Raw genomic sequence first — 56,127 nt, forward strand, 5'->3', positions numbered from 1 at the left:
ACAGGCCGACGTGGCTGCGGTAGGGCACGCGCACGTAGCGTGTCAGCCGGACCACGGAGGGCACTGGGAGATCGTGGCGGGCGCTGTGGAGCATGCCGTCGCCGTCGGCGACGCACACCGCCTTGGCGGACAGGACAAGGATCGCGGCTCTTCGCACTGACACGACACACAGCGGCTCGTAAGTGGCATTGAGAACTAATGCTCCCGAGCCCACTGAGGGTCGTATGTCAGGCATCGCGCTCACCTCTCCAGGTCGTGCAGACCAGCTCCTGTCAAGCCCAGCCCGCCGCGGGCCGTCGGTGACCGCGGCCGCCGCCGGCAGATCACCGGCGTCCGTGCGCCAATAGTCCCTTACAGGTACGGCAATTGCACGTACTATTCGGGGCCCACCTCGTGAAGCTTAGGTATCCCGTGGCAAGATGACCGGTTTATCCGGTGAGAAGTGCCGCAGCCCGCCTGCCCCCGCCGTGCCTTCGCGCCGCCGGTGCGGTACTAAGGCAGGCGTGATTGCCGCTCTACTCGCCGCGCCCGTGGACCCCACGCCCTCCCCGACGATCGGGGTGGACTGCCGCGAGGATGCCATCTGCAAGCAGATGTACCAGTGGACCGGCAACGCGTGGCTTTCCGAGAGCAGCTTCTGGATCATCGTGAAGCCGCTGCGCATCATCCTGATCCTGCTCATCGCCATGCTGATCCGGTGGGTCGTCCACCGCATGATCAAGCGGCTGGTCCGCACGTCGGCGCACACCTCGGTGCCGACCATCCTGCGGCCGCTGCGCGAGCGGATCCCGAGCGCGCCCGCCACCGACCCCGCCGCGGTCGTGCCGGAGCGGCGCCGGCAGCGGGCCGAGGCGATCGGTTCGGTGCTGCGCAACACCGTGACCGCGGTGGTCTTCGCGATCGCCGTGCTGCTGGTCCTCTCCGAGCTCAACTTCAACCTGGCGCCGCTCATCGCCAGCGCGGGCATCGCCGGTGTCGCGCTCGGCTTCGGCGCGCAGTCGCTCGTCAAGGACATCCTCTCGGGCATCTTCATGCTGCTCGAAGACCAGTACGGCGTCGGCGACACCGTCGACCTGGGCGAGGCGACCGGCGTCGTGGAGGCGGTGGGGCTGCGCATCACCACCGTGCGGGACGCGCGGGGCGTGCTCTGGTACATCCGCAATGGCGAGATCATCCGGGTCGGCAACAAGAGCCAGGGCTGGGCGATGGTCATCGTGGACATGCCGATCGGCTTCGCGGGGGTCGAGGAGGCCACCTCGGTCATGCGGGCCGCGGCCGCCGAGGTCGCCGAGGACCCCGACCTGGCGGGCCACTTCGTCGAGCCGCCGGACGTGCTGGGCGTCGAGCAGATCACTGTGGACGGCGCGGTGATCCGCACGGTCGCGAAGACCACCGCGGACGGGCAGTTCGACGTCGGGCGCGAGCTGCGCCGCCGGCTGACCGAGGCGCTGGACGCCGCCGGCATCACCGCGCGGATCGCCGCCACCCGCATGTACCCGCGTCCCGCCGCCCCGACCGGCGAGGGCGAAACCCGGGGCGGGGCCACGTAGGACCCCAACCACGCGGCACGGATGAGGGAACCGTCGTACGCGGGTCGCGCTCCAGGTGGACAGTCGGGTATCGTCCGTTCGTTCAGTCGTCAAGGCGACGGACCATCCGTTCGCCCTAGCGAGTTGTCAGACGATCGGGCAGAATTCGTGAATAGCTCCATGGCGGAGCGTTACGACGATCTCGCCTTTCCGTCTAGATAGCGTTCCGCGCGGCGACGTCACCACAAGTGACAGCCAGATGGGACGATGGAGGCTCCCCGGTGTCCGACGAGGCACACGCCGCCGCCGAACGGCAGGCCACCTTCCGCGAGGTGTTCAGCCAGTCCGAGTATCGAGCGGTCTACCTCGCGAGCGCGCTGTCCTGGTTCGGTGACTACATCTCCAAGGCAGCGGTCACGGTGCTGGTCTACGACCAGACGCAATCCGTGGCGATGTCGGCCGCCGCGTTCGCGATCAGCTACCTGCCCTGGCTGCTCGGCGGCCCGGTCCTGGCCACCATCGCGGAGCGCTCGCCGTACCGCGCGGTGATGGTCAGCGCCGACCTGTTCCGCATGGTGCTGGTCGCGCTGCTCGCGCTCATCGAGATGCCGGCGCCCCTGCTCCTCGTCGTGATCTTCCTCTGCACGCTGGCCAACCCGCCGTCCCAGGCCGCCCGCTCGGCGCTGCTCCCGCTGATCCTGGCCGGTGACCGGCTGGTCGTGGGCCTCTCGGTCAACCTCACCACCGGCCAGGCCGCCCAGGTCGCCGGCTATCTGACGGGCGCCGCCATCGCGGCGGTCAACCCGCGGCTGGCGCTCGCGATCGACGCCGGCACCTACGCCATTTCCGCGGTGCTGATCCGCCTCGGCGTGCGCGCGCGACCGCCGGCCATGACCGCGGCACACCGCAGCCACCTGCTGCGGGAGACCGCCGACGGCTTCCGCATCGTCTTCGGCACGCCGGTGCTGCGCTCGATCGCCGTGCTCGTATTCGCCGCCATGCTCTTCGCGATCGTGCCCGAGGGCCTGGCCGCCGCCTGGGCCGCCACGCTCGGCGACAGCGAGGCGCAACGCGGCTTCTCCCAGGGCGTGATCATGGCCGCCAGCCCGACCGGCTTCATCATCGGCGGCCTGGTGACCGCTCGGCTGCTCCGGCCCGACGTCCGGCGCGCGCTGATCCGCCCGTTCGCCGTGATCGCGCCGCTCTCGCTCGTGCCCGCGCTATTCAGCCCTTCGGCCATGGGCATCGCGGTGATGGCCGCGATCTGCGGCTTCGCGGTCGCCGGCATGATGCCCGCGGCCAACGGCCTGTTCGTCCAGGCGCTGCCGCACGGGTTTCGGGCCCGGGCGTTCGGCGTGATGCAGAGCGGCACCCAGATCATGCAGGGCGCGGCTGTGCTGGCCACCGGCGTGCTCGCCGAGCACAATCCGATCCCTCGCGTGGTCGGGCTCTGGAGCCTGGCCGGTGTGGTGCTCATCCTGCTCGCCTCGACCCAGTGGCCGAGCGCCGACCGGTTCAACGCCACGGCGGTCGCCGCCGCCCGCACCCAGCCGGGTGCCACGCCGCCGCCGGCGCCCCTCGACCAGCCGGCCCGGCGAAACGGCGCGCACCAGGGTGACGCACGTGACGTCGTCGAGCAGGTAAGGCTCCCTGGCAAGATAGAGCGGTGAACTTCTTCGACACGGTCGGCGGCGAGCCGACCTTCCGCAAGCTGGTCGACGAGTTCTACGCGGGGGTGACCACCGATCCACTGCTCCGCCCGCTGTACCCGGAGGAAGACCTCGGCCCGGCCGCGGAGCGGCTGACGCTCTTCCTGATGCAGTACTGGGGCGGCCCCAACACGTACTCGGCGGAGCGCGGGCACCCCCGGCTGCGGATGCGGCACGCGCCCTTCCGGGTCGGCCCGGCCGAGCGAGACGCCTGGCTGCACCACATGCGCCGGGCCGTGGACAGCCTCGACCTCCCGGCCGACCAGCACGCGACGCTCTGGGATTACCTGGAGCGGGCCGCGTACTTCATGGTCAACACCATGGACGAAGGGCCGGGCCCGGCCGGTCCGACAAATGGGTTGAAGACCGCATAACAGCTCACGGCGCTCGATCGTTGGGCAGATCATGCGCCGCCGTCTCTTCGCCGTCGCCGCCGTAGCCGCCGCTACCGTGGCCGGGGTCGTGCCCGCCGTCGCGCAGGTCGCCCAGCCGGCCGTGGTCTCCGCCGACCCGGTCGACTGGACACCGCATGTGCTCGACGGCACCGTGCACGCGATCGTCCAGGTGGGCGACACGGTCGTGGTCGGCGGCACATTCTCGGCCGTGGCCAGCGACGACGGCTTCCAGTACCAGCGGGACTACCTCCTCGCGTTCGGCGCGACGGACGGCGTGGTGCGCCGCTTCGCGCCCCGGCTCGACGGCCCGGTGTACGCGCTGGCGGCCGGCCCCGACGGCACCGTCTACGCCGGCGGCGCCTTCCGCACCGTGAACGGCGTCGCGCAGCGCGGCATGACCCGCCTGTCGCTGGCCAGCGGCGCCCGGGTGGCCGGCTTCACCGCCGACGTCAACTGGGGCGACGTGCGGGCGCTTGCCGCGTCCGGCCGGTGGCTCTACGCCGGCGGCACGTTCTCGTCGGTCAACCGGGTGCCCCGCGCCGGCCTCGCCCGCCTCGACGCGGGCTCGGGCGCGGTCGACGCCGGCTTCGACGCCGGGCTCACCGCCGCCACGGCGGAACGGCGGGTACGCGTCGAGGACTTCGCCCTCGCGCCCGGCGGGCGCCGGCTGGTCATCGCCGGCGCGTTCGCCCGAGCCGCCGGCCAGGACCGGGTCCAGCTCGCGCTCCTCGACGTCGCCGGCCCGCGCGCGGTCGCGGCCAACTGGTACACCGACGCGTTCCGCGACACCTGCGACGCCGCGTACGACACCTACCTGCGCGGCGTCGACTTCGCCCCCGACGGCTCCTACTTCGTCGTGGTGACCACCGGCAACGCCAGCGGCCCGACCCGGCTGTGCGACACGGCCGCACGCTTCAACGTGGCGGGGCTGGGCCGGCACAACCCGGCGTGGATCAACCACACCGGCGGCAACACACTGCTGTCGGTGGCGGTGACCGGCAGCGCGGTCTACGTCGGCGGGCACCAGCAGTGGCTCGACAACCCGCAGGGCAACAAGACCGCCGGTCCGGGCGCGGTCTCACGCCCGGGGATCGGCGCGATCGACCCGCGAACCGGCAAGGCCCTCCCCTGGAACCCCACCCGCAGCCGCGGCGTGGGCGTCCGCGCCTTCCTGGCCACGGCGAACGGCCTCTGGGTCGGCTCCGACACCGACCGCCTCGGCAACGAATACCACGGCCGGATCGGCATGTTCCCGCTCTGACCCCGAAACCACGATCAAAAGACAGAGATTTGAGCTACCGCGACGTCCGCCGTGGTCCAGACCGCTGCTCCCGCGGCCTCACCCGTCCGCTGTTGGGGAAGCACAGCAAAGGGCTGCGCGCACACCCACCGCCAGCCGGGGTTCGCGAGGCCGGGCGCGGCCGTCCGCGCTGTGCGGGCTCCGACACCGCGTCTGCTCTTGCGATCTTGCTAGAGGAGGGCGCCCTCGTCGTGGAGCCAGTCGACGAACGATGTGGCCACGGCCGCGCCGCAGTCGAGCAGCTCGACCACCAGCGCGTCGTGCGCGCCGGCGCTCAGCGGCACCTGGAGCTCGGCGTAGATGGGCAGCTGGCCGCGCTCGGTGGGGTCGCCGACGTAGGCCTTGCAGAAGCGGCGCGTATGGTTCCACTCGTTGACCACGCGGTAGGCCCGGTCGGCCCAGTCGGGCGGCACTGTCGAGTGTGGACGAGCGCGCATCACGAGGATCTCGTCGTCGGGGCCCTCCAGCGTGAAGAGCACCGCGTGGCGCTCCCACATGGCGAGCAGGCTGCCATCGCCATCGGCGAGGTAGCGCACGTCGAGCAGGTCGAGAGCCTCGCCGATGCGGCGCAGCGTGACGGGCGCGACCTTCACCGGCATCTCATCGTCCATACTGGACAGATCAGACGGCACCGCCACGTGGCCGGCCTCGCGCTGGGCCGGGACGCCGACACGCACCTTGCCGGACAGGGTCGTGCGTTTGCCGGCGGGCCGCGGCCCGGGACTCTGCCGTGGGACACTCGCGGGGCTCGCCGGGCTCGGCGCCTCGGGCTCCTCCCCGGTGGCCTCCTGGGTCACGCCTGGCCTCTCCAGCCTTCCGCCACCGGTGTGACCGGGGCGCCATTGCCACCACGGCATCGCTCGTGCACCTCACTCCCCAGCGGATCCAGCCGCCTACGTTGCGTTGGACCCGACGCACGACGGTACCCGGACAGCCGGCTTCAGGCACCCCCCCAACGACCCCACCAAGCCAGAAAGATGATGCGGCATCAGCCGTTCGTATGAGCTGCGGCTGGTCGTACCGCGAATTGACTCACGGGAAGTAGCCAGGCCACACCGTATGGTGCCGCCAAGCCAACCCACCGGCCGGTAGCTTGTACGCGCACTTCGCCCATCTGTACGGGGTCGACTTCACCAGCAGCCGGGGCCGAACGGCCGAGAAACCCCATCCTTACGACGGCCTGGATCAGCCTTTGCGGCACCTCGACCCGGGACTCCCCGTCGGTGACCAGGATGGCCACATGATCGAGCAGCGCGTCGCGCAGTGCCCGCTGCCCCACGGCGCGTCCGCCGACCCCCTCGGCGCTGGCCGTGCGCAGCGTCCCGGCGGCCGCGGCGGCGATGCGGTAGACCTCGGCGGCCGGCACGGTCTCGACCGCCCGCGCGCCGGACGGCGGCAGCGGCCACCGCCACTGCTGGTCGCGCCGCGCCGGGAGCGTCTCGCCGCCCCGGCCCAGCTCGGCGAGCAGGTCGGCCGCGGACACCGTGGCGTCATCCGGCCCGGCGCCCGCGACCGTGCGGGTGACGAGCACCGACCAGGGCAGCCTCGCCCAGAGCGCGACGTGGTCGCCGCCGCTCTTCAGCCGCACGACCGCGCCCGGGTCGAGGCGGGTCAGCCGGGCGAGGAAGGGCCCCGCGTCCTGTGCGCCGAGCTTCATCGATATCCGCTCAGGAAGGCCCGCTCGGCCTCCGTGAGCCGGCGGGGGCGCTGCTCGCTCAGGTCGTACGGCGCGCAGACGGAGCGGGCGCGGCTGGCCAGGGCCTCACCGTCGAAGAGCTCGTACGCCACCGTGAACCGGGCCGCCCGGATCTCCTCGATCCACGTCTCGATGCGCACCGCGTCGCCGTAGTCGACCGGCCGCAGGTAGTCGACCTCGTGGCGGACGATGATCACGCCCTCTTCGAGCGAGGTCAGGCCGGCCTCCCGGGCGCCGATGAACATCATCGCCACCCGGGCCTCCTCGTACAGGGTGAGGAAACGCGCGTTGTTCACGTGCCCGTACACGTCCATGTCGGACCATCGCACGGGGCAGTGGTAGACGAACCGATCAGTCACGTGTGAGCTTGCGGTAGGTCACCCGGTGCGGCCGCGCCGCCTCGGCGCCCAGCCGGTCGATCTTGTTCTTCTCGTAGGCCTCGAAGTTGCCCTCGAACCAGAACCACTTCGAGGGGTCCTCCTCGTCGCCCTCCCAGGCCAGGATGTGCGTGGCCACCCGGTCGAGGAACATCCGGTCGTGGGAGATGACCACGGCGCAGCCGGGAAACTCCAGCAGCGCGTTTTCCAGGCTGGAGAGCGTCTCGACGTCGAGGTCGTTGGTCGGCTCGTCGAGCAGGATCACGTTGCCGCCGATCTTCAGCGTCATCGCGAGGTTGAGCCTGTTGCGCTCGCCGCCGGACAGCACCTTGGTCGGCTTCTGCTGGTCGGGCCCCTTGAAGCCGAACGCCGCCACGTACGCCCGGGACGGCATCTCGACCTTGCCCACCATCAGGTGGTCGAGGCCGTCGGAAACCAGCTCCCACACCGTCTTGTCGCCGTCGAGGCTTTCCCTGTTTTGGTCGACGTAGGACAGCTTTACCGTCTCGCCGACCTTCACCGAGCCCTTGTCCGGCTGCTCCATCCCGACGATCGTCTTGAAGAGCGTGGTCTTGCCGACGCCGTTCGGGCCGATGATGCCGACGATGCCGTTGCGCGGCAGGGAGAAGGAAAGGTCGTCGATCAGCACCCGGTCGCCGAAGCCCTTGACCAGACCCTGCACCTCGATCACGGTGTTGCCCAGGCGCGGGCCCGGCGGGATCTGGATCTCCTCGAAGTCGAGCTTGCGGGTCTTCTCCGCCTCGTTGGCCATCTCGTCGTAGCGCTCGAGACGCGCCCGCGACTTGGTCTGGCGGGCCTTGGCGTTGGAGCGGACCCACTCCAGCTCCTCGGAGAGCCGCTTCTTGAGCTTGGCGTCCTTGCGGCCCTCGACCGCGAGCCGGGCGGCCTTCTTCTCCAGGTAGGTGGAGTAGTTGCCCTCGTACCCGATCGCGCGGCCGCGGTCGAGCTCCAGGATCCAGCCGGCGACGTTGTCCAGGAAGTACCGGTCGTGGGTGATCGCCAGGACGGTGCCCGCGTACTTGGCCAGGTGCTGCTCCAGCCACTGCACGCTCTCCGCGTCGAGGTGGTTGGTGGGCTCGTCGAGCAGCAGCAGGTCGGGCGCCTCGAGCAGCAGCTTGCACAGCGCCACACGACGGCGCTCACCACCGGAAAGCTGGGTGACGTCGGCCTCCGGCGGCGGGCAGCGGAGGGCGTCCATCGCCAGCTCCAGCTTGGAGTCGACATCCCACGCGTCGGCGTGGTCGAGCTCCTCCTGGAGCCGCCCCATCTCCTCCATCAGCTCGTCGGAGTAGTCGGTGGCCATCTGCTCGGCGATCTTGTTGAACCGCTCCAGCTTCGCCTTCGTCTCCGCGACCGCCTCCTCGATGTTGCCGAGGACGGTCTTCGCGTCGTTGAGCGGCGGCTCCTGGGCGAGCAGGCCAACGGTGTAGCCGGGCATCAGCCGCGCCTCGCCATTGCTGGGCCGGTCGAGCCCCGCCATTATCTTGAGCAGGCTCGACTTGCCGGCCCCGTTGGGACCGACGACACCGATCTTGGCACCGGGCAGGAAGCTCAGCGTCACGTTGTCGAGCACGACCTTGTCGCCGTGCGCCTTGCGCGCCTTTTCCAGGACGTAGATGAACTGGGCCACGGTGCGGCCTACCTCCAATGGATCATGCATTCTGCTCGGGCGAACGCCACCGTCAATCCTGACAGGTGCGTAAGGCGTCTGACGCATCGGCCCGACCCAGGAGCAACCTACGAGCGTGGATCCGTATTCCGATCAGCCCTGGCCGAGGACAAACGATCAGTGCCGGCCGAGGACGAACGATCAGCGCTGGCCGAGGATGAAGCCGACACTCGCCCCGATCACGGCGAGCAGGACGGCGGTGACGATCAGCTGGATCGGCGCACTCGGAGGCCAACGCACCCGGCCAGCCTCTCATGTTGCCGCTCCCGCGACGCGGAGGGGAAATACCAGGCAAGTAGTCTCTGCTGAGGACCCGTCGACACCGGAGGTGTACGGAGCGTGACGGTTCGTAGTTCGTTCGTCGTTGTCGCCAACCGCCTGCCCGTCGATGAGGTGACCACGGCGGAGGGGCGCAGCTGGCGGCGCAGCCCTGGTGGCCTGGTCACCGCGCTGCACCCGGTGCTCGCCCAGCACAAGGGCACATGGGTGGGCTGGGCCGGCGGCGTCGGCACTGCCCCGGAGCCGTTCGACCTGGAGGGCATCCGGCTGCACCCCGTGTCGCTGAGCGCCGAGGAGCTGGAGCGCTACTACGAGGGCCAGTCCAACGCGACCATCTGGCCGCTCTACCACGACGCCGTGGAGACGCCGGTCTACAAGCGGCGCTGGCGCGAGGCCTACCGGGTGGTCAACGCCCGCTTCGCCGAGGCGGCCGCGGAGGTGGCGGCCGAGGGCGCGACGGTCTGGGTGCAGGATTACCAGCTCCAGCTCGTGCCGGCCATGCTCCGCGAGCTCCGCCCCGACCTGCGGATCGGGTTCTTCCTGCACATCCCCTTCCCGCCGATCGAGCTCTTCATGCAGATGCCGCTGCGCGCCGAGGTGCTGCGCGGCCTGCTCGGCGCCGACCTGGTCGGGTTCCAGCAGCGGCTGGCCGCGCAAAACTTCGTCCGGCTGGCGCGCCACCTGCTCGGCCTCCGCTACGAGGGGCAGACCATCGAGGTCGACGGGCGGCGGGTCAAGGCCGGCGCGTTCCCGATCTCGATCGACGTGGCCGAGATGGAGCGGATGGCGGCCGACCCGTCCGTGCAGGCCCGCGCCAAGCAGATCCGGGCCGAGCTGGGCGACCCCAAGACGGTCGTGCTGGGCGTCGACCGGCTCGACTACACCAAGGGCATCGAGCGGCGGCTGAAGGCGTTTCGCGAGCTCCTCGCCGACGGCCGGCTGAACGTGCCCGACGCGGTCATGGTGCAGGTCGCCACGCCGAGCCGCGAGCGGGTGGAGCACTACCAGACGCTCCGGGTGAAGGTCGAACGCGAGGTGGGGCGGATCAACGGCGAGTTCGGCCGGGTGGGCGTGCCGGCGGTGCACTATCTGCACCAGTCGTACAGCCGGAGTGAGCTGGCCGCCCTCTACTGCGCCGCCGACGTGATGATGGTCACCCCGCTGCGCGACGGCATGAACCTTGTCGCCAAGGAGTACGTCGCCTCCCGCGCCGATACGGGTGGTGCGCTCGTGCTCAGTGAGTTCGCCGGTGCGGCCACCGAGCTGCGGCAGGCCTTTCTGTGCAACCCGCACGACCCCGAGGGGGTCAAAGACGCGCTTTTGCGGGCCGTACACGTGGATGGGGTCGAGGCCCGGCGGCGGATGCGGGTGATGCAGCGACACCTGCGCACGCATGACGTTGGGCACTGGGCCCGCTCGTTCCTCAACGAGTTGGGAGTCCCAGAGGCAGCATAGGAGTCATGGTCCTCGACCTTGACCAACGCACCGTCGGCGAGATCGACCCGGAGCTGCGCGCCGCCGTCGGCCGCATCGCGCGGGTGCCCAACCTGCTGATCGCCTGCGACTACGACGGCACGCTCGCGCCCATCGTGCTCGATCCGACGCGAGCGGTGCCGCTGCCCGAGTCCGTGGCGGCCGTGCGTGCGCTGGCCGCGCTCCCGCAGACCACGGTCGCCGTGGTGTCCGGCCGCGCCTTGCGTGACCTGGCCGCGCTCTCCCGCCTGCCCTCCGAAGTACACCTGGTGGGCAGCCACGGTTCCGAGTTCGACATCGGGTTCGTCGAGCGCCTGGCGCCCGAGCTGGTCGAGGTCCGCACGCGACTCCAGACCGCGGTCCGCCAGATCACCCAAAACCAGTCAGGGGTACGCCTCGAGGCGAAACCCGCGAGCGTGGCCGTGCACGTGCGGGCGGCCGATCCGGAGGTGGCCGCCCAGGTCCTCGACGCGCTCCGCGCGGGTCCCGCCACCTGGCCGGAGGTGACCGTCACCGACGGCAAGCAGGTGATGGAGCTCTCCGTCCTCCCCACCAACAAGGGCGCCGCCATCGACCAGCTGCGCACCCAGATGTCGGCGAGCGCGGCGCTGGTGATCGGCGACAGCGTGACCGACGAGCGGGCGTTCGAGCGGCTGCACGGGCCCGACGTGGGCATCAAGATCGGGCCGGGCGAGACGCGGGCCGCGTACCGCGTGGCCGAGCCGATCGAGGCCGCGCGCGTGCTCGGGCTCCTGCTCCAGATCCGCCGCACCTGGCTCTTCGGCGAGCGGGCCGTGCCGATCGAGCGCCACTCCATGCTCGCCAACGGCCGCACCGTCGCCCTCCTCACGCCCGCCGCCAAGCTCACCTGGCTGTGCCACCCCCGGGCCGACTCCGCCGCGCTCTTCGCCGACCTGCTCGGCGGACCGGCCGCCGGGCACTTCACCGTGGCGCCCGAGCGGGGCGGCATGCCGCTCGGCCAGCGCTACAGGTCGGGCACGATGACCGTGGAGACCCGCTGGTCCGGGCTCACCGTCACCGACTGGCTGGCCGCACCCAGCGACGGCGGCGAGTCCACGCTCGTGCGGGTGCTCCAGGGCCACGGGAGTGCCCGGCTGGAGTTCGCGCCGCGGCCGGAGTTCGGGCAGGTCGGGGTGCGGCTCCAGCACCTCGGCGACGGGCTGCTCGTGCTTGGCTCCAACGAACCCGTCGCGCTCTACTCCCCCGACGTCGAGTGGGACGTGACCACCGACGGCGGCTACGACACCGCGCGGGCGGTGGTCGACCTGACCGCGGCGGGCGGGCAGGCGACGCTCGAACTGCGGTTCGGGTCGCACAGCCTGGACCACCACGGCGTACCCCTGCCCGACCGTCAGGCGGCGGCGGAGCGGCCGTGGCGGGACTGGGCGGCCGCGCTGCGCCTGCCGGGCGTGGCCCGCGACCTGGTGCTGCGGTCGGCGCTCACGCTGCGCGGCATGTGCAACGACGCGACCGGCGGCATCCTCGCGGCGGCGACCACTTCGCTGCCGGAGGAGGTCGGCGGCGTACGCAACTGGGACTACCGCTACTGCTGGCTGCGCGACGCCGCGATGACCGCGCGCGCGCTCGTCGACCTCGGCTCGCTGGCGGAGGCCGAACGTTTCCTGCGCTGGGTGGACGGGTGTGTGGAGCGCACCGGCGGCCACCCCGAGCGGCTACACCCGCTGTACACCGTGGAGGGGTACGAGCTGGGCGCCGAGGCGGTCATCGACACCCTGCCCGGCTGGGCCGGCTCCCGCCCGGTACGCGTCGGCAACCTCGCCAACCACCAGCTCCAGCTCGACGTCTTCGGCCCGGTGGTCGACCTGATCGCGGCGGTGGCCGACACCCGCGGCTCGGTACGCGCCGAGGAGTGGCGCGTCATCGAGGCGATGGTGCAGGCAGTCGAGCGGCGCTGGCACGAGCCCGACCACGGCCTGTGGGAGGCACGGCTGCCGCCCCGGCACCACGTGTACTCGAAGGTCATGTGCTGGCTGACCGTCGACCGCGCGCTGCGCGTGCTGCGCCACCACGGCGGCGGTGAACGGCCGGAGTGGGTGGAGCTGCGCGACCGGATCGGCCACAACGTGCTGGAGTACGGCTGGCACGACGGCGCCGGGGCGTACACGGTGGCCTACGGCGACGAGGAGATGGACGCCTCCAGCCTCTGGATCGGCCTGTCGGGCCTACTGCCCGACGACGACCCGCGCTTCCTCGCCACGGTGCTCAAGGTCGAGGCGGACCTCCGCAGCGGCCCGGTCGTCTACCGCTACCGCTGGGACGACGGCCTGCCCGGCCGCGAGGGCGGCTTCCACGTCTGCACCGCCTGGCTGATCGAGGCCTACCTGCGCACCGGCCGCCGCGGCGACGCCGAGGAGCTCTTCGCGCAGATGCTCGACACGGCGGGCCCGACCGGCCTGCTGCCCGAGGAGTACGACCCGATCGCCGAGCGCGGCCTAGGCAACCATCCACAGGCCTACAGCCACCTCGGCCTGATCCGCTGCGCCCTGCTCCTGGACCGCTCGTAACGCGAGGCGCTGTCAGCCGAGGCCGGATCGGGCGATGACGTTGGTGATGCTGATGCGAACCGCGGTGAAGCCGCCCCGCACGAACTGTTCAGCGAGGTCCGCCGCGGGGGCCGAGGGGTAGTAGCGGTCGGCGATGCCCACGGCGATGTCTTTGATCTGGTCCGGCTCGGCGGAGGTGCGCGCGTGTCCTTCCAAGGTCACGAAGCCGTAGGGTTGCCGCTCGTCGCTGACGCAGACCGCGACGCGCTGGTCACGGGCCAGGCTCTTGCTCTTGACGCTCCCGGGCGACAGGACGAAGGCGAGCTCGTCGCCATCGAGGACGAAGCAGATCGGCGTGACGTGGGGCCGCCCGTCGGCGCGGGCGAGGGCTATGTGGGCAAGCCGCGTGCCCTCGGTAACGAAGGATCGCCATTCGTCGTCGGTCATCGTCGCCATTGGCGTGTGTCCCTTCCGATCGCGCCGGGCCAGCCGCCACGACAGCATGACGTGCCACGCCCCGGAAGCGCCACCCGGAGCGGGCGGCGCCGACCGCGGTGCGGAAATCAGCGCAAGATGGAAGACGGTGGTGGGGTGAAGTTGCGCTTGGGTTTGCCCTTCAGACCGTCGCGCAGGGTTTCCGCCACCGAGTTGATCGGCTTGAGCGACTGGTGGTCGCCCACCGCGTTGAACGGGTAGTCCGGGTCGGCGATGAACGAGGCGGCCGCCAGGTCGGGCGTCATGCCGACGAACCAGGCCGCGCGCGTGGAGTCGGTCGTACCGGTCTTGCCGGCCACCGGGCGCCCCACGATGCCGTACACGCCGGGCGCGGTCGACCAGCCGCCGCACGAGCCCCGCGCCGCGCCGAAGCCGGTCACGCAGCGGGCCGCGTCCGCCGCGGCTCGGGCGGCCGCCGGCTTGACCACCTGCATGCAGCGGGGCTTGGCCACCTCGACGCCCTTGTACGCGGCCTGAGCCCCGTCCGGCCCGATGACCGACAGCACGGGCAGTGCCTCGCAGTACTTGCCGTCGGCGGCGACGGTCGCGTACGCGTTCGCCATCTCCAGCGGGGTCACGTCGGAGACGCCGAGCGTGAACGCGCCCCAGCCGCGCGCCTTCGCCGGCGAGGCCTGGAGCTTGTCGATGTCGGTGCGCCACCGCAGGCCCAGCCGCTCGGCCATACGCACCGCCTTGTCCGCGCCCACCTTCTGTTCGAGCTGGACGAAGTAGGTGTTCACCGACTTGCCGAAGCCGGTCCACATGTTCTGGCGGCCGGTCATGGCGCCGGAGGCGTTCGACGGGCACCAGCGGCCGCCGCAGCTGCTCGGCTCGCCCTCGCCGGCCAGGTACTGCGAGACATACCGGTGCGGCGCGTGGAAGGACGTCGACATCGGCATGCCGGCGTCGAGCGCGGCGAGCATGACGAACATCTTGAACGTCGAACCCGCCTGGTACCCCGGCATGTCACCGCCGCCGAGCAGCGGGTTCACCGTGTTCGGGTAGTTGCCCGGGATCTTGCCGCTCTTGCTGGGGTCGGAGTGCGCGCCGTTGTGCTTCTGGTCGAGCGAGTACGTGCGGTTGACCGCCATCGCCTTGACCTGGCCGGTGCCGGGCTGGATGGCCACGAGGCCGAGCGCGAAGCGGCTGGTCTTGCCCTCCTTCTCCAGCACGTTCGACTGCGCGCCGCGCTGGATCTTCGGGTCGAGCGTCGTCACGATCTTGTACCCGCCGCGGCGCAGCCGGTCCTCCCGCTCCTGCGCGCTGCTGCCGAACGCCTTCTGCTCGTTCCACCAGGTCTTGAAGTAGTCGCAGAAGAAGCCCCAGTCGTTGTGCTTGTCGGTGACGGAGACGCAGTCGTTCGCCGGCGTGGTGAGGTTGAGCTTGATCGGGGTCGCCTTGGCCTTCTCGGCCTCGGCCGGCGTCGCGTACTGGAGCGCCACCATCCGGTCGATCACGTAGTTGCGCCGCTCGGTGGCCGCGCGCTTGTCCTGGCTCGCCGGGTCGTACGCGGTGGGCGCCTTGACCAGGCCGGCGAGCGTGGCCGCCTCGACCAGCGTGAGGTCCTTGGGGCGCTTGGAGAAGAAGACCTCGGCCGCGGCGTAGATGCCGTACGCCCGGTGCCCGAAGTACGCCGAGTTGAGGTAGCGCTCCAGGATCTGCTGCTTGCTGACCTGCTTCTCCAGCTCGACCGCCAGCCGCATCTCGCGGATCTTGCGGGCGCTGGTCTGCTCGGTGGCCTTCTGCACCTCCACGGGCGTCTTCGCGCTGTCCCGCAGCGCCATGCGCACGTACTGCATCGTCAGCGTCGACGCGCCCTGCTGCACCTCGCCGCCCTGGTGGTTGGCGACGAAGGCGCGGGCGATGCCCTTCGCGTCCACGCCGTTGTGCTGGTAGAAGCGGGAGTCCTCGGAGGCGACGATGGCCCGCCGGATGTTCACCGACATCTGGCTGATCGGTGTGAACTTACGATGCTCCTCGTAGAACATCGTGATCAGCGTCTTGCCGTCCGCCGCGTACACGTAGGTGGTCTGCGCCGGTGGGGTCACGTCCAGGACCGAGGGCATGTCGCCGACGAAATCGGCGGCAGCCTTGGCCCCGATGCCACCCGCGGCGGCGATGGGGTAGGCGACGGCGGCCACGAGCACCCCGGCGATGAGTCCGGCGCGGACGAGGGGTGCCATCCGACTGGTTGCGGAGAGTACGCGCTTCATCACTACCCAAAGGTAGGACAAAGCCCGTCAAGACATGATCTAAAGACGCAAAACATGCCGCGCGCCGGGATCGGCGATCGCTCCTTCATCCTGGACGGTATGGATCTCGGGTTTCACGGCGACCTCGAAGTCGGCTCGGGCTTGGTCGATCTCGCGGTCAACGTGCGCCGGGCGCCGATGCCGCCGTGGCTGGCCGAGCCGATCGCGGCCTCGCTCGCCGACCTCGCCGCGTACCCCGATCCGGCCCCGGCCACCGCGGCGGTCGCCGCTCGCCACACCCGCCCGGTGGACGAGGTGCTGCTCACCGCCGGTGCCGCGCAGGGCTTCGTGCTGCTGGCCCAGGCGCTGCGCGGGGTGCGGCGGCCGGTGGTGGTACACCCGCAGTTCACCGAGCCGGAGGCGGCGCTGCGGCACGCCGGCCACGAGGTGACTCGGGTGCTCCTTCCGGAGGGATCCGGCTTCGCGCTCGACCCGGCGCTCGTGCCGGACGACGCCGACCTCGTCTTCGTCGGCAACCCCACCAACCCGACCTCGGTACTTCACCCCGTGCAGGCGGTGGCCGCCCTCGCCCGCCCGGGGCGGGTGCTGGTGGTGGACGAGGCGTTCGCGGACACCAGCGGCGAGGCCGAGTCGCTGGCCGGCCGCCGCGACCTGCCCGGGCTCGTCGTCGTACGCAGCCTCACCAAGACGTGGGGGCTGGCCGGGCTACGGATCGGCTACCTGCTCGGGCCGGCCGACCTGCTGGCGCGGCTCGCCGCCGTACAGCCGCTGTGGGCCGTCTCCACGCCCGCGCTGGCCGCGGCCGCCGCATGTGCGAGCCCGGCCGCTGTCGCGGCCGAGCGGGAGATCGCCAGCACGCTCGCCGCCGATCGCGACCACCTGGTGGCCGCGCTGGGCGGTCTGCCCGGCGTCACCGTCCAAGGGCGGCCGGCGTCGTCGTTCGTCCTCGTCCACGTGCCCGATGGCGGCCGTGTCCGGCTGGCCCTCCGGGACTTGGGGTACGCGGTGCGGCGCGGCGACACTTTTCCCGGGCTGGGCGCCGACTGGCTACGGATCGCGGTACGGGACACTGCGATCACCGATGGTTTCGTCTCGGCCCTGCGGAAGACACTGGAGGCGTGATGATCGAGGGCATTTCTCCCCTGGACCAAGGGGCGATGGAGGCAGCACGCGCCCTGCACGCGCGGCTCACCAAGCCGGCGGGCTCGCTCGGCGCGCTGGAAGAGCTCTCCGTGCGCCTGGCCGGGCTGGCCGGTGAGTGCCCGCCCCCACTGCCCGAGCCGGCCGCGGTGGCGATCTTCGCGGGCGACCACGGCGTACACGCCCAAGGGGTGACACCCTGGCCGCAGGAGGTGACCGGCCAGATGGTGGCCAACTTCCTGTCCGGCGGCGCGGTGGTCAACGCGTTCGCCCGGCAGATCGGCGCCTCGGTGACGGTCGTCGACGTCGGCGTGCTCGACGAGCTCGGTGAGGGGCCCGGCCTCGTCGCCGCCAAGGTGCGCGCCGGCACGCGAGACATGACCGCGCAGGCGGCGCTCACCCGCGACGAAGTGTCGGCCGCGCTGGAGACCGGCGCACGGGTCGCGTTCAGGCTCGTGGACGAGGGCGCGCGGGCGCTGGTCACCGGCGACATGGGCATCGCCAACACGACGCCCGCCGCGGCGCTGATCGCGGCGTTCACCGGTGCGAGCGCCGACGCTGTCACCGGGCGGGGCACGGGCATCGACGACTACCGGTACGCCCGGAAGGTGGCCGTCGTCCGCGCCGCGCTCGAGACGCACAAGCCCGACCCGGCCGACCCGGTGGGCGTGCTGGCGGCGGTCGGCGGGCTGGAACACGCGGCCATCGCCGGCTTCATCCTGGGCGGCGCCTCCCGCCGGGTACCCGTGATCCTGGACGGGGTGATCGCGGTCTCGGCCGCGCTCGCGGCGGCGGCGCTGGCCCCCGACGCGGTCGGCGCGATGGTGGCCGGCCACCGCTCGGCCGAGCCGGGCGCGACGGTGGCACTGGCCCACCTCGACCTCGAGCCGCTCATCGACCTCGGCCTGCGCCTCGGCGAAGGCACCGGCGCGGTGCTCGCCGTGCCGATCGTGGCGAGCGCGGTGCGGGTGCTGCACGAGGTGGCGACGTTCGACTCCGCGGGAGTGTCCGAAAAGTGACGAGTCCGTACCCACTCGCCCTGCTCCTCCAGGGACGCCGCGTGCTCGTCGTCGGCGGCGGCGCGGTCGCCACCCGGCGGGTGCCCGCGCTGCTCGACGCGGGCGCGCGGGTCGAGGTGGTCAGCCCGCACCTGACCCCGGCGCTGCGCGCGCTCGTCGACGCCGGCCGGGTGCGGTGGAGCGAGCGACGCTTCCAAGCCTCCGATGTGGACGGTGCCTGGCTGGTACAGGTGGCCGTCGACGACCGGGCCGCCGCGGCGGCGGTGAGCGCGGCGGCGCTGGAGCGGCGGGTCTTCTGCGTGCGCGCGGACGACCGGCACGCGGCCACCGCCTGGACGCCCGCCACCACCCGGCACGGCGCGGTCACCGTCGCCGTCACCGCCGGCGGCGACCCGCCCCGCGCCGTGGTGATCCGCGACGCGATCCGCGAGGGCCTGCTGGACGGCACGCTGCCCGGCTGCGCGACGCCCGCCGGCCTCTCCGACGCCCCCGCGCGCGAGGTGCTCGGCGGCGGCCGGGTCGTACTCGTCGGCGCCGGACCCGGCGACCCCGAGCTGATCACGGTCAAGGGCCGGCGCCTGCTGGCCGAGGCGGACGTTGTCGTCGCCGACCGGCTCGTGCCCGGCCTGCTCCTCGACGAACTGCGGCCCGAGGTGGAGCTGGTGGACGCCTCGAAGATCCCGTACGGCCCGGCCAAAGCACAGGAGGAGATCAACCGCATCCTCGTCGAACGCGCCGCAGCCGGCCTCATGGTGGTCCGCCTCAAGGGCGGGGACCCGTACGTCTTCGGCCGCGGCGGCGAGGAGGCGATCGCCTGCGCCCAGGCCGGCGTGCCGGTCACCGTGGTGCCCGGCGTGACGAGCTCGGTGGCCGCACCGGCCGTGGCCGGCATCCCGGTGACGCACCGCGGGGTGGCGCACGAGTTCACGGTGGTGAGCGGGCACGTCGCCCCGTCGGACCCGTCCTCCCTTGTGGACTGGCCGGCGCTGGCCCGGATGCGGGGCACGCTGGTGGTGCTGATGGGCCTCAAGAACCTGCCGAAGATCGCCGCCACGCTGCTCGCTCACGGCCGCGCGCCGGAGACCCCGGCCGCGGTCGTCCAGGAGGGCACGACAGGGGCGCAGCGGGTGCTCCGCACGGTGTTGTCGGAGGTCGCGGCGGAGACGGCCGAGGCGGGCTTCCGCCCACCCGCGATCGTCGTCGTCGGCGAGGTCGTCGACGTCCTCCCGGCCGGGTGACTACGAGCCGAGGTCTGCCTTGACGAGCGACCAGACCTCCAGGTCGACCCGTCCACTGTGTACGTGGCCGGCGTTGCGGAGCAGCCCCTCGTACGTGAAGCCGGCCTTCTCCGCGACCCGCCGCGACGCCGTGTTGCCCGGGGCCACGCGCAGCTCGATCCGCTGAAACCCGTGCTCCAGCAGCAACGCGATCGCGAGCGCGTCGACCGCCTCGGCGGCGACCCCGAAGCCGCGCGTGTCGGGCGCGATCGCGTACGACACCTCGGTGACCTTCGCGACCCAGTCGGTGCGCTTGGTCCACAGGCAACCGACGAGCCGCTCGTCTTCGCGCCGCACCACCGCGTAGTGGTCGCCGGCACCGCTGTCGCGCCGCTCCTGGGCGCTCTCGGAGCACCACGCGACGCCCTCGATCTGCCCGAACTCGCGCGGGAACGGCAACCACCGCTGGGTCTGCTTGTCGACGAAGACCTCGGTGACCGTCTTCGCGTCGGTGACCTCGACGGGGCGCACGAGTACGCGCGGGGTCGACACGGTCAGCGACGGAAACCGCCGCACCGCGACGTGTCCAGTCACGATTGAACCTCACCACTCGGGCTGACCGAAGGTTGAGCGTCGGGCGCGGCCGCCGGGCCAGGCTGCGCGGGCAGCTCGGCCGTGTCCGTGACCGGAGCCGGCACGGCGGGAGCGACCTCCGCCGGCGCGGCGGCCGCCACGAGCCGGTGGGCGATCTCGGGCGCGCCGGCCCAGTGGAGCATGAGCTGGGAGGCGTGCACGCGGCGCCACACGAAGCCCTCCGGTGTGCTGCCACCCCAGGTCCAGGCGGGGGTCTGGCCGGCGCGCGGGTTGAGCACGCCGCGGTGCTGCTTGTAGCCGACCATGCGGGCGCCGAGCTGGGCGACCGGGGTGGACGCGCGGGCGGTCGCCTCGCGGTAGCCGACGACGATCTGGTCGGTGCTCATGCCGGTGGCCTCGACGACCCCACACATCGGCCGGCCGTCGAACTCACGGGCCAGCCACAGCACGCCCGCCCCCTCGGCGATCACCGGGCGGCCGGCTTGGGCGAGGGCGGCGACCTCCGTACACAGGCGGCGGTTGGCGGAAAGCTCCTCCGCGTACGACTCGGGCAGGCCACCGCCGACCACCAGCGCGTCCGTGCCCTCGGGGAGGTGCTCGTCGCGCAGCGGGTCGACCAGCACGACGTGTGCGCGGGCGGCGGTGAGCAGCTCGGCCGTCTCCGCGTACGAGTAGGACATCTGCGGACCGCCGGCGAGGGCGACGACCGGACGGCGCCCGACCGCGACGGCGGGGCTCTCCCCACGCGCGGTCCACGGCTCGACGCCGAGCTGGGGCGCGGAGCGGGCGAGCGCGACGAGCCGGTCGAGGTCGACCGCGCCGGTGATGCCCTCGCCCAGCCGCCGCACGCCGCGGGCCGCCTCGACATTCCGATGCACCACCGGCACCACGCCGTCGTGCCGGGACGGGAGGGCGGCGGGCAGGTCGCGGCGGCGCAGCGCACCGAAGACGGGCACGCCGATGTCGTCGAGCGCCTCGCGCAGCAGCTGCTCGTGTCGGTCGGAGGCGACCCGGTTGAGGATCACGCCACCGAGCCACAGCACCTCGTCGTACGCCCGGAAGCCGTGCACCAGCGCGGCGACCGACTGGCCCATCGCGCCGACGTCGACCACGAGGATGACCGGTGCGCGCAGGGTGGCGGCGACGCCGGCCGTGGAGTGCGAGTCGGCGCGGCCGGTGAGGCTGTCGAAGAGGCCCATCGTGCCCTCGACCACCGCGATGTCGGCGCCGCTCGCACCGTGTGCGAAGAGCGGGGCGACCCGCGCCGGGCCGACCAGCCGGGGGTCGAGGTTGCGGCCGGGCCGGCCGGCGGCGAGGCCAAGGTACGCGGCGTCGGTGTGGTCCGGTCCGATCTTGAAGCCGGCGGCGCGCATGCCCCGGCCGGCCAGCGCCGCGAGGAGGCCCACGGCCACGGCGGTCTTGCCGTGTCCGGACGATGGCGCGCTCACCACGACGCGCGGCACAGCGGTCATCGACGTCTCCTCCCCCAAACGGCCCGCGACCACCAACGGTGGGGCCGGAACCACAATCGGCCGGGACCAGAGTAGTGCCTGAGATCACACGAGTAGCCTCGTGCTGTGTACCGGTTCCTCTTGACCCCCCGCTGGCTGGGCTTTGCCGCCCTCATCGGCGTGGCGGCCGTCGTCATGGTGCTGCTCGGCAACTGGCAGCTGCACCGGTACCAGCAGCGCAGTGCGACCAACGAACGGATCGACGAGTCGTCACGGGTCGCGCCGATCGCGCTGCCGGAGGAGGTGCCCGCGGCATGGACGCGGGTGACTGTCACCGGCCAGTACGACACGGCCAACGAGATCCTCGTCCGTGGCCGCACGGTCGACGGATCGGTGGGCTTCGAGGTGGTCACCCCGCTGGTCCGCACCGACGGTCCGACGGTCCTGGTCGACCGGGGCTGGGTGCCGCCCGCACCCGGCGGCGCGGTCGCCATGCCGAAGGTGCCGGCCGCGCCCACCGGCGAGGTGACCGTGGTCGGCCGGGTGCACCTGAGCGAGAGCCGGCCCGACTCGGTGACCCGCCGCGAGGGCAAGATCGAGACGCGCCGGATCGGCGTGGCGCGGCTGGCCGAGGAGCTGCCCTACCCCGTCTACGGCGCGTACGTGCTGAGCGAAAAACCCGCCGACGGCTTCACCGAGGTCACCATCCAGCACGAAAACTCCTGGCAGAACGCCGGGTACGTGCTCCAGTGGTGGCTCTTCGCGGCCCTCGCGGTGGCCGGCTTCGGCTGGACCGTCTACCGCGAGGCACACCCGAAGGCGGAGCCGGTCGACCGCGCGGAGCTGGCGACCGCATGAGCGACCCGGTCGTCGCCCTGATCGGGGAGATCGCGGTGACCCCCACGGCCGTGCGCACACCGGCCGGCGAGATCCCGCTGGCCGAGTCGAGCTGGCAGGTCTCCGACTTCTGGCAGACCGAGCAGAAGACGCCCACCTGGGCGATCGTGGCCGCGGTGCTGGGCTTCTGCGTGCTGGCCTTCTTCAGCCTGCTCTTCCTGCTGGTCAAGCAGACCGTCTACAAAGGCATCGTGCAGGTGACGGTGACCAACGGCCCGCGGCAGTACGTCGCCCGCATCCCGGTCACCACCCAGGAGCAGGTGCAACAGATCCACAACCAGGTCAACTACGTCCGCTCGCTGGCCGCCCTGTAGAGACCTTCCGGGCACGAGCCCTCACCCTGAGGAAGCCCTCTAGGGATTTCCCGGGTCCGCGTCAGCTCCGGACCACCGCTCCCGCCGGAGACCGCGCAGGCCGGCGGCTCGCAGAGCGAGCCGAGATCCCCGACCTCCGCTGCCAGCCCCGCGCGACAAGCCCAACCCCCTCGCCGGCAAGGGTCACCTCCGGAAGTCGCGACCGAGCGTGATTTCGCGCTATGTCGTTGGATGAAGATCGCCCAGCGCGACCTCGTCGGGTGAGACGGCGCGGCCGTAGTGCCAGCCTTGCGCCATGTCGCAGCCGAGCTTGCGCAGGGCCGCGGCCTGGGCCGCCGTCTCCACGCCTTCGGCGGTCACGGTCAGCTTGAGCTTGTGGGCCAGGCGGATCAGGGCGGAAAGGATCTCCTGGTCGGTCTGGTCGGGACCGCCCGGCGCGCGCAGCCCCGCCATGAAGCGCCCGGCCAGCTTGAGCGCGTGTACCGGCAGGTCGCGCAGGTACGCAAGGTTGGAGTAGCCGGTGCCGAAGTCGTCGATCGCGATCCGCACGCCCATCTCGGCGAGCGCGTGGAGGGTGCGCAGCGGCTGGCCGGCGCTGCCCATCACCGAGCTCTCGGTCACCTCCAGCTGGAGTGCCTCGGGCTCGAGGCCGGTCTCGGCGAGCGCCTCCTTGACCGCGTCGACGAAGCCCTCGTCACGCACCTGGCGCACCGCGATGTTGACGCTCATCAGCAGCGGCCGCCCCGGGTGCCCATCCCGCCACGCGCGGGCCTGGTGGCATGCCTCGGTGAGCACCCACTGCCCCAGCGGAGCGATCGCGCCGGTCTCCTCGGCCAGCTCGATGAAGCGGTTGGGACCGAGCACCCCGAGCTCCGGATGGCGCCACCGCACCAGCGCCTCGGTGCCGACCACGACGGCGTCGTCGAGGCGCACCAGCGGCTGGTACTCCACAAAAAACTCGCGCCGGGCGAGTGCCTCGGGCAGTTGGCCGGAGAGCCGGTAGCGGCTGACATCGGAGGCGTGCCGGTCGGCGTCGAAGATCGCCCACCGGTCCCGCCCGTCGGCCTTGGCCCAGTAGAGCGTGGTGTCGGCGGCCTTCATCAGCTCGGCCGCGTCGGTGCCCTCGACCGGCCGGTCGACCACGCCCACGCTGGCCGAGACGTTGAGCACGTGGCCGCCGAGGTGCACCGGCGCGCGTACCGCGTCGAGGGCGAGCTCGGCCACCCGTACGACGTCGGCGGTGTCCTTGGCCTGTGCGACGAGCACGACGAACTCGTCGCCGCCCATCCGGGCCACGAGGTGGCCGCTCGGGGTGAGCCGCGCGGCGAGCCGGCTGGCCACCGTGCGGATCAGCTCGTCGCCGGCGTCGTGCCCGAGCGTGTCGTTGATCGCCTTGAAGCCGTCGAGGTCGAGGTAGCAGATGCCGACCCGGGCCTCGGGCTCCGGGGTGATCAGGGCGCCGGTCAGCCGTTCGAAGAAGAGCGTGCGGTTGGGCAGGTCGGTGAGCGGGTCGTGCATGGCCTGGTGGCGCAGCTGCTGCTGGAGCGAGCGGCGCTCGGTGACGTCTTCGACCATGGCCACCGCGTACAGCGGCGTGCCGTCCCGCCCCCGGATCAGCGAGACCACCAGGTCGGTCCAGATCCGGCCGCCGTCCGCCCGCCGGTAGGGCCGCTCGGTGCGGTAGTGGTCGCGGTCGCGTAGCCCGCCCGGTGGCAGGAACGCGCCGGCCGGGAGGGCGAGAAACTGGTCCCGCCGGTACCCGAACATCGCGCACAGCGCCCTGTTGACCTCCAGCAGCCGGCCGTCCAGCGCGGCGATGCCGATGCCGATCGCGGCCTCGGCGAAGACCGCCTGGAAGCGCGCCTCGCTGGCCAGCCGGGCCTCCTCGGCCTCGATCCGGGCGGCCAGCGCGGCGGCGTAGATGTCCTCCTGCTCGCTGAGCGTCCGCTCGCGCAGCGCCTCGGCGTATCCGGCGGCGAGCGCGCCCAGCAGCAGGCCGAGGCGGGAGCCCTTGCCGATCGACTCGGCGTACGCGCCGAGCTGGTCGTCGAGCACCACGAGCGTGCGGTCGAGCGAGGCGGGCTGGGTGAAGTGGGCGGCCACCAGCCCGGCACCGACCTCGTGCGCGGGGCTCGGGTCGGGCTTGTCGGCGACGAGCGCGTCGAGAAGGCGAGCTGCCGGACCCGCCAGGTGAACGGCCAGCTCGCCGGTCGTCATCGACACGAAGCTCGTCCACGCGATCGCGCGGGCCCAGTGCTGGGCGAGCCGCTCGGCGGTCACCATCGGCGCCCCCGTTCACCCACCTTTCAGGACAAAAACCCGGCACGCTACGGGCCAGCATAGGGGGCAACGCCGCTCGTGTGGAACTTTCACATCCCGGTGTGGATCGACCGCACAGCGTCGATGGTGTCCGCCTCCGCCGCCGTCTTGTCGTCGCGGTAGCGCAAGACGCGCGCGAAGCGAAGCGCCACCCCGCCCGGGTATCGCGGGCTCGCCTGCACGCCGTCGAACGCGACCTCGACCACCTGCTCCGGCCGCACGGTCACCACCCAGTCACCTTTATCGACCGCCAACTCCAGGAAGCGTTCAGTCTGCCACCGCAAGAGCTCGTCGGTGAGGCCTTTGAAGGTCTTGCCCAACATCACGAACCCGCCGGTCCGCGGATCGCGCGCGCCGAGGTGCAGATTGGACAGCCAGCCCTTGCGCCGCCCGTGTCCCCACTCGACGGCCAGCACCACCAGATCGAGGGTGTGTCGCGGCTTGACCTTGACCCAGGCCGCGCCGCGGCGCCCCACGTCGTACGCCGCGTCGGGCGACTTGACGACGACGCCCTCCTGGCCCGCGGCGAGTGCCGCCGCGAAGGCGTCCGCCGCTTCGGCCGGCGTGGTGACCGCGGTGCGGCCGACCAGCAGCGGCGCCGGCACCGCCTCGGCGAGCGCGGCCCACCGCTCCCGTCCAGGCGCGTCGAGCAGGTCGACGCCGTCGAGGTGGAGGAGATCGAAGAAGTACGGCGTGAGCGCGGTGACCGGCGCGCCCCGAGTGGCCGCGCGGCTGGCCGTCTCCTGGAACGGGCGCGGCCGCCCCGCCGCGTCCAGGGCCATCGCCTCGCCGTCGAGCACGAGCTCGCGGACCGGCAACGCGCGCACGGCCGCGACCACCTCGGGCAGCCGGGGCGTGATGTCGTCGAGGCTGCGGGTGAAGACACCGACCTCGTCGCCCGAGCGGTGCACCTGGATGCGGATGCCGTCGAGCTTGACGTCGACCACCGCGGGCACACCGGTGGCGGCGAGCGCGTCGTCGATCGAGGCCGCGCTCTGCGCCAGCATCGGGGCGAGCGGGCGGCCCACCCGCAGCGTGAACTCCGCGAGCGCCGCCGCTCCGCCGGTCAGCGCCGCCGCGGCCACCTCCTTGAGGTCACCGGCCAGCAGCAGCGCCCGCCGGACCAGCGTCACCGGCACCTCGCCGGCTCGGGCGATGGCGTCGACCAGCAGCCCGGCCTGGGCGCCCTGCCGCAGCTCGCCGCCGAACAGGCCGATGAGGTGGCGCTGCTCGTCGGCGGTGGCCGCGGCGAAGAGCGCCCCGACCAGCTCCCGGCGGCGGGCCTGCGAGCCGGCGCCGCCGACCTTGGAGATCTCCTCGATCGCCAGGTCGACGGCGGCCACGGTCAGGGTGGGCTCGGCAGCGGGTGGTGGCGCCTCCCGGAGGGTGGCCCAGCCGACGCCGGTCTGGCGCTGGCGCAGCTCCCCCGCCAGGTATGCCGACCCGGGCACGATCTCCTCCGGCTCCAGCCGGCGCAGGGCGTCGGCGAGCAGCTCGACCTTGGCCTTTCGGCTGGACGTCGCCGAGACCGCCGCCGAGGTGGCCACGAGATCCACAAAGCGCACGCCTTCACGGTAGTGGCCCGACCGACAATTCCGCGGCCACCGGATCGAGTTCGCGCCGCTCAGCCCGCTTGAGGCGCAGGACGAGGAACGCGCCCGCGACGGTCACCACCGCGGCCACCCAGCCGGCGGTACGCAGTCCGGCCACCAGGTCGGCGGCGGGCGCCGCGCCCTCGCCCACGTCGAGGCCGGCGTTCGCGACCGCCACCAGCGCGGCCAGGCCCACCGCGCCGCCGACCTGCTGCGACGTGGAGACCAGCGCCGACGCGACACCCTGCTCGGCGGCGGCGACGTCCGTGCCGCTGGCGAGGAAGACCATCGGGTACACCATGCCGGCGAACAGCCCGAGGAACACGATCCCGGGGAGCAGTCGCCAGTACGACCCGCCCGCCGACATGCCCGCGGCGACCGCCGCCATCGACAGGCCCGCGCCCAGGACGCCGGTGAACAGGGCACCGCGCATGCCGAGGCGGCTGAGCAGCACCGGGAGCAGCTTGGCGGCGCCCAGGATCGACATGACGCTCATCGGCAGGAACGCCAGGCCGGCGCCGAGCGCGCTGTACCCGAGCACCTCCTGCACGTCCATGTAGAAGAGGTAGTGCAGCGTGTTGATCGTGCCCATGAGCACGAAGATCAACGCCATCATCGTGACCAGGCTGCGTACGCCGAAGAGGCGCGGCGGGGCCAACGGGTCGCGGGCGGCCCGCTCGATCAGCACGAACGCGCCCAGCAGCAGCGCACCGAGCGCCAGCGCACCCGCACCGCGCGCCGAGCCCCAGCCCGCGTCCGGCCCGCTGGCCAGCCCGAAGACCACCAGCGTCGACCCGGCGGTGGCGACCAGCGCGCCGGGCAGGTCGAAGCCACCCCACGCGTAGCCACGCGCGTCCGGCGCCAGCACGCGCAGCGCGGCGGCGATCGCGGCCACCGTGAGCGGCGCGTTGACGAAGAACACCCACTCCCAGCCGAGGAAGTTGGTGATCACTCCGCCGGCCATCGGGCCGGCCACGGCGCCGGTGCTGCCGGCGACGCCCCACAGGCTCAGCGCCCGGTTGCGCGCGGGGCCGGCCGCGAATGTGTTGTTGATCAGGGCGAGCGTGGCCGGGAAGAGCAGCGCGCCACCCATGCCCTGCACCACTCGGGCAGCCACCAGCACGCCCGGGTCGCCCGCCAGGCCGCCGGCCAGCGAGGCGAGCCCGAAGACCCCCATGCCCAGCATGAACATCCGCCGGGCGCCGAGCCGGTCGACCGCTCGCCCGCCGAGCAGCAGGAGCCCGCCGAAGCCGACGGCGTACGCGCTGATCACCCACTGGAGCGACTGCGCGGTGAACCCGAGTTCGTGCCCGATGTCGGGCAACGCGACGTACACGATGTTGAAGTCGATCGAGATGATGAACGCGGCGAAGATCAACAACGCCAGCCTGAGCCTGTTCACGGGTAACCACCCATCTACTAGGTGCACGACTTGTAACAGCACCCATGATGTGTGACTATTAGCCCCGGCGTAAGGAGGCACTTAAATGTCCCAGGGAAACACGGATGTGACAGACCAGGCCTGCACCGTCCGCCAGGTGCTCGACAGCGTGGGCGGCAAGTGGAGCATCAGCATCCTGGTGGCCGCGTCGAAGGGGCCGGTCCGCTTCACCGAGCTGGAGCGGTCGATCGAGGGCATCAGCCGGCGCATGCTCACGCTCACCCTGCGCCAGTTGGAGCGTGACGGCCTGCTGGTCCGCACGGTTTACCCGACCGTCCCGCCCAAGGTGGAGTACACGGCGACCGACATCGCGCTGGAGCTCTACGAGTCGCTGGTCACGCTGACGACCTGGGCCGAGCGGCATCGCGCCACGATCGGCGCGGCGCGTATGGCATACGACCGGGAGCACACGCTCACGCCAGTGAGTTGATGTCCCTCGGGTCGAGGACACGCTTGGGCGCGCCGTGCCGAGCCGTGTTGAGCATGGCCAGCCCGATCAGCTCGGTCGTGGTGATCTGGTGGGGAAAGAGCCGCCGCAGCAGCGGCGCGATCGGCGCCACGAAGCGGTAGACGACCCGATAGAGCCGGGTCCTCGACGTGGCGCCGTACTTCGCCTGGATGAACCCGGGGCGAAACATGTACGCCTTCGGGAAGAGCTCCAGCAGCGCGTCTTCGGTCTGCTTCTTGACCCGCGCCCACATCGCCTTGCCGTCGGTGCCGGCGCCCGAGACGTAGACGAACGTGAGGTCCGGGCTGTCCGCCGCCAGCACCCGGGCGGCGGCCATCGTCACGTCGTACGTGATCCGCCGGTAGTCGGCCTCGCTCATGCCGGTCGAGGAAACGCCGAGGCAGAAGAAACACGCGTCCAGGCCGGCCAGCTCGCCCGCGATCGGCGACAGGTCGAGCAGGTCCTTGTGGACGACATCGCGCAGCTTTTCGTGCGTTACCCCGGTCGGCGTGCGCCCGACCGTCACCACACTCTCCACATCGGGTGCGAGCAGGCACTCGCGCAGCACGCCCTGCCCGAGCATGCCGGTCGCGCCGAAGACGACGACTCTCACGCCGCTGAACCTACCGCCACATCGGACGGATCGGCGCCCGGCGCGACCAACGCGAGCAGCCGCGCCCCCTCCTTCTCGATCGCGCTCCGGTCGCGCTTGGTGACCCGGCCGAAGGGCTGCACCGTGAGCCGCCGCTTCGCGATCGTCCAGGTGCCGGCCACCACCCCGTCGACGAGGACCGCCCGCACGAGCCGGTGCCGGATCATGTGCTCCCGGTGCGCGTCGGCGATCACCCGGGTGCGGTCGGCGTGCGAGAAGAGCACGTTGTCGAAGTCGGCGAGCAGGCGCACCGGCGCCGGTGTGTCCGGGTCGGGTCGGGGCGCGTCCGGCAGGTCGAAGACGTCGCGCCCCGCCTCGTCGCGAAAGCGGGCGAGCGGGAGGCCGTGCACCACCTCGCGCAACCCGGTGAGGCCGGACCAGGTCTGCACGTCCTGCACGGTCGCCGGCCCGAACGCGCCAAGATAGCGGGTCACCAGCGCAGCCGGGTCCATCGCGGACATCGGCTCACCGGTCCACGCCTCGAGCGTGGTGAGCACCGGCTGCCCGCTGCGCCCCCACAGACCGCGCGGCGGCACCTGCACAAGCGGCAGGAGCCCGCGCACGCCATAGGCCAGCGACGCCGCCTCCCGCTCGGGCCACCGTTCCCGCAGGAGCGCCCCGAGCTCGGTACCAGATCGGGGTTGGGAAAGAAGCTCGCGCCCGGCGGCGGCCAACGCGGCGAGATCGAGGCCGGCCAGCGGCGCGGCGTGCATGGTGTTGGTCCGCAGGTCGCGGTCGTAGATCGGCTGGGTGAGCGGGCGGAGGCCGCGCGCGTCGCGGGCGGTGACCAGGTGGACCGTGCCGCGCATCAGCGCGATCCGCACCACCTGCCGGTCGCGCAGGAGCCCGCTCAGCTCCTCCGGGTCGAATGTGGACAGCCGGCTCCACAGCCCTAGGTAGGGCGCGTGCGGCGCCTGGCCCTGCATGCCGACGAGATGCTCGACCGCCTCGGCCACGCCCAGCGGCGCGCGCTCCAGCAGGTGCTGGCGGGCGAGCGTGGCGCGCCCGAGGGCGCGCCACGTCAGTGTCGCGGTCACCGCAACCCGTCGAAGAACGCGCGCACGTCACCGACCAGCGTCTCGGTCGCCAGGTGTGCGGCGTAGTGGCCGCCCGGCTCCTCGTACGCGTGCCAGGACACGATGTTGCTGTGGTCGCGCTCGGCGAACGTGCGCATCGACACGAAGTCGCCCTCGAACATCGCCACCCCCAGCGGCACGGTCGTCGGCTCGGCCGGCGCCTTGGCCTCGGCGGCGTGCGCGTCCTCGTAGTAGAAGCGCGTCGCCGAGGTGGCGGTGCCGGTCAGCCAGTAAAGCATGATGTTGGTGAGGATGAAGTCGTCGTCCACGTCCTCGCCGAAGAGCTGCGTGTTCCAGCCGAGCAGGCCGGCGGGCGAGTCGTAGATCGCGTACGCGAGGGTCTGCGGCTGCTGCGAGTGGAGGGTGTTGAAGGACATCTTGTTCTCGTAGAACCACTGCAACACCTCGAGGCCCTTGAACTCCTCGGGGCTGAGCTTCTCCATCTCGGCCGGGTCGCCGGAGGGAAACGAGAAGATCTGGGTCACGTGCACGCCCACCACGTGCTCCGGGTCGACGCGACCGATCTCGGGGCTGACCATCGAGCCGCCGTCGTTGCCCATCGCGCCGTACCTGTCGTAGCCGAGCCGCCGCATCAGCTCCGCCCACGCCCTGGCCGTGCGGTAGCGGCTCCAGCCCTTGTCGCTGGTCGGGCCGGAGAAGCCGAAGCCCGGCAGCGACGGGATCACCAGGTGGAAGTCGCGCGACAGCGGCTCGATCGCCCGGAGGTACTCCACGACCGAACCCGGCCACCCGTGCGTGACGATCAGCGGGAGAGCGTCCTCGCGGTCCGAACGGACGTGGATGAAGTGGATGTTCTGCCCGTCGATCGTGGTGGTGAACTGCGGGTACTTGTTCAGCTCCGCCTCCCACCGCCGCCACTCGTACCCGGTCCGCCAGTAGTCGGCCAGCCGCCGCACGTAGGCCACCGGCATCCCGTAGTCCCACCCGGCGCCGGCGATCTCGTCGGGCCAACGGGTGCGGTCGAGGCGCTCGCGGAGGTCGTCGAGTTGGGCCTGCGGGACGAAGATGCGAAACGGCTTGATCTCGGTGTTCTCTGTCATGCCGAGAACGCTACGGACCCTTCCGGTCAGCTCCTGTCCTAAAGGTCTGGCACGATTTTCCTCATGCTCGAGACATCGGCAAGACTCCTCCGCCTGCTCTCGTTGTTGCAGGGCAGGCGCGACTGGTCGGGCGCCGCGCTGGCCGAGCGGCTGGAGGTGAGCGAGCGCACCGTCCGCCGCGACGTCGACCGCCTCCGCGACCTCGGCTACCCAGTGCACGCCTCACGCGGCACCGACGGCGGCTACCGGCTCGGCGCGGGCGCCGCGATGCCGCCACTGCTACTCGATGACGACGAGGCGGTCGCCGTAGCGGTCGGCCTCCGCACGGCCGCCGGCGGCACCGTCGCGGGGATCGAGGAGACGTCGGTGCGCGCGCTGGCCAAGCTCGAACAGGTGCTGCCCGCCCGGCTACGCCACCGGGTGAACGCGCTCCAGTCCTTCACCGTGCCGGTGCCGCCCGATCGCTCCGGCCACACGGTCGACCCGGGAGTGCTCACGCTCCTGGCGGCCGCCTGCCGGGACGCCGAGCGCGTCCGCTTCGACTACCGCGGCCACGACGGCTCCGCCACGATCCGCTCGGTCGAGCCCCACCGCCTCGTCTCCTGGGGCCGCCGCTGGTACCTGGTGGCGTGGGACGTCGACCGCCAGGACTGGCGCACGTTTCGCGTCGACCGGATCGCCCCGCGCACCCCGACCGGCCCACGCTTCGCACCGCGGCCAGGTCCCCCCGGCGGCGCGGCCGAGCACGTGGCACGCGGCGTATCGGCGGCCGGCTGGCGGCACCACGCACGTGTGGTAGTGCACGCCCCCGCCGACGTGGTGGCCGAGCGCATCAACCCGGCGGTGGGCGTGGTCGAGGCGGTCGACGCACACAGGTGCGTGCTCGAGACAGGTGCCGACAGCATCACCACGCTCGCCGTTTACCTCGGGATGCTCGACGTCGACTTCGAGGTGACATCCCCACCCGAGCTGGTCTCCTACCTGCGCACCCTGTCCGACCGCTACGCCCGCGCGACCTAGCCACGGCCGCGAAGAATCTGAGCTACCGCGACGTCCGTCGCGGTAGCTCAAAGAAGTTTGATCCTCTAGGGCTTTCCCACGCTGGCGACGTTTGCGAGCAGGAGCGCCTCGGCGAGGCAGACCCGGGCGAACTCTCCAAGGTGGAGGCTCTCGTTCGGGCCGTGCGCCTGGGCGTGCGGGTCTTCGACGCCGGTGACCAGGATCGCCGCGACCGGAAACATCTCCTGGAAGGTCGCGATGAACGGGATCGACCCGCCCACGCCGATGTCCACCGGTGCGACGCCGTCCCACGCGGTGCGAAACGCCTCGCGCGCGGCGTCGAATATCGGGCCGCTCGCGTCGATCACGCAGGGCGAGCCGTCGTGCTCGAAGGTCACCTCGGCGTGCGCGCCCCACGACACGTGCTTTTCCAGGTGGGCCTTCATCGCCGCGTACGCGGTCTTGGGGTCGTCGCCGGGCGCCAGGCGGATGCTGATCTTCGCCTTGGCCGAGGGGGCGAGTGCGTTGGGCGCCTCGCTGGTGCGCGGGGCGTCGATGCCGAGCACCGAAACCGCCGGCTTGTGCCAGATCCGCTCGGTCAGCCGCCCGGTGCCCACAAAGGACACTCCGTCGAGCAGGCTGGCCTCCTCGCGCAGCCGCTCCTCGGGGTAGTCGACGGCCGTGGGCCCGGCCGAGATAAGCCCGTCGACGGCCACGTCGCCGGCCTCGTCGTGGAGCGTGGCGAGCAACTTGGCGAGCACGGTCAGCGAGTCGGGCACGGCACCGCCGAACATGCCGCTGTGCACGGCGTGGTCGGCGGTGCGCACCTCGACGAACATGTTGACGATGCCGCGCAGCGACGTGGTCAGCGCCGGCACGCCGATGTCCCAGTTGCCCGAGTCGGCGATCACGATGACGTCGGCGGCGAGGTCGTCGCGGTGCTCGGCGAGCAGCCGCTCCAGCGAGGCCGAGCCGAACTCCTCCTCGCCCTCCACGAAGATCACGACGCCCACCGGCAGGTCGTCGCCGAACGCGCGGAGGGCCGCCACGTGTGCCATCACGCCGGCCTTGTCGTCCGCGGCGCCGCGCGCGTACAGGCGCCCGTCGCGCTCGACCGGCACGAACGGGTCGCTCTCCCACAGCGCGAGGTCGCCGGTCGGCTGGACGTCGTGGTGCGCGTAGAGCAGCACGGTCGGCGCGCCGGGCGGGGCGGCCTTGCGCCCGATGACCGCGGGCAGACCGTCCGAACGCACGATCCTCGTATCGAGCCCGCAGCCGCGCAGCAACTCCGCCACCGCTTCGGCGGAACGCTCCACGTGGGAGTGGTCGAAGCCGTCGAACGCGATGCCGGGGATGCGGACGAGGCGTTCGAGATCGGCACGGACTCCGGGAAGCTCGCGCGTGATCGCCGCGCGCAGCTCAGGCTCGCTCAAGGTCATGCAGCGATCCTACGACCCGTCGGTGTTGCTCCCGTTGCCGTCAGTGCGGTCGGTGCTGTCAGTGCCGTTGGTCGGCGGGGTGGTGCGCTGCTCGCCGCGCGCCGCCCGCGCCGCGGCCTCGCCCGCGGCGCCGAACCAGGCGCGTGCCCGCCCGGCCGCGCCACCGGCCCACTCGCCCATCTCGGTCGCGCCGTCGCCGAGCCGCCGCAGCAGCCCGACCAGCGGGTCCTGCGTGCGCCGGAACTCTTCGCGGTAGGACTCGGCCGCCGCCTTGATCTCGGTGGTCACCGAGGCTGTCGCGTCGTCATCGCGCCGCGGGTAGTCGCCGTCGAGGATCCGCTGGTAGCCACCGCTGTCGATCCACTGCCGCAGCGACGCGGCCCGGGCCACCGGCACCGGGTGCGTCGACCACAGCGTCATGCGCAGCTTGTGGAGGCTGTCGCGCACGTCGCCGCCGCCGTCGTACTCCGAGGCCTGCTCCAGGAACGCGGCCGTGTCGACCTGGGAGAGGTCACCGCCGCCGGCCATCTTCATCAGCAGCCGCAGCGAAGCCGCGGTGTCCTGGCCGGCCAGCAGGCCCGCCCGGTCGGCGGAGAGCTCGGCCTTGCGCCACCACTCCAGCATCGCCGCGATGATGGCCCGCAGGGCGATCGAGCCGACCGGCAGCCAGCTGAGGCTCTGTGCCCAGCCGGTGAGGATCATCATGATCGTCTTGTAGACCGCGTGGCCGCTGCGAATGTGTCCCAGCTCGTGCCCGAGCAGCGCGCGCAACTCGTCGCCGTCGAGCTGCTGCACGGCCGCAGTGTTGATCACGACGAACGGCTTGTCGAGCCCGATCGCGTTGCCGTTGAGGAACGGGTCCTGCCGCACGTAGAGCTCGGGCAGCTCCGGGATGTCGAGCGACTGGGCCGCTTCCGTGTACCGCTGGTAGACAGCCGGGTACTGCCGGTGGTCAACTCGGATGGCGGAAGCGAGGTACATGAGGCGGAAGCCCCGCTCATTCCACATCCCGAAGAAGGCCTTGACCACGTCGTCGAAGCCGCGCAGCTCGCGCAACGCGGTGAGCGCGCCCCGGTCGGCCGGGTGCTCCCAGGCCCGGGAGCTGATGCCGGTGAGCACGACGCGGCGCCGCGCCGGGGGCTCAGCCGGTGTCGCCGTCCCGCCCGCATCCTCTGACGTCATGCTCGCTCCCCCGGGTAGATGTGATGCCGCTCATGCCGATGGTGCCCCAGCGTGTCCACCACGTCCATGGCTGACGTCCCGGAGATCTCCCCTAGGTGGTCGTATCCACCACCACGTCGGCGTGATCGGCGGTGGCGTCCGCGGCGAAGTGCGCCTCCTCGCCCCGCCGCCACTCCTCCAGGTACACCGAGAGCGTCCCGCCGTCGCGCCGATCCGTGCGCCGGATCCGCTCGTCGAGCGGCGCGGTCAGGAAGATCGACAGCGTCAGCTCCGGCCTGATCGCCGCCCGCGCCGAGGTGACGCCTTCCAGCACCACCACGGGCGCGGGTGGCACCTCCGTCCACTCTCGACCGAAGTGGCCCGCTTCCCAGTCGTACCGCCGGTAGCGCCCCGCCCGTCCCTCCCGCAACGGGGCGAGCACCCACTGCTCCAGCCGTGGCCAGAACGTCACCTGGTCGCCCCACCCGTCGAGCAGGTCGTCGGTGTGCACGATTGGCGTTTCCGGCCCGATCGCCTCGGCCAGCCGCGCCGCGAACGAGGTCTTGCCCGCCCCGCTCGGCCCGTCGACCGCCACCAGCCGCGTCTCGCCCAGCCGGGGTGACCGCGCCCACACCTCCTCGGCGATGCGCTCGACCCTCATCTGAGAGCGGCCTCGATCACGGGAAGCTCGGGCGGGCCCGACTCGATCAACCGCAGCAGAGCATCGGTGTCCAGGTGCTCCTCGACCAGGTCACCGAGCAGGTCGAGGGTCCGCTCGCGCACCGCCGCGAACACCGTGTCCGGCGCCACCACGAAGCCCGACCGCCCCGCCAACCGCGCCGCCTCGCTCAGAAACCGCCGCCGGAACTCGTCTGACTCGAACGCACCGTGCCAGTGCGTGCCGAACACGTTGCCCGCCACGGCACCCTCGCCCCGGCCGTCCGCGGCCTGGATGAGGGGGGCGAGCGAGGGATCGGCGCGGGAGACGTATCCGTGGTGGATCTCGTATCCGCGCACGGGCACCGAACCGAACGCCACACCCGCCGACTGCGCCAGGATCTTGCGCGCCCCGAACGTCACCTCGACCGGCAGCAGCCCGAGCCCGGCCACCGTCCCCCGGCGGCTCTCCACCTCGTCGTGGATGAGCGTGCCGAGCATCTGGAACCCGCCGCAGATGCCGAGCACCGGCCGCCCCGACGCCGCGTGCGCCGCCACGGCATCCGCGAGGCCCGTCTCCCGCAGCCAGGCCAGGTCATCCACTGTGGACTTCGAACCGGGCAGCACCACCAGATCCGCGTCGGCGAGCTCGGCCGGCTCGATCGTGAGCCGCACCCGCACGCCCGGCTCGGTGGCAAGCGCCTCCGCGTCGGTCGCGTTGGAGACCCGCGGCAGCCGCACCACCGCCACCCGCAACCATTCCGTCCCACGCGGCGGTGCGGGCCGCCCGAGCACCCGGCCGTACGCGAGCGAGTCTTCGGCGTCGAGCCAGAGGTCGAGCTGCCACGGCAACACGCCCAGCACCGGCCGCCCGCTCGCCGCCCGGATCATCTCCAGCCCGGGTGCGAGGAGCCCCGGGTCGCCGCGAAACTTGTTGACTACGAACCCGGCCACCAGCGCCTGGTCGGCCGGCTCCAGCAGCGCCACGGTCCCGAACAGCGCGGCGAACACCCCGCCCCGATCGATGTCGCCCACCACGATCGCGGGCAACCCGGCCCGCCGCGCCAGCCCCATGTTGACGAAGTCGCCGTCGCGCAGGTTGATCTCCGCCGGGCTGCCGGCACCCTCGCAGACAACCACGTCGTACTCGGCGCGCAACTCGGCCAGCGTGTCGAACACCGCCCCGGCCAGCCGCGGCCGCAGCGCCCGGTAGTCGCCCGCCGTGACCGTGTCGATCGCCTCGCCCAGCAGCACCACCTGGCTCGACCGGTCGCTGCCCGGCTTGAGCAGCACGGGGTTGAAGCGCACATCGGCCGCCACACCACTGGCCGCCGCCTGCATCGCCTGCGCCCGCCCGATCTCGCCGCCCCGCCCGGCGCCGTCGACGACGGCCGAGTTGTTGGACATGTTTTGCGCCTTGAAGGGCGCCACCTTCACGCCCCGCCGATGCAGCCAGCGACAGATGCCCGCGGTGAGCACGCTCTTTCCCGCGTCGGACGTGGTGCCCGCGACGAGCAGCCCGCCGCTCACAGCCCGCTCCCTACCGTCGCGCTCCGCATACGCCGCCGGGCCACTCCCGCGGCCCAGCCACCCCGCGCGGTGGGGCGCCCGCGGCCTTGGGCCAGACCGGCGATCGCCGCGGCGCCGGCGGCGAGCGCGAGCGCGGCCACGCCGACCGTGCCCGAGAGCAGGGCGGCGCGGCGGATGTCGAGCGCGACCGGCCGCGGCCCGTCGCCGAGGAACGGGCGGGTCTCCGACCGTCCGAAGTAGACGTTGCGGCCGCCGAGGCGGACACCGAGCGCGCCGGCCATGGCCGCCTCGCAGTGGCCGGCGTTGGGGCTGGGGTGGTCGCCGCCGTCGCGCCGCCAGACCCGCAGCGTCTCCGCCCGCTCCCCGTCCACCACCGGCGCGGCGGCCACGGTGAGCGCGGCGGTCAGCCGGGACGGCACGAGGTTGAGCACGTCGTCGAGCCGCGCGGCCGCGGTGCCGAACCGCTCGTAGCGCGCGGAACGGTGCCCCACCATCGCGTCGAGCGTATTGACCGCCCGGTAGGCGACAAGCCCCGGCAATCCGGCGACCGCGCCCCAGAAGAGCGGTGCGACGACCGCGTCCGAGGTGTTTTCCGCGACCGACTCGACCGTGGCGCGGGCGAGCTCCGGCTCGTCGAGGGTCGACGGATCGCGCCCGCAGAGGTGGCCGAGGCGTCCCCGGGCCGCGGGCAGGTCAGCCCGCTCCAGCGCGCCCGCCATGAACCCGGCCTCCCGCCGTAGAGTGCGCGCGCCCAGCACCGCCCAGGTGCCCCCCGCCACGAGCACCGCCCGCGCGACCGGCCGGCGGCGTGTCGCCGCGCTCGCCACGAGCGCCGCTGCGACCGGCACTCCCACGGCGACGGCGGTGAACGCGGCGCCCGCCGCCCGGTCGGGCCGGTAGAGCCTCCGCTCCAGCGCGGTCGCGGCCCGCCCGAAGCCGGCCACCGGATGGAACCGCCGCGGATCTCCCACCAGCGCGTCGACGGCGAAGCCGGCGAGCATGCCCGCCGCGTTGGCCAGGCTCATCGGCCCCCGACTCCCGGTCGCATGACCTCACCTCCTCACGCAGCCTAGGCCCCGACCCGCAAGGGCCCGCCGGGGCCGGGGCGTGGTCCGGTCCCGGCGGGCGCCCGTCTCGCTTGGGAGCGATGGTCCGGCGAGACGGGCGGTTGCGGAATGGTCGGCAAGCGGACCGACCAACCCGCTGGTCTGGATGCCGGCGGCGGCCCCACGGGAGGCAGCAGGCCGCCGCCGGCGGTGTCCGGGCACGAGCCCTGGACACCACCCGCCCTCCGGGCTGCTCGTCGCCAGCCGGAGCCCGTGGGCGGTGGCTAGGCGGGCACGGGCGTACGGCTCCGGCCACGCCGGCCCCGTGCCTTGCCGGGCGCGTCCGCGTCGGGCAGGCCGTCCGGGTCGGTCAGGCCGGCGCCCGGCTCGGCGCCGTCTCCCGGCAACATGTCGACGCTCAGGCCATCAGCCGTCGAGTCGCCGCCCTCCTCCGCCTCGTCGAGGTCGTCGGCCTCATCGGTGTCGTCGGTGTCGTCGTCATCCGGCTCGGCGGGCACCGCGGCGGCGCCGGTGGGCGCGAACGAGTCGAGCTCCTCGTCGAACTCACGCCCGCCACGCATCGCCGCCAGCCCGTCGTACGCCGGGGCGGGCGAGATCGGTGCGGCGCCGAAGTCGGGGGCCGGCAGGTCGTCGAACGGGTGGTCGCCATACCGCGCGGGCGCCTCGCCCTCCGGCACCGGCTCGGTCGCCTCGCCGCGCACGCGGTTTTCCGCCTCACCGTCCTCGACCGCGCTAGTCGGCCCCGTCGGGCGGGTACGCGCGAAGCGGGCCTTGCCGCGGGACAGATCGTGGCCGATGGTGACGGCCTCCATTTCGTACGTCACGCGGGCATTGCCCTCGGTGTCGGTCCAGTCGCGGGTGTAGAGGCGGCCGACGACGACCACCGGATCGCCCACCATCACGCTGGAGGCGACGCCCTCGGCGAGCCTCCGCCAGCAGCTCACCCGCACGCGCAGGCTGTTGCCGTCGACCCACTCTCCCGTCTGGCGGTCGCGGCGGCGTGCGGTCGAGGCGACCCTGAAGTGCGCGACAAGCGTGTTGCTCTGGCTGGTTCGCCGCCACTCGGGAGCGGTCAGCACATTTCCGATCATGGTCAGATAGGTATCGAACATCGTGTCTCCCCCACAGGGGTCCGAAGGGCTTGTGGTGCGAGTCGACTCGTGGGCCAGCGTGGCCCCGCACGCCACGCCCCGCCACCACCCGACCGCCAGGCTGTGGACAAGTGGCCACCCTGTGGAAAACAACCTGATCAAGCGCTGATGTGCTACGCGGCACCATGGCGTACCGTTCCCGCATGGAAGACGGGCAAGCGGACGTCCTCGGCGAGCCGTACCGGAGCAGGGTCATCGACCTGGGCCACGACGACGAGGGCCCGGTCGTCGCGACGCTGGTCTCCCGCCGCGCACAAGCGCCCTCCGGGCGCGCGGTGCTCTATGTGCACGGGTTTGTCGACTACTTCTTCCAGACCCACCTGGCCGAGTTCTTCACCGACCGCGGTTGGGACTTCTACGCGCTCGACCTGCGCAAGTACGGGCGCAGCCTCCGTCCACACCAGACGCCCAACTTCTGCCGCAGCCTCACCGACTACTACCCGGAGCTCGACGCCGCGGCCCGCATCATCCGCGACGAGGACGGCCACGACACGCTGCTCGTCAACGGCCACTCCACCGGCGGCCTGATCACGTCGCTGTGGACACACGACCGCCACGACCGGGGTTGGGTCGACGGGCTCATCCTCAACAGCCCGTTCTTCGACTTCAACGCGCGCTGGGTCATGCGCCGCCCGATCGCGGCCGCCGTCGCGCGGGTCGGTCGCTCCCGCCCGCGGCGGATCGTCCCACTCGCCCTCTCTCCCGTGTACGGCCAGACGCTCCACGCCGAACAGCGCGGCGAGTGGACCTACGACCTGGCGTGGAAGCCGCTGCTCGGCTTTCCGGTGCGCGCCGGGTGGCTGGGCGCGATCCGCGAGGCGCAGCTACGGCTGCGGAGCGGCCTGGCGATCCCGGCGCCGGTGCTGCTGGCCTGCTCGGTGCGGAGCTTCCGCGGGTCGCGCTGGCACGAGGCGGCCACGCTCGCCGACGCGGTCCTCGACGTCGAGCACATGGTGCGCTGGGCGCCGGGCCTGGGCCCGCACGTCACGGTCGTCCGGATCGACGGCGGCATGCACGATCTCACCCTCTCCGGGCCGGCGGTACGGGCCCGGGTGTTCGACGAGATGGACCGCTGGATAGGCGCGTACATGCACAGACCTCTGCGGATGGACGAGGTCGGTGGGGCCGCGGAGGCCGCCTGAAAACAGCCGCGGACGGCACGGACCACCCCTGAGGGACCGCTGAGCGTTGCCTGAGGGTCCGACACCGCCATCGGCCGTAAAGCCGGTGCTCGTCAGCCGCGTACCTGGAAACCTAATATGTGCTGGCCAGTGTTGCCGTCACTGCGTCGTGCGCTCGTAGCTCAGCGGATAGAGCAGCTGCCTTCTAAGCAGTTGGTCGCAGGTTCGAATCCTGCCGAGCGCGCCCTCAGCTCAATCCGAAATCTATTCACGTCCTACGGTGTATCGGTGCGCGTCTCCGCCGTGACCTCACCGAGTGACCCTGCCGTGCCCAACGAAGACTGGGTGCACGCCACCCACGATCTCGTCATCGTCCTCGACGGCCAGACCGCGCGCACCGGCACCGGCTGCCGGCACGGCGTCTCCTGGTACACGGAGAGTCTCGGCGCCGCGATCGTCGGCCGCGCGTCCGATCCGGCGCCGGGTCTCGACGCGGTGCTGGCGGAGGCCATCGAGCGGACCGCGGCCCGGCACCCGGAGTGTGACCTGAGCCATCCGGCCACGCCGTCTGCGGCGGCGGCCATCGTCCGGGTCGGACAAGAGGCGGTCGACTACCTGATCCTGGGCGACGTCACCGTGCTCGCCGACACCACCTTCGGCCCGCACGTGCTGACCGACGGCCGGATCGAGGCCACGGCCGTCGCCGAGCGCCGCGCGGCCGACCGGCACCCGATCGGTTCCCCGGAGAAGCGGGCCGCCCTCCTGCGCATGAAGCACGCCGAGCTCGCCCAGCGCAATCGCACCGGCGGCTTCTGGGTGGCCGCGGCGGACCCGGCCGCGGCCCGGCGCGCCATCACCGGGCGGTTGCCTGGCGTGCGGCGGTTGGCCGTGCTCTCCGACGGGGCGGCCCGGCTCGTGGCGCTCTTCGGCCAGCTGGACTGGCCCGGCGCGCTCGACCTGCTGGAGTCACACGGCCCGGCGGAGCTGATCAGACGGGTACGCGCGCTCGAGGCCAGCGATCCAGCCGGCCTGGCGTGGCCGCGCAACAAAGCCAGCGACGACGCCACCGCGGTCTATCGCGGCTAGGCCCAAGTGCGGCGGCCTTCGGCCGCCACTCACCCAGGCCGGCGAAGCCGGCCGACGTTCGCGGCCGGCCGCCGCGCTAGCGCCGAGCGCGCCGCCGCCACCAGATCAACGCCAGCCCCAGCCCGACCGCCGCCGTGGCCCACAGACAGCACGACGCGGCGATCAAGAGGCCGGCGAACTCCCACTCCACCTACGCCTCCAGCTCCTCGGCCCACCGCTCCGACCACCGTGCCAGCGGGCGTAGCGCCTGGTAGGCGTCGCGACCCAAGGGCGTCAGCCCGTACGAGGTGTCCGGCAGCTGCGCCACGACGCGGCTCTCGACCAGTTCGCCCAGGCGTTGGCGCAGCACGCTCGACGACATGTCGCCGCAACGGTGCTGGAGCGCGCGGAAGCCGAGCGGCCCTTCGCGCAGCTCCCACAGGATGCGCAGGCTCCACCGGCGCCCGAAGAGGTCCAGCGCGGCCATCAGCGGGCGGCCCGTGGTCGAACCCCGGACCGGCCCACCCGGCTTCGGAGCGGTCACACCCACACCCCCTGGCGCTTCGAATAGAGAAACGCTACCGTGCTTCTAAAACAGAAGCAGCAAGGGAGGCCGGCCGTGGCTCGCATCGCTCCACTCAGCCCGCCGTACGCGACCGACGTCGCCACCGCGCTCGCCAAATGGATGCCGCCCGGCACCGACCGCGAGCCGCTCGTGCTCTTCCGCGTCCTCCAGCGCCACCCCGAGCTCGCCTCGCGGATGCGCGTGGTCGGCGCCGGCCTGCTCGGCCACGGCACACTGCCACCCGCCGACCGCGAGCTGGTGATCCTGCGGACGTGCGCCCGTGCCGGCGGCTGGTACGAGTGGGGCATACACGCGATAGCGTTCACCGACCTCACGCCGGCACAGATAGACGCGACCGCCGTCAGACAGTCCACCGATCCGCTGATCCACGCCGCGGACGAGCTGCACGACCACGCGCGCTGGTCAGACGAGACCTGGCGGGCGCTGCGCGACCGTTACACCGACGAGCAGCTGATCGAGCTGCTCGTCCTCGCCGGGTGGTACCGCATGATCAGTTACGTCGTCACCAACTTGCTGGACGACGAGGACGCCCAGCAGGATCGGGTGCGTGATCGACCGTCTCACCGTTGACGACCTGGACGCCTGCCTGGCCCTCGCGCAGGATCGCGACTGGCCGCCCGAGCGGCACAAGTGGCGCCTCCTCTTCGACATCGGCACGGTCTACGGCATCCGCGGCGAGGGCGGCGAGGTCATCGCCACCGCGATCCTGACCAGATACGGCACCGGCCTCGCCGCGATCAGCATGGTGCTCGTCGCCAGCCACCACGGGCGGCAGGGCCTCGGCCGGGCGCTGATGACCCAGGCCATCGCCGACGCGGGCGACGCGACCGTCTTCCTCAACGCCACCGAGTACGGCCGCCCGCTCTACGAACGGCTCGGCTTCGTCACCGTCGGCCGGACGTTCACCCACATCGGACACTTCACCGGCGGCGGCGAGGGCATCTCGCGGCCGGCGACACCCGGCGACCGCGACGCGATCCACCGCCTCGACGCCGAGGTCAACGGCGCGGACCGAAAAATCCTCATGGACCGCCTGCCGGCCTTCTCGTCGGAGGTCCGCGCCGTCGTGCGCCAAGGAGCCGTCACCGGGTACGGCGCGACGTGGCCCAACCACGGCAACACCGTGATCGGTCCGGTCGTGGCCGCGACGCCGGCCGAGGCGCGTGGCCTGATCGCCGACCTGGCGGCCGGGGTCGAGGGCCCGATCCGCCTCGACCTCGACGACCGGCACCCCGAGCTGCACGGCTGGGCGGTCGAGCGGGGCCTGGAGCCGCGCACCTCGACCGCGGTCATGGCGCTCGGCGGTACGCTCCCCGGCGACCGAGGCCGCTGGTTCGTCCCGATGATGCAAGCACTTGGCTGACCTTCTTGACACGAGGTACTCGTGCCACGACCCTTTGTGATGACAACCCTCTATATAGGAGGTCGCGGGTGGCCAAGGAGAAGTTCGAGCTCGTGTTCCTCGCCGGCGGCTTGCTGCTCGACGTGCTGGCAAACCGCCTGCGCCGCGACCCGGCGACACCTCGCGAGGTGGTGGGCGCCGCGATGTTCGCGGTTGACCAGACCTTCGACGAGCGGCGCGCCCACCTGGCCGACGCGCGGAGCATCGCCGACCAGATCGACGTGATCAAGGCCGAGCTCTGCGCCGACGAGCCGCACAAGCTCGTGCTGGAGGCCTACCTCGACGAGCTGGCCATGCGTGCCGCGACCGACGCCGAGCTCAGTGAGGCGGTCGACCGTCTCCGCGAGGCTGTGCGCGGCTGGCAGGGCTGACCGGCACGGTCAGGCGCGGGCCGGCCCGTCGTAGTCGGCGGCGACGTAGACGGGCCGCCGCTCCCCGCCGCCCAGCGCGAAGCGGCGCACGTAGGTCACCCGTCCGGTCTCGGCCGGAGGGGTCACGTTGAAATGCGTGGGTAGCGACTCCTGCCCCCGCGCTACACGTCCCGGCGTCACCTCGTGCCGCTCGCCGTGCCACGGACCGCCCAGGAAAAGTACTCGCATACGCTGATCCTGCCCCATCGGCGTCTCGCGCGAAAGTGCCCCGCGGGCGTGGTACGGTCTACGGGTTGCAGTTTGGTTTCCGTGTGCCCAGTTAGCGCTTGGTGGACAGATGACCGCCAGGCGCTTTTTGTGTCGCCGGATAACCGAACGAGGCTGATCGATGCCTGCGACGCAGGACCCGTAAGGTGCGGGCCCATCAGCCTTGTTGAAGGAGTAGACATGGCTTTCGGCACTGTGAAGTGGTTCAACGCGGACAAGGGCTTCGGCTTCATCGCCCAGGACGGCGGCGGCCCGGACGTGTTCGCGCACTACTCGAAGATCGCGTCCTCCGGCTTCCGCAGCCTGGACGAAAACCAGCGTGTCGAGTTCGACATCGAGCAGGGCCAGAAGGGCCCGCAGGCGGCCAACATCCGCCCGATCTGAGGTCTCGCACGCCTGCCGTCAGCGCGGCAGGTGTGCGACTCCCCAGGCCACGCACTCACGTCACCCAAGCCGCGGCTCACTGAAGGATCACTTGAACAACCTTCGTTCCCGCGGTATCGACGACCTCCACCTGATCTCGGTGCCACTCGCACCGGAGGTACGGCTGTTCCTGGCCGAGGACGCGATACTGCTCTGGGCCCGGCTGGAAGCCGACGCCGGGCGGCGCCTCCCACCACCGTTTTGGGCATCCGCCTGGCTCGGCGGGCAGGCGCTCGCACGCTACGTCCTCGACAATCCGTCTGTCGTCGCCGGCCGGCGGGTGCTCGACCTGGCGAGCGGCTCGGGTCTGGTCGCGATCGCCGCGGCCATGGCCGGCGCCCGTGAGGTCGACGCCAACGACGTCGACCCGTACGCCATCGCCGCCATCGAGATGAACGCCCAGGTCAACGAGGTGGCCATCCACCCTCGCTGGGCCGACCTGCTCGACGGCGACGGCGCGGGCGCCGAGGTGGTGCTCGCCGGCGACATCCTCTACAGCCCCGGGCTGGCCGAGCGCGCCCTACCGTTCCTCGCCCGGGCCGCCGCGCGAGGCGCCCTGGTGCTGGTCGGCGACCCGGACCGGGGCCACCTGCCCCACGACTGGCTGGAGACCGTGGCCAGCTACCCGGTTCCGATCGTCGGGACGCCGGAAGACGCGCAGATCGAGCGCACCTCTGTGCTCACCCCGCGCAGGTCACCCGCCTAGCTAGTGCGATGGCCACAAACGATCAGAAACCTTCCTGTCCGGCAGAGGCCTGAGCTTCGACGACTGATAGGCGCCCGAAGGCGGCGGCCAGGCGGCGTAGGCCTTCGGCGATGCGCTCGGTCGGGATCGCGCCGTATCCGATTACCAAGCCCTCCCGCGCCGACTCACCGAGGTAATAGTCGCGCAGCGCCTGCACGCCCACGCCGGCCGAGAACGCGGCGGCCACCACCGGCTCTACGTCCACTGTGGATAGCGTGCACAGGTGCAGCCCGGCCGCTGACGGGACCACCCGGAGCCACGGCGCGAAGTCATCCGCCAGCGCCGCCACGATCAGGGCGTGCCGTTCGGCGTAATGGCGGTTGGCCTTGCGCACGTGCCGGGCGAGCAAACCCTCGTCGACGAACCGGGCCAACGCGGCCTGGGTCGGCAGGTCGCCGTGCCAGTCGGTGACCAGCTTGGCGCTGGCCAGCGCCGGCTGGAGCGAGGCGGGCGCGACCAGGAAACCGAGGCGCAGCATGGGCAGCAGCGTCTTGCTGAACGAGCCGACGTACACCACCCGCCCGCCGCGGTCGAGGCTCTGCAACGGCTCCAGCGGCCGATCCTCGAAGCGAAACTCGCTGTCGTAGTCGTCTTCGATCACGATCGCTTCCCGCCGTTCCGCCCAGGCGAGCAGCGCCGCGCGGCGGGCGAGCGAGAGCGGTGTACCCATCGGAAACTGGTGTGACGGCGTGACGTAGACGAGCCGGGCGGCGGCCGGGATCGCGGCCACGTCGATGCCCTCGGCGTCCACCGGCACGCCCACGACGCGCGCGCCGAGCGACTGGAAGAGCAGCCGCGCCGGCCAGTACCCGGGCTCCTCCACCGCGACGGTGCTCCCCGGCTCGACGAGCACGCGGCCGATCAGGTCGAGGGCCTGCTGCGCGCCGTGGGTGACGAGCACGTCGTCCGCGCCCGCCCGCACCGACCGGGCCACCCCGATGTGGCGTGCGATGGCGGCGCGCAGGCCGGCGTGGCCGCGCGGGTCGCCGTAGGTGGCCGAGCGCACCGCGGAGGCGCGCAGCTCGCGGGCGAGGAGCCGGCGCCACGTCTCGATCGGGAAGAAACGGCCGTCCGGCACGCCGACCGAGAAGTCGAACTCCACAGTGGACGCGCTGACGGCGGGCACAGCCAAGGTGCGCCACACCGCCCGCGGCAGCACGTTCGAGCTGGAGGGCGCGGCCCGGGAGCGGAGCCGGCCCAGTGGCTCGGTCGAAACGAAGGTGCCCGCGCCGACCCGGCTCACCAGGAAGCCCTCGGCGGTCAGTCGCTCGTACGCGACCGCGACCGTGTTGCGGGAGACCTCCAGGCGCTGGGCGAGGTCGCGGGTGGGCGGCAATCGCTCCCCCGAGCGCAGCCGCCCGTCCAGGATCGCGTCCAGCAGCTGGCGGTAGATGCCGGCGGCCAGGTCGCGTCGCCCGGTGAGGCTGACGTGGATGTCCATCGCCCGCAGCCTAGCACCGCCGTGGGAGCGCTCTCACAGACTCACTTGGACTCGTTTGGTAACAGCTTGAGAGCGCTCTCTTGACAAGCCTGACATCAAGCACGACCCTCCTCCTGTGAGAGCGCTCTCACCGGAGCGCGGCGCGAGAGGGGCACCTATGCACGTCAACTCCCGCGGTCGCCGGTTTGCGGCCGTGGCCGTCGCCGTCACCACGGCGACCTTGCTGGCCGCCTGCGGCGGCGACGACGGAGACAGCGGTAGCGGAGACGGGCCGATCACGTTGACGGTCGACGTCTTCGGGCAGTTCGGATATGACGAGCTCTACAAGCAGTACGAGGCGAGCCACCCCAACGTGAAGATCGTCGAGCGGGGCACCGGCAGCAACCTCGACGAGTACTCGCCGAAGCTCACCCAGTGGCTCGCGGCGGGCAAGGGCGCCGGCGACGTCGTGGCGATCGAGGAGGGCCTGCTCGTCGAGTACAAGGCCAACCCCGGCAACTTCGTCAACCTGCTCGACCACGGCGCGGCCGAGCTCAAGGGCAACTTCATGGAGTGGAAGTGGAACCAGGGGCTCACCGCTGACGGCAAGCAGCTCGTCGGCCTCGGCACCGACGTCGGCGGCATGGCGATGTGCTACCGCAAGGACCTCTTCGAGAGGGCCGGCCTGCCCACCGAGCGGGACGCGGTGTCCAAGCTGTGGCCGACCTGGCAGGACTACGTCAAGGTCGGCGAGCAGTTCAAGGCCAAGAACACCGGCGCGGCCTTCCTCGACGCCGCCACCAACACGTTCAACACGATCGTGCTCCAGTACGCCGGCACCGGCGGCGGCTTCCACTACTACGACACCGGCGACAACCTCGTGGTCGACAGCAACCCGGTGGTCAAGCAGGCCTGGGACACCACGATGGACATCATCGACTCCGGCCTGTCCGGCAAGTACCAAGCTTGGTCGGACGACTGGGTGGCCGCGTTCAAGCAGTCGAAGTTCGCCACGATCGCCTGCCCGGCGTGGATGACCGGCGTCATCGAGGGCAACGCGGGTGCGGGCGCCTCCGGCAAGTGGGACATCGCCACCGTGCCCGGCAACGGCGGCAACTGGGGCGGCTCCTTCCTCGCCGTGCCCAAGCAGAGCAAACACCAGGCCGAGGCGGTCGAGCTGGCCAAGTTCCTGACCAGCCCGCAGGGGCAGATCGGCGCGTTCAAGGCGAAGGGCCCGCTGCCCTCCTCGCCGCAGGCGCTGGACGACCCGGCCGTCACGGCGGCGACAAGCGTGTACTTCAGCGGTGCGCCCACCGGCCAGATCTTCGGCGCCGGCGCGAAGAGCCTCAAGCCGGTCTACATGGGACCGAAGAACCAAGCGGTGCGGACGGAGGTGGAAAACGCGGTACGCACGGTCGAACTCGGTCAACGCAGTCCCACAGACGGCTGGACCGACGCCGTGAAGAACGCCAAGAAGGCCGCTGACAAATGAGCGCGACCGAGCCCCGCAGTCGCTCATTTAAAAAGGACAAGTAGTGGCCACCAGCCTCGACATCCGCACCGAGCCCGGGACGCCGGTCAGCCACCGGCGTCCCGGGGCACCCCGGCGGCACCGGCTCAGCCGCCTCGACGTGAAGTACTCGCCGTACCTGTACATCGCGCCGTTCTTCGTGCTCTTCGCGGTGTTCGGCGCCTACCCGCTGGTGTACACGCTGTGGGTCTCGCTCCACGAGTGGGACCTGCTCGCCGACGAGCACCCCTTCGTCGGGCTGGCGAACTACAGCGCGCTGATGAGCGACGGCGACTTCTGGAACTCGGTGTACAACACGCTCGGCATCTTCGTCATCTCGACGGTGCCGCAGCTGCTGCTCGCGCTGTGGCTGGCCAACCTGCTCAACCGCCAGCTCCGCGCGCGCACGTTCTTCCGGATGGGCGTGCTGATCCCGAACATCACCTCCACCGCGGCGGTGGCGATCGTCTTCGGCCAGCTCTTCAGCCGCGACTTCGGCCTCGTCAACTGGGCGCTGGGCCTCGTCGGCGTGGGCCCGATCGACTGGAACGCCAGCAAGCTCGGCTCCTGGATCGCCATCTCCACGATGGTCGACTGGCGGTGGACCGGCTACAACGCGCTCATCTTCCTGGCCGCGATGCAGGCCATTCCCCGCGACCTGTACGAGTCGGCCGCGATCGACGGTGCCCGCCCGGCGCGGCAGTTCTGGTCGATCACGGTGCCGCTGCTCCGCCCGACGATCGTCTTCTGCGTCATCATCTCCACGATCGGCGGCCTCCAGCTCTTCACCGAGCCGCTCCTGTTCAACTCCGGCACCAACCCGATCCGCGGCGGGTCTCTGCGCGAGTCGCAGACCATGACGATGTACATGTTCGAGAACGCGTTCGCGCCCAACTACAACTTCGGGTACGGCGCCGCGGTCGCCTGGATGCTCTTCGCCCTCATCGTCGTCGTGGCCATCGTCAACGTACTGATCATCCGAAGGGCGGCGCGGTCCTCATGAGTCTCTGGAAAGGCACGCGCCTCACCTACGTGGCCCTGCTGCTCGCCGGTGTGATGTCGATCTTCCCGATCTACTGGATGTTCGTCGTCGCCACCCGCTCCAGCGACGCGATGGGCGAGGTGCCCCCGCCGGTAACTCCAGGCGGCAATTTGCCCGGCAACCTCGACCGCCTCTTCGCCAACGCCGACGCCCACTTCCTCACCGGCATGCTCAACTCGGCCATCGTCGCCGGCTGCGTGACGCTGAGCGTGGTGTTTTTCTCGTCGCTTGCCGGCTTCGCCTTCGCCAAGCTCCGCTTCCGCGGCTCCAACGCCCTGCTGCTCGTCATCATCGCGACGATGATGGTGCCCACCCAGCTCGGCGTCATCCCGCTGTACATGCTGATGACCGACCTCGGCTGGAACGACCGCCTCCAGGCCGTGATCGTGCCCGCGCTGGTCACCGGCTTCGGCGTCTTCATGATGCGGCAGTACGCCAGCCAGGCCATCTCGGACGAGCTGATCGAGGCGGCCCGGGTCGACGGCTGCGGCACGTTCCGCATCTTCCGCAGCGTGGTCGCCCCCGCGCTCCGCCCGGCCGCCGCCGTGCTAGGGCTCCTCACGTTCATGACCACGTGGAACGACTTCCTGTGGCCCTACGCCGTGCTGAACGACCCGGAGAACCCCACCGTCCAGCTCTCCCTGCGCGCCCTGTCCAACGGCTACTACCAGGACATGTCGCAGGTCTTCACGGGTACGGCCATCGCCACGCTGCCACTGCTCGTCGTGTTCGTCATCTTCGGACGCCAGATCATCGGGGGGATCATGGAAGGCGCGGTCAAGGCGTGACGTCCGCACGCGAGCGCCCGACGCTGGAGGAGGTGGCGCGCCGGGCGGGGGTCTCGCGCGCCACCGTCTCCCGTGTCGTCAACGGCTCCCCGACGGTCGCACCACCCATCCAGGAAGCGGTCCGCCGCGCGGTGCGCGAACTCGGATACGTGCCCAACCTGGCTGCCCGCACGCTGGTCACCCAACGGACCGACTCCATCGCCTTGGTACTCCCCGAGACCGCCACCCGCGTCTTCTCCGACGACCCGCTGTTTCCAGGCATCGTGCGCGGCGTGAGCCAGGAGCTGGAGGCCGCCGACCGCCAGCTGGTGCTGATGATGGCCGGCTCCGCGGCAAGCCACGACCGCATCGAACGCTACGCGATGGGCCGCCACGTCGACGGCGTGATGTTCGCGTCGATGCACGGCATGGACCCACTGCCCGGCGCCCTGGCCAGGATCGGCATGCCCGCGGTATGCAGCGGCCGCCCCTTGGGCCGGCCCGGAGTGCCCTATGTGGACATAGACCACGTGAGCGGCGTGACAAGCGCCGTACAACACCTGCTGGACGCCGGCCGCCAGCGGATAGCGACAATCGCGGGACCGCAGGACATGGTCGCGGGCATCGAACGCCTGGCCGGCTACCGCGACGCCCTGCGCGGCTCGGACCGCCGCTCGATAGTCGCGGTCGGCGACTTCACCCGCGAGTCGGGCGCCGTCGCGATGCGCCACCTGCTGGACGACGACCCCAAGCTGGACGCGGTGTTCGTCGCGTCGGACCTGATGGCCGACGGCGCTCTCCGCACCCTCCGCGACGCCGGCCGGCGGGTGCCGGACGATGTCGCGGTGATCGGCTTCGACGACGCCGAGTTCGCCAGCTACACCGACCCTCCACTGACGACAGTCCGCCAGCCGATAATCGAAATCGGCCGCGAGATGGTCCGGCTCCTATTGAGCCTCGCCGAGGGCGAGCCAGTCGAGCCTGCCCTCATCCTCCCGACCCACCTGGTCGTCAGGGAGAGCGCGTAAGCAGCTACAACCAGAGACCTTCGGGGCTAGGGTCGCCGTCCGTGGCGTTGCTTCGAGGCATATTTGCCCGCGTCCGCGTCAGCTGCGGGCCGTATGCTCCCGCGGGCACCGCTCCCGGCCGGCGGCTCGCAGCGCTCGCCGAAACCCCCGGCCGTCCACTGCCAGGCCCGCGACACAAGCCCCGAAGGCGCCATCCTGACGCAGCGTAACCAGCTAAGGGGCGAGACTTTGTGGACAAACGTCGACCACCGCCCGGCGCGAGCCCGATCAACCCCGCCCCCCTTTCCCTCGGCCGGTTGGGCGCAGGGGTGCCGTGACCAACGGCGGACGGGTGAGGCCGCGGGAGCAGCGGTCTGGACCACGACGCACATCGCGGTAGCTCAAAATCTCTGTCCAATAGGGGTCGTCTAGAGACCTTTCGCGGTCAGGGTTTGCGAGCCTTTCCACGATTCTGCCCGGTCCGGCACAGCCCTCGGTCAACAAGCAGGTCCCCACGACTGGAACGCTATGGCTGTTATCCGGCCCTCATAACAGCCATAGCGTTCCAGTCGTGGCGGCCAACGCTCAACGCTGAGGCGGTGACGGCGGGCGCGATCTTGTGCCGCGGGGCTGGCAGCGCGGGTCCGGGGATCTCGGCGAGCGCCAGCTCGCCGCCGACCCGCGCGGTCTCGGCGGGAGCACCGGTCCGCAGCTTGAACGCATGGGTGCTATCAGCTCGACAGCTTCCTCGACCAGAGAGTCGGGCCCTGGCTACGGCTCCTCTTCGACCGGGAGCAGGACGGTGAACTCGGTCTTGCCGGGCTCGGACTGCACCTTGATGTCGCCGTGGTGTTTGTTGACCACGATGCGGTAGGAGATGTCCAGGCCCAGCCCCGTCCCCTCGCCGACCGGCTTCGTCGTGAAGAAGGGCTCGAAGATGCGGGGCCGGATGTCCGGCGCGATGCCGCCACCCGTGTCGCCGACCGTCACGGCGACCTGGTCGCCGTCGCGCTCGGTGCGGATCGTCAGCGTGCCGCTGCCGCCCATCGCGCCCAGCGCGTTGTCGATGAGGTTGGTCCACACCTGGTTGAGCTCGGCCGGATAGCCGGGGATCTCCGGGAGCGTGTGGTCGTACTCCTTCACGACCGTCACGTTCGGCGAGATCTTCGCGGTCAGCATGATCAGGGTCGAGTCGAGCAGCTTGTGCACGTCGACCACCTGGTGTGGCGCGCGGTCCAGCTGCGAGTACTGCTTGGCGGCGCCGACCAGCGCGGAGATGCGGCTGACCGACTCGTCGATCTCGCCCATCAGCAGCTCGGTCTCGATCGTGTACGTCAGCCAGCTCACCGCCGACTGTAGGTCGCTCTCGTCGACCGCCTCGGCGACGAGGTCGAGCCAGGCCACGTTGGCGTCGCCGGCGACGAGGGTGGCGGCGTGGTCGTACTCGAAGCCGGAGGACAGGCCGCGGTCCTGGAGCCAGTCGACCACCGCGTCCTCGGCCTCGTTGGTCTCCAGCGCCTTCAGCTTCGGCGCGTTGGCCGCCCGCTTGACCGCGGCCTCCTGGAGCTCGACAAGGCGGTGCAGCTGCTTCACGTTGATCTTGCCTTCGGCGATCATCGCCAGCTTGTGGCGCATGCCGGCGACCTTGTCGCGCAGGGTGGCGGTGGCGCGCACGGCCGCGGAGGCCGGGTTGTTGAGCTCGTGGGTGAGGCCCGCCGACAGTGAGCCGAGCGCGAGCAGCCGCTCCCGCTCGCCGACGATCGTCTGGCTGCGCCGCATGCCGAGGAAAAGGCCGTCGAGCAGGTGCATCGTCATCGGGAACCACTTGCGCAGCGCCGGGCCGAACTGGTCCGCCGGCAGCTCCAGCACCCGCACGGGGCCGAGCGGCGCCATCGTGTTGTTGTAGGTCTTCGACTCGCTGTCGGTGATGTAGGCCTGGGTCGCGCCACCGTACGCGCCGAGCTGGTCGGTGCGGGTGATCTCGACTTCTTGCCCGTGCACCCGCCGGGTCAACGCGATCGCGCCCTCCAGCAGCACGACGAAGCAGGTGGCCGGCTCACCCTCGATGTAGACCTTCGCGGGTGGCTCGTACTCGACGACGGTGCTGTGCTCCTGCACCCACTCCAGCTTCGCGTCGTCGAGCGACTCGAAGAGGAACAGCTTCCGGAGATCGTCCTTCGAGATCATTGCGCCTCCAGGTACCTGTGCACGAGCGTGACCGCCATCGCGCCCTCGCCCACCGCGGACGCCACCCGCTTGACCGAGTTGGCCCGCACATCCCCGGCGGCGAAGACGCCGGAGACGCTCGTCTCCAGGTGATACGGGTCGCGGTCGAGCCGCCAACCCTTGGGCCGCCGGCCGCCGACGACGAGGTCGGGGCCGGTCACCACGAAGCCCTGCGCGTCTCGCTCCACCTGGCCGTCGAGCCAACCGGTGTGTGGCTCGGCGCCGATGAAGACGAACAGCCATGAAGCGTCAACATCGCGAGTCTGCCCGGTGTTCCGGTCGCGCAGTGTGAGCCCTTCGAGGTGCTCGGTGCCGTGGCCGGCGGTGACCTCGGTGCAGGTGTGCACCTGGATCCGCGGGATGCTCTCGATCTGCTCGATCAGGTACGCGGACATCGACTGGGCGAGCGAATCGCCCCGCACGACGAGGTGCACCCGCGAGGCGTACCGGGAGAAGTAGACCGCGGCCTGCCCGGCCGAGTTGGCCCCGCCGACGATGTAGACGTCGGAGCCCGAGCAGGCGGGCGCCTCGGTGGCCGCGCTGCCGTAGAAGACACCGCGGCCGGTCAGCTCGGCGAGGCCGGGCACGTCCAGCGTGCGGTACGAGACGCCGGTTGCCAGGATCACCGTGTGTGCCACGATCTGCGGCCCGCCCGCGCAGGTGAGCACGCGGGCCGAGCCCTTGACGTCGAGGCAGGTGACATCTTGCGCGGTGAGCAGCTCGGTGCCGAAGCGCTGCGCCTGGCGGCGGGCCCGGTCGGTCAGCTGCGCGCCGGAGACGCCGTCCGGAAAGCCCAGGTAGTTTTCGATCCGGCTGCTCTGTCCGGCCTGGCCGCCGGTCGCCCGGCGTTCGACGAGGATCGTGCGCAGGCCCTCCGACGCGCCGTACACCGCCGCGCCGAGCCCGCCCGGCCCGGCGCCGACCACCGCCAGGTCGTAGAAGTCGGCCGTGGGGGTGGTGGTGAGGCCGACGTGCGCGGCCACCTCGGCCTCCGACGGCCGCACCAGCGTCTTGCCGTCCGGCGTGACCACGATGGGCACGTCGGACTCACTCGCGCCGGACGCCGTCAGCAGCCGCTGCCCTTCCGGCTCCTCCGTGAGGTACCACCGGTAGGGCACCATGTTGCGGGCGAGGAAGTCGCGGATCTCGAACGACTCGGCCGACCACCGGTGGCCCACGACGCGCGTGTCGGCCTCGGGTGAGGCGGGCGTCGCCTGCCACGCCTCCAGCAGGGAGTCGAGCACCGGATAGAGCTTTTCCTCCGGCGGGTGCCACGGTTTGAGCAGGTAGTGGTCGACGTCGACGAGGTTGATCGCGTCGATCGCGGCCTCCGTGTCCGCGTACGCGGTCAGCAGCACCCGCCGGGCGAGGGGAAAAAGGTCCATGGCGGCCTCGAGAAACTGGATGCCGTTCATCTGCGGCATCCGGTAGTCGGCGAGCAGGACCGCCACCTGCTCACCGCGCAGCTTTATCTCCTTGAGCGCGTCAAGCGCCTCGGCTCCCGAACTTGCCCGCACGACGCGGTAGTCCTGGCCGAAGCGGCGCCGCACGTCGCGCGCGACGGCCCGAGAGACAGCCGGGTCGTCGTCGACCGTCACGATCGCTGGGTTGGCCATTGCCCAATCAAAGCACGCTCAGCCGCCGTGGCGTTCCTCGCGCGTCTTCTCCCACCGATCCAGCAGTTCGAGCATCCCGTCCTGGATGAAGAGGTAGAAATCGTGTACCTCGGTCAGCCGCGCGCCGGACGGCGACGAGGTGTCACCGACGGCCTCGACCCCCTCGTAGATGATGTCGGCCATGCGCTTGTACACCCCGCCGCGGACCAGGCTGGCGGTGTACCAGGGGTCGTCGGGCATCCGGTAGCGGTCGCTGCGCGAGCCCGGCACCGGCTCGCGCACGATGAACTGAAGCTGCATCAGGTAACGCACCGCTCCGGAGACGGCGGCGGGGCTGGCCCCGACGCGCTCGCCGATCTGGCCGGCGGTCAGGCCCGGCTCGTCGGCGACCTGGAGCACTGCCAGCACCCGCGCGGGCATCCGGGGAAAGCCCAGGTCGCTGAGGGTCATCGCGAAGTGCTCCACGAAGCGGCGAACCGCGTCCTCGTCACGCTCTTTCGTCATGTTCACCACTTTCATGTGCGTGTGGCGGCGCCATGGGGCGCCGCCACGCCTTACTGGAGCGCGAGGTCTCGCCGCCGGAAGAGTGCCAGGCCAACCACCCCGAGTGCCAACGCGATCGCGGTCAGGGCGAGCAACGGCCCCGCCGTCGCGCTCGCCGCCGGCACCGCCGGCACGTGGGTGAAGGGCGAAATGTCGCGTACCGCCTGCGGCAGGCCCAGCAGCTCGCCGAGCTGGCCGACGATCAGGCTGACGGCGAACGCGGCCCAGGCCAGCCCGACCGCGAGCCGGGGCAGCAGGCCGAACACGGCGACCGCGAACCCGGCCAGGATCAGCGCCGCCGGCAGCTGGACCAGCGCCGCACCGGTGAGCTCGCCCACCTGGCTGCCCTGGTCGCTGCCGCTGAGGTCGGCCACAAGGCCGGTAGCGGCGCCGGACGCGGCCAGCAGCACCGCCGCGCCGACCACGGCCACGGCCACGTGGCTGGCCAGCCAGGTCAGCCGGCCGGTGCCGGTGGCGAGCACCGCCTCGGCGGGGCCGCCGGCCTCCTCCGCGCGCGGGCGCATCAGCGCCTGCACCACGTACGCGGCGGCCATCGCGCCGTAGAACGCCATCATCGCGGCATAGAAGGTATCGAGAAGGTTGGAGCTGCTGCCGCCGGCCAGCTTGCTGATCGTGTCGGCGGTGCCCTGGTTCTCACCGAGCGCGTCCTCGACGGTCTTGGTGAGCGAGCCGACGGTCGCGCCGTACGCCACCATCGCGACGCCCCAGCCGAGCAGCGTGCCGCGCTGGAGCCGCCAGGCCAGGCCGAGCGGGCTGAGCAGGGCGGGCGTCGCCCCGCTCGGGCCGCGCCGGGCCGGCACCATGCCCATGCCCACGTCGCGGCGCGAGGTCAGCGCGAACGCGGCCGCCACAGTCGCCACGAAGGCCGACAGCGGTAACACCAGCACCCACCAGCGGTCGCCCTCGTACTGGCGCATCTCGGTCACCCAGCCGATCGGCGAGAGCCAGGTGGGCCAGGCGCTCACCATCGTGTACCCGTCTGGCCGCACCTCACCGAGCACGTCACCGAGGCCGCGTACCAGATAGGCGAGGCCGACCACGGTGGCGGCGATGCCGTTCGCGGCGCGTGAGGTCTGGGTGACCTGTGCG

General features: G+C 71.7%; 52 protein-coding genes and 1 tRNA gene (2 of these 53 running past the window's edge). 25 read left to right on the forward strand and 28 right to left on the reverse strand.

The features are described from left to right. A protein-coding gene (locus ACTMTJ_RS23095; RefSeq protein WP_441219784.1) for an HNH endonuclease crosses the window boundary here: on the reverse strand, positions 1-235 show its beginning. The gene continues 293 nt to the left of window position 1, outside the view; the window shows 235 of its 528 coding nt (coding positions 1-235); the start codon lies at positions 233-235; its stop codon lies beyond the left edge, outside the window. Positions 236-503: 268 nt separating this feature from the next. Between ACTMTJ_RS23095 and ACTMTJ_RS23100 the strand changes: the two genes are divergently transcribed. From ACTMTJ_RS23100 to ACTMTJ_RS23115, 4 genes are all read left to right on the forward strand, one after another. Further along, the gene (locus ACTMTJ_RS23100) at positions 504-1,550 is read left to right on the forward strand and encodes a mechanosensitive ion channel family protein (protein ID WP_441219785.1); all 1,047 of its coding nucleotides are present in this window, start codon (positions 504-506) and stop codon (positions 1,548-1,550) included. A gap of 260 nt (positions 1,551-1,810) precedes the next feature. Continuing rightward, the gene (locus ACTMTJ_RS23105) at positions 1,811-3,199 is read left to right on the forward strand and encodes an MFS transporter (RefSeq protein WP_441219786.1); all 1,389 of its coding nucleotides are present in this window, start codon (positions 1,811-1,813) and stop codon (positions 3,197-3,199) included. Next, a complete protein-coding gene (locus ACTMTJ_RS23110) occupies positions 3,196-3,612 on the forward strand; it encodes a globin (RefSeq protein ID WP_441219787.1) in 417 nt (138 codons plus the stop codon). Before ACTMTJ_RS23105 ends, ACTMTJ_RS23110 begins: the two co-directional genes overlap by 4 nt. A 31-nt stretch (positions 3,613-3,643) precedes the next feature. Continuing rightward, positions 3,644-4,894 (forward strand): PKD domain containing protein, encoded by a 1,251-nt coding sequence (locus ACTMTJ_RS23115; RefSeq protein ID WP_441219788.1) that lies wholly within the window; start codon positions 3,644-3,646, stop codon positions 4,892-4,894. Between the two features lie 209 nt (positions 4,895-5,103). Here the strand turns inward: ACTMTJ_RS23115 and ACTMTJ_RS23120 are convergent, their stop codons facing one another. The 4 genes from ACTMTJ_RS23120 to ettA all read right to left on the reverse strand — a co-directional run bounded on the left by ACTMTJ_RS23120 (position 5,104) and on the right by ettA (position 8,657). Further along, the gene (locus tag ACTMTJ_RS23120; protein ID WP_441219789.1) at positions 5,104-5,790 is read right to left on the reverse strand and encodes a YbjN domain-containing protein; all 687 of its coding nucleotides are present in this window, start codon (positions 5,788-5,790) and stop codon (positions 5,104-5,106) included. Positions 5,791-5,921: 131 nt separating this feature from the next. Next, positions 5,922-6,590: a hypothetical protein gene (locus tag ACTMTJ_RS23125; RefSeq protein ID WP_441219790.1), complete on the reverse strand. Its 669-nt coding sequence runs from the start codon at positions 6,588-6,590 to the stop codon at positions 5,922-5,924. Further along, entirely contained in the window at positions 6,587-6,988 is a 402-nt protein-coding gene (locus ACTMTJ_RS23130) for an acyl-CoA thioesterase (RefSeq protein WP_441219791.1), read from the reverse strand. Before ACTMTJ_RS23130 ends, ACTMTJ_RS23125 begins: the two co-directional genes overlap by 4 nt. Further along, positions 6,981-8,657 carry an energy-dependent translational throttle protein EttA gene (gene ettA / locus ACTMTJ_RS23135; protein WP_441219981.1) on the reverse strand — a complete coding sequence of 559 codons (1,677 nt, stop codon included), beginning with the start codon at positions 8,655-8,657 and terminating at the stop codon, positions 6,981-6,983. The genes ACTMTJ_RS23130 and ettA overlap by 8 nt, the downstream gene beginning before the upstream one ends. A gap of 378 nt (positions 8,658-9,035) precedes the next feature. On the opposite strand from ettA, the gene ACTMTJ_RS23140 reads away from it, so the two are divergent. Then, entirely contained in the window at positions 9,036-10,430 is a 1,395-nt protein-coding gene (locus ACTMTJ_RS23140) for an alpha,alpha-trehalose-phosphate synthase (UDP-forming) (RefSeq protein ID WP_441219792.1), read from the forward strand. A 5-nt stretch (positions 10,431-10,435) separates the two neighbouring features. After that, positions 10,436-12,994, forward strand: coding sequence for a trehalose-phosphatase (otsB, locus tag ACTMTJ_RS23145; RefSeq protein ID WP_441219793.1), 2,559 nt, complete (start codon positions 10,436-10,438; stop codon positions 12,992-12,994). Between the two features lie 12 nt (positions 12,995-13,006). Here the strand turns inward: otsB and ACTMTJ_RS23150 are convergent, their stop codons facing one another. Together ACTMTJ_RS23150 and ACTMTJ_RS23155 are read right to left on the reverse strand one after the other, a co-directional pair. Continuing rightward, positions 13,007-13,429 carry a PPOX class F420-dependent oxidoreductase gene (locus ACTMTJ_RS23150; RefSeq protein ID WP_441219794.1) on the reverse strand — a complete coding sequence of 141 codons (423 nt, stop codon included), beginning with the start codon at positions 13,427-13,429 and terminating at the stop codon, positions 13,007-13,009. Between the two features lie 107 nt (positions 13,430-13,536). Next, a complete protein-coding gene (locus ACTMTJ_RS23155) occupies positions 13,537-15,684 on the reverse strand; it encodes a transglycosylase domain-containing protein (RefSeq protein ID WP_441219795.1) in 2,148 nt (715 codons plus the stop codon). A gap of 51 nt (positions 15,685-15,735) precedes the next feature. Between ACTMTJ_RS23155 and cobC the strand changes: the two genes are divergently transcribed. From cobC to cobA, 3 genes are read left to right on the forward strand one after another with little or no spacing between them, the layout of a single operon-like run. Then, the gene (gene cobC / locus ACTMTJ_RS23160) at positions 15,736-16,803 is read left to right on the forward strand and encodes an Rv2231c family pyridoxal phosphate-dependent protein CobC (RefSeq protein ID WP_441219796.1); all 1,068 of its coding nucleotides are present in this window, start codon (positions 15,736-15,738) and stop codon (positions 16,801-16,803) included. Further along, positions 16,803-17,840 carry a nicotinate-nucleotide--dimethylbenzimidazole phosphoribosyltransferase gene (gene cobT / locus ACTMTJ_RS23165; RefSeq protein ID WP_441219982.1) on the forward strand — a complete coding sequence of 346 codons (1,038 nt, stop codon included), beginning with the start codon at positions 16,803-16,805 and terminating at the stop codon, positions 17,838-17,840. Before cobC ends, cobT begins: the two co-directional genes overlap by 1 nt. Next, complete coding sequence (gene cobA, locus ACTMTJ_RS23170) at positions 17,837-19,078, forward strand: uroporphyrinogen-III C-methyltransferase (protein WP_441219797.1); 1,242 nt, start codon at positions 17,837-17,839, stop codon at positions 19,076-19,078. Before cobT ends, cobA begins: the two co-directional genes overlap by 4 nt. On the opposite strand, the gene ACTMTJ_RS23175 is transcribed toward cobA, so the two are convergent. Continuing rightward, complete coding sequence (locus ACTMTJ_RS23175) at positions 19,079-19,651, reverse strand: GNAT family N-acetyltransferase (protein ID WP_441219798.1); 573 nt, start codon at positions 19,649-19,651, stop codon at positions 19,079-19,081. Then, positions 19,648-21,123 carry a cobyrinate a,c-diamide synthase gene (locus ACTMTJ_RS23180; protein ID WP_441219799.1) on the reverse strand — a complete coding sequence of 492 codons (1,476 nt, stop codon included), beginning with the start codon at positions 21,121-21,123 and terminating at the stop codon, positions 19,648-19,650. The genes ACTMTJ_RS23175 and ACTMTJ_RS23180 overlap by 4 nt, the downstream gene beginning before the upstream one ends. Before the next feature lie 105 nt (positions 21,124-21,228). On the opposite strand from ACTMTJ_RS23180, the gene ACTMTJ_RS23185 reads away from it, so the two are divergent. Further along, positions 21,229-21,960, forward strand: coding sequence for an SURF1 family cytochrome oxidase biogenesis protein (locus tag ACTMTJ_RS23185; protein ID WP_441219800.1), 732 nt, complete (start codon positions 21,229-21,231; stop codon positions 21,958-21,960). Continuing rightward, on the forward strand, positions 21,957-22,313 hold the full coding sequence (locus ACTMTJ_RS23190) for a hypothetical protein (RefSeq protein WP_441219801.1): 357 nt from the start codon (positions 21,957-21,959) through the stop codon (positions 22,311-22,313). The genes ACTMTJ_RS23185 and ACTMTJ_RS23190 overlap by 4 nt, the downstream gene beginning before the upstream one ends. Positions 22,314-22,532: 219 nt before the next feature. Here the strand turns inward: ACTMTJ_RS23190 and ACTMTJ_RS23195 are convergent, their stop codons facing one another. The 3 genes from ACTMTJ_RS23195 to ACTMTJ_RS23205 form a co-directional block, all read right to left on the reverse strand. Then, positions 22,533-24,596 carry a putative bifunctional diguanylate cyclase/phosphodiesterase gene (locus ACTMTJ_RS23195; RefSeq protein WP_441219802.1) on the reverse strand — a complete coding sequence of 688 codons (2,064 nt, stop codon included), beginning with the start codon at positions 24,594-24,596 and terminating at the stop codon, positions 22,533-22,535. An 86-nt stretch (positions 24,597-24,682) separates the two neighbouring features. Beyond that, positions 24,683-26,197 carry an ATP-dependent DNA ligase gene (locus tag ACTMTJ_RS23200; RefSeq protein WP_441219803.1) on the reverse strand — a complete coding sequence of 505 codons (1,515 nt, stop codon included), beginning with the start codon at positions 26,195-26,197 and terminating at the stop codon, positions 24,683-24,685. Between the two features lie 4 nt (positions 26,198-26,201). Beyond that, positions 26,202-27,626 carry an MFS transporter gene (locus tag ACTMTJ_RS23205; protein ID WP_441219804.1) on the reverse strand — a complete coding sequence of 475 codons (1,425 nt, stop codon included), beginning with the start codon at positions 27,624-27,626 and terminating at the stop codon, positions 26,202-26,204. Positions 27,627-27,711: 85 nt separating this feature from the next. Here ACTMTJ_RS23205 and ACTMTJ_RS23210 point away from each other — a divergent pair, with 85 nt between their 5' ends. Continuing rightward, a complete protein-coding gene (locus ACTMTJ_RS23210) occupies positions 27,712-28,095 on the forward strand; it encodes a winged helix-turn-helix transcriptional regulator (RefSeq protein ID WP_441219805.1) in 384 nt (127 codons plus the stop codon). On the opposite strand, the gene ACTMTJ_RS23215 is transcribed toward ACTMTJ_RS23210, so the two are convergent. The 3 genes from ACTMTJ_RS23215 to ACTMTJ_RS23225 are packed head-to-tail and all read right to left on the reverse strand — an operon-like array spanning position 28,079 to position 30,902. After that, positions 28,079-28,726: an NAD-dependent epimerase/dehydratase family protein gene (locus tag ACTMTJ_RS23215; RefSeq protein WP_441219806.1), complete on the reverse strand. Its 648-nt coding sequence runs from the start codon at positions 28,724-28,726 to the stop codon at positions 28,079-28,081. The two genes, ACTMTJ_RS23210 and ACTMTJ_RS23215, sit on opposite strands and share 17 nt — an antisense overlap. Next, the gene (locus ACTMTJ_RS23220; protein ID WP_441219807.1) at positions 28,723-29,802 is read right to left on the reverse strand and encodes a winged helix DNA-binding domain-containing protein; all 1,080 of its coding nucleotides are present in this window, start codon (positions 29,800-29,802) and stop codon (positions 28,723-28,725) included. Before ACTMTJ_RS23220 ends, ACTMTJ_RS23215 begins: the two co-directional genes overlap by 4 nt. Beyond that, complete coding sequence (locus ACTMTJ_RS23225; protein WP_441219808.1) at positions 29,799-30,902, reverse strand: epoxide hydrolase family protein; 1,104 nt, start codon at positions 30,900-30,902, stop codon at positions 29,799-29,801. The genes ACTMTJ_RS23220 and ACTMTJ_RS23225 overlap by 4 nt, the downstream gene beginning before the upstream one ends. 63 nt (positions 30,903-30,965) lie before the next feature. On the opposite strand from ACTMTJ_RS23225, the gene ACTMTJ_RS23230 reads away from it, so the two are divergent. Then, entirely contained in the window at positions 30,966-31,922 is a 957-nt protein-coding gene (locus ACTMTJ_RS23230) for a helix-turn-helix transcriptional regulator (protein WP_441219809.1), read from the forward strand. A 65-nt stretch (positions 31,923-31,987) separates the two neighbouring features. Here the strand turns inward: ACTMTJ_RS23230 and ACTMTJ_RS23235 are convergent, their stop codons facing one another. From ACTMTJ_RS23235 to ssb, 6 genes are all read right to left on the reverse strand, one after another. After that, positions 31,988-33,334 (reverse strand): dipeptidase, encoded by a 1,347-nt coding sequence (locus ACTMTJ_RS23235; RefSeq protein ID WP_441219983.1) that lies wholly within the window; start codon positions 33,332-33,334, stop codon positions 31,988-31,990. 15 nt (positions 33,335-33,349) lie between these two features. Then, the gene (locus ACTMTJ_RS23240) at positions 33,350-34,522 is read right to left on the reverse strand and encodes a M48 family metallopeptidase (protein ID WP_441219810.1); all 1,173 of its coding nucleotides are present in this window, start codon (positions 34,520-34,522) and stop codon (positions 33,350-33,352) included. 91 nt (positions 34,523-34,613) lie between these two features. Further along, entirely contained in the window at positions 34,614-35,162 is a 549-nt protein-coding gene (locus ACTMTJ_RS23245) for a uridine kinase family protein (protein WP_441219811.1), read from the reverse strand. Continuing rightward, positions 35,159-36,688, reverse strand: a complete 1,530-nt coding sequence (locus tag ACTMTJ_RS23250; protein ID WP_441219812.1) for a cobyric acid synthase — start codon at positions 36,686-36,688, stop codon at positions 35,159-35,161. Before ACTMTJ_RS23250 ends, ACTMTJ_RS23245 begins: the two co-directional genes overlap by 4 nt. Further along, positions 36,685-37,713: a cobalamin biosynthesis protein gene (locus ACTMTJ_RS23255; RefSeq protein ID WP_441219813.1), complete on the reverse strand. Its 1,029-nt coding sequence runs from the start codon at positions 37,711-37,713 to the stop codon at positions 36,685-36,687. Before ACTMTJ_RS23255 ends, ACTMTJ_RS23250 begins: the two co-directional genes overlap by 4 nt. Before the next feature lie 305 nt (positions 37,714-38,018). Continuing rightward, positions 38,019-38,867 (reverse strand): single-stranded DNA-binding protein, encoded by an 849-nt coding sequence (gene ssb / locus ACTMTJ_RS23260; protein ID WP_441219814.1) that lies wholly within the window; start codon positions 38,865-38,867, stop codon positions 38,019-38,021. A 182-nt stretch (positions 38,868-39,049) separates the two neighbouring features. Between ssb and ACTMTJ_RS23265 the strand changes: the two genes are divergently transcribed. From ACTMTJ_RS23265 to ACTMTJ_RS23275, 3 genes are all read left to right on the forward strand, one after another. Then, a complete protein-coding gene (locus ACTMTJ_RS23265; protein ID WP_441219815.1) occupies positions 39,050-40,048 on the forward strand; it encodes an alpha/beta hydrolase in 999 nt (332 codons plus the stop codon). Between the two features lie 150 nt (positions 40,049-40,198). Then, positions 40,199-40,271: transfer RNA gene (locus ACTMTJ_RS23270), tRNA-Arg, on the forward strand. Positions 40,272-40,315: 44 nt separating this feature from the next. Beyond that, on the forward strand, positions 40,316-41,113 hold the full coding sequence (locus ACTMTJ_RS23275) for a hypothetical protein (RefSeq protein WP_441219816.1): 798 nt from the start codon (positions 40,316-40,318) through the stop codon (positions 41,111-41,113). Between the two features lie 190 nt (positions 41,114-41,303). Here ACTMTJ_RS23275 and ACTMTJ_RS23280 read toward each other — a convergent pair whose 3' ends face one another. Continuing rightward, positions 41,304-41,636, reverse strand: a complete 333-nt coding sequence (locus ACTMTJ_RS23280) for a winged helix-turn-helix transcriptional regulator (protein WP_441219817.1) — start codon at positions 41,634-41,636, stop codon at positions 41,304-41,306. Positions 41,637-41,711: 75 nt separating this feature from the next. Here ACTMTJ_RS23280 and ACTMTJ_RS23285 point away from each other — a divergent pair, with 75 nt between their 5' ends. The 3 genes from ACTMTJ_RS23285 to ACTMTJ_RS23295 all read left to right on the forward strand — a co-directional run bounded on the left by ACTMTJ_RS23285 (position 41,712) and on the right by ACTMTJ_RS23295 (position 43,451). After that, positions 41,712-42,248, forward strand: coding sequence for a carboxymuconolactone decarboxylase family protein (locus ACTMTJ_RS23285; protein ID WP_441219818.1), 537 nt, complete (start codon positions 41,712-41,714; stop codon positions 42,246-42,248). Beyond that, positions 42,226-43,041 carry a GNAT family N-acetyltransferase gene (locus ACTMTJ_RS23290; RefSeq protein WP_441219819.1) on the forward strand — a complete coding sequence of 272 codons (816 nt, stop codon included), beginning with the start codon at positions 42,226-42,228 and terminating at the stop codon, positions 43,039-43,041. The genes ACTMTJ_RS23285 and ACTMTJ_RS23290 overlap by 23 nt, the downstream gene beginning before the upstream one ends. Positions 43,042-43,109: 68 nt before the next feature. Then, positions 43,110-43,451: a hypothetical protein gene (locus tag ACTMTJ_RS23295; RefSeq protein WP_441219820.1), complete on the forward strand. Its 342-nt coding sequence runs from the start codon at positions 43,110-43,112 to the stop codon at positions 43,449-43,451. A 9-nt stretch (positions 43,452-43,460) separates the two neighbouring features. On the opposite strand, the gene ACTMTJ_RS23300 is transcribed toward ACTMTJ_RS23295, so the two are convergent. Next, positions 43,461-43,679 carry a hypothetical protein gene (locus tag ACTMTJ_RS23300; RefSeq protein WP_441219821.1) on the reverse strand — a complete coding sequence of 73 codons (219 nt, stop codon included), beginning with the start codon at positions 43,677-43,679 and terminating at the stop codon, positions 43,461-43,463. A gap of 219 nt (positions 43,680-43,898) precedes the next feature. On the opposite strand from ACTMTJ_RS23300, the gene ACTMTJ_RS23305 reads away from it, so the two are divergent. Then, the gene (locus ACTMTJ_RS23305) at positions 43,899-44,102 is read left to right on the forward strand and encodes a cold-shock protein (RefSeq protein ID WP_441219822.1); all 204 of its coding nucleotides are present in this window, start codon (positions 43,899-43,901) and stop codon (positions 44,100-44,102) included. A gap of 91 nt (positions 44,103-44,193) precedes the next feature. Further along, complete coding sequence (locus tag ACTMTJ_RS23310) at positions 44,194-44,847, forward strand: class I SAM-dependent methyltransferase (protein WP_441219823.1); 654 nt, start codon at positions 44,194-44,196, stop codon at positions 44,845-44,847. A 22-nt stretch (positions 44,848-44,869) separates the two neighbouring features. On the opposite strand, the gene pdxR is transcribed toward ACTMTJ_RS23310, so the two are convergent. Further along, positions 44,870-46,327, reverse strand: coding sequence for a MocR-like pyridoxine biosynthesis transcription factor PdxR (gene pdxR / locus ACTMTJ_RS23315; protein WP_441219824.1), 1,458 nt, complete (start codon positions 46,325-46,327; stop codon positions 44,870-44,872). 157 nt (positions 46,328-46,484) lie between these two features. On the opposite strand from pdxR, the gene ACTMTJ_RS23320 reads away from it, so the two are divergent. The 4 genes from ACTMTJ_RS23320 to ACTMTJ_RS23335 are packed head-to-tail and all read left to right on the forward strand — an operon-like array spanning position 46,485 to position 50,653. Beyond that, entirely contained in the window at positions 46,485-47,798 is a 1,314-nt protein-coding gene (locus ACTMTJ_RS23320) for an ABC transporter substrate-binding protein (protein WP_441219825.1), read from the forward strand. A 43-nt stretch (positions 47,799-47,841) separates the two neighbouring features. Then, on the forward strand, positions 47,842-48,819 hold the full coding sequence (locus ACTMTJ_RS23325; RefSeq protein ID WP_441219826.1) for a carbohydrate ABC transporter permease: 978 nt from the start codon (positions 47,842-47,844) through the stop codon (positions 48,817-48,819). Beyond that, entirely contained in the window at positions 48,816-49,646 is an 831-nt protein-coding gene (locus tag ACTMTJ_RS23330; RefSeq protein WP_441219827.1) for a carbohydrate ABC transporter permease, read from the forward strand. Before ACTMTJ_RS23325 ends, ACTMTJ_RS23330 begins: the two co-directional genes overlap by 4 nt. Then, positions 49,643-50,653 carry a LacI family DNA-binding transcriptional regulator gene (locus tag ACTMTJ_RS23335; RefSeq protein ID WP_441219828.1) on the forward strand — a complete coding sequence of 337 codons (1,011 nt, stop codon included), beginning with the start codon at positions 49,643-49,645 and terminating at the stop codon, positions 50,651-50,653. The genes ACTMTJ_RS23330 and ACTMTJ_RS23335 overlap by 4 nt, the downstream gene beginning before the upstream one ends. A 750-nt stretch (positions 50,654-51,403) precedes the next feature. Here ACTMTJ_RS23335 and ACTMTJ_RS23340 read toward each other — a convergent pair. The 4 genes in view from ACTMTJ_RS23340 to ACTMTJ_RS23355 are tightly spaced (at most 50 nt apart) and all read right to left on the reverse strand, a layout consistent with a single transcriptional unit that may run on beyond the window. Further along, positions 51,404-52,819, reverse strand: a complete 1,416-nt coding sequence (locus ACTMTJ_RS23340) for an ATP-binding protein (protein ID WP_441219829.1) — start codon at positions 52,817-52,819, stop codon at positions 51,404-51,406. Then, positions 52,816-54,474: an FAD-dependent oxidoreductase gene (locus ACTMTJ_RS23345; protein ID WP_441219830.1), complete on the reverse strand. Its 1,659-nt coding sequence runs from the start codon at positions 54,472-54,474 to the stop codon at positions 52,816-52,818. Before ACTMTJ_RS23345 ends, ACTMTJ_RS23340 begins: the two co-directional genes overlap by 4 nt. Before the next feature lie 18 nt (positions 54,475-54,492). Continuing rightward, the gene (locus tag ACTMTJ_RS23350) at positions 54,493-54,978 is read right to left on the reverse strand and encodes a GbsR/MarR family transcriptional regulator (protein WP_441219831.1); all 486 of its coding nucleotides are present in this window, start codon (positions 54,976-54,978) and stop codon (positions 54,493-54,495) included. Between the two features lie 50 nt (positions 54,979-55,028). Continuing rightward, positions 55,029-56,127: the 3' portion of an ABC transporter permease gene (locus ACTMTJ_RS23355; protein WP_441219832.1), read on the reverse strand. The gene runs 536 nt beyond the window's last position; the window shows 1,099 of its 1,635 coding nt (coding positions 537-1,635); its start codon lies beyond the right edge, outside the window — the gene reads right to left on this strand; it ends in the stop codon at positions 55,029-55,031.

Source organism: Phytohabitans sp. LJ34, from assembly GCF_052068095.1.
In the GTDB taxonomy this organism is placed as follows: Bacteria; Actinomycetota; Actinomycetes; order Mycobacteriales; family Micromonosporaceae; genus Phytohabitans.

Coding starts and splice junctions, on each gene's coding strand:
- ACTMTJ_RS23115 (WP_441219788.1), top strand. CDS start 3,644: ATGCGCCGCCGTCTCTTCGCCGTCGCCGCCGTAGCCGCCGCTACCGTG.
- ACTMTJ_RS23120 (WP_441219789.1), bottom strand. CDS start 5,790: ATGCCGTGGTGGCAATGGCGCCCCGGTCACACCGGTGGCGGAAGGCTG.
- ACTMTJ_RS23125 (WP_441219790.1), bottom strand. CDS start 6,590: ATGAAGCTCGGCGCACAGGACGCGGGGCCCTTCCTCGCCCGGCTGACC.
- otsB (WP_441219793.1), top strand. CDS start 10,436: ATGGTCCTCGACCTTGACCAACGCACCGTCGGCGAGATCGACCCGGAG.
- ACTMTJ_RS23150 (WP_441219794.1), bottom strand. CDS start 13,429: ATGGCGACGATGACCGACGACGAATGGCGATCCTTCGTTACCGAGGGC.
- cobC (WP_441219796.1), top strand. CDS start 15,736: ATGCCGCGCGCCGGGATCGGCGATCGCTCCTTCATCCTGGACGGTATG.
- cobT (WP_441219982.1), top strand. CDS start 16,803: ATGATCGAGGGCATTTCTCCCCTGGACCAAGGGGCGATGGAGGCAGCA.
- ACTMTJ_RS23180 (WP_441219799.1), bottom strand. CDS start 21,123: ATGACCGCTGTGCCGCGCGTCGTGGTGAGCGCGCCATCGTCCGGACAC.
- ACTMTJ_RS23190 (WP_441219801.1), top strand. CDS start 21,957: ATGAGCGACCCGGTCGTCGCCCTGATCGGGGAGATCGCGGTGACCCCC.
- ACTMTJ_RS23195 (WP_441219802.1), bottom strand. CDS start 24,596: ATGGTGACCGCCGAGCGGCTCGCCCAGCACTGGGCCCGCGCGATCGCG.
- ACTMTJ_RS23210 (WP_441219805.1), top strand. CDS start 27,712: ATGTCCCAGGGAAACACGGATGTGACAGACCAGGCCTGCACCGTCCGC.
- ACTMTJ_RS23225 (WP_441219808.1), bottom strand. CDS start 30,902: ATGACAGAGAACACCGAGATCAAGCCGTTTCGCATCTTCGTCCCGCAG.
- ACTMTJ_RS23230 (WP_441219809.1), top strand. CDS start 30,966: ATGCTCGAGACATCGGCAAGACTCCTCCGCCTGCTCTCGTTGTTGCAG.
- ACTMTJ_RS23240 (WP_441219810.1), bottom strand. CDS start 34,522: ATGACGTCAGAGGATGCGGGCGGGACGGCGACACCGGCTGAGCCCCCG.
- ACTMTJ_RS23245 (WP_441219811.1), bottom strand. CDS start 35,162: ATGAGGGTCGAGCGCATCGCCGAGGAGGTGTGGGCGCGGTCACCCCGG.
- ACTMTJ_RS23255 (WP_441219813.1), bottom strand. CDS start 37,713: ATGAGCCTGGCCAACGCGGCGGGCATGCTCGCCGGCTTCGCCGTCGAC.
- ssb (WP_441219814.1), bottom strand. CDS start 38,867: ATGTTCGATACCTATCTGACCATGATCGGAAATGTGCTGACCGCTCCC.
- ACTMTJ_RS23265 (WP_441219815.1), top strand. CDS start 39,050: ATGGAAGACGGGCAAGCGGACGTCCTCGGCGAGCCGTACCGGAGCAGG.
- ACTMTJ_RS23300 (WP_441219821.1), bottom strand. CDS start 43,679: ATGCGAGTACTTTTCCTGGGCGGTCCGTGGCACGGCGAGCGGCACGAG.
- ACTMTJ_RS23305 (WP_441219822.1), top strand. CDS start 43,899: ATGGCTTTCGGCACTGTGAAGTGGTTCAACGCGGACAAGGGCTTCGGC.
- pdxR (WP_441219824.1), bottom strand. CDS start 46,327: ATGGACATCCACGTCAGCCTCACCGGGCGACGCGACCTGGCCGCCGGC.
- ACTMTJ_RS23320 (WP_441219825.1), top strand. CDS start 46,485: ATGCACGTCAACTCCCGCGGTCGCCGGTTTGCGGCCGTGGCCGTCGCC.
- ACTMTJ_RS23330 (WP_441219827.1), top strand. CDS start 48,816: ATGAGTCTCTGGAAAGGCACGCGCCTCACCTACGTGGCCCTGCTGCTC.
- ACTMTJ_RS23340 (WP_441219829.1), bottom strand. CDS start 52,819: ATGATCTCGAAGGACGATCTCCGGAAGCTGTTCCTCTTCGAGTCGCTC.
- ACTMTJ_RS23345 (WP_441219830.1), bottom strand. CDS start 54,474: ATGGCCAACCCAGCGATCGTGACGGTCGACGACGACCCGGCTGTCTCT.
- ACTMTJ_RS23350 (WP_441219831.1), bottom strand. CDS start 54,978: ATGACGAAAGAGCGTGACGAGGACGCGGTTCGCCGCTTCGTGGAGCAC.